The organism is Arthrobacter sp. 10T425 (assembly GCF_056393985.1).
In genome coordinates this window covers 281310-338827 of sequence record NZ_JBFTGZ010000002.1, presented here as the reverse complement: position 1 = coordinate 338827, position 57518 = coordinate 281310, and the positions used below count along the sequence as shown (strand labels likewise).

Annotated in this window: 53 protein-coding genes and 1 tRNA gene (1 of these 54 only partly in view); 22 read left to right on the top strand and 32 right to left on the bottom strand. The window is 66.5% G+C overall.

Features of this window, described 5'->3' with window-relative positions:
* A protein-coding gene (locus AC1DDH_RS03845; protein WP_476887031.1) for a GH1 family beta-glucosidase crosses the window boundary here: on the top strand, positions 1-904 show its 3' portion. 521 nt of this gene lie to the left of the window's left edge; 904 of the gene's 1425 nt are visible here — the last part of the coding sequence; the start codon falls outside the window, past its left edge; its stop codon occupies positions 902-904.
* A gap of 17 nt (positions 905-921) precedes the next feature.
* Here the strand turns inward: AC1DDH_RS03845 and AC1DDH_RS03840 are convergent, their stop codons facing one another.
* The 7 genes from AC1DDH_RS03840 to rpoB all read right to left on the bottom strand — a co-directional run bounded on the left by AC1DDH_RS03840 (position 922) and on the right by rpoB (position 13600).
* Positions 922-1047: a hypothetical protein gene (locus tag AC1DDH_RS03840; protein WP_256860042.1), complete on the bottom strand. Its 126-nt coding sequence runs from the start codon at positions 1045-1047 to the stop codon at positions 922-924.
* A 144-nt stretch (positions 1048-1191) separates the two neighbouring features.
* Complete coding sequence (gene tuf / locus AC1DDH_RS03835; RefSeq protein ID WP_018773660.1) at positions 1192-2382, bottom strand: elongation factor Tu; 1191 nt, start codon at positions 2380-2382, stop codon at positions 1192-1194.
* Positions 2383-2649: 267 nt separating this feature from the next.
* The gene (gene fusA, locus AC1DDH_RS03830) at positions 2650-4764 is read right to left on the bottom strand and encodes an elongation factor G (protein WP_079550516.1); all 2115 of its coding nucleotides are present in this window, start codon (positions 4762-4764) and stop codon (positions 2650-2652) included.
* A 69-nt stretch (positions 4765-4833) separates the two neighbouring features.
* Positions 4834-5304, bottom strand: a complete 471-nt coding sequence (rpsG, locus tag AC1DDH_RS03825) for a 30S ribosomal protein S7 (protein ID WP_011692813.1) — start codon at positions 5302-5304, stop codon at positions 4834-4836.
* Between the two features lies 1 nt (position 5305).
* The gene (rpsL, locus tag AC1DDH_RS03820; RefSeq protein ID WP_018773658.1) at positions 5306-5680 is read right to left on the bottom strand and encodes a 30S ribosomal protein S12; all 375 of its coding nucleotides are present in this window, start codon (positions 5678-5680) and stop codon (positions 5306-5308) included.
* A gap of 399 nt (positions 5681-6079) precedes the next feature.
* On the bottom strand, positions 6080-9979 hold the full coding sequence (locus tag AC1DDH_RS03815) for a DNA-directed RNA polymerase subunit beta' (RefSeq protein ID WP_223913813.1): 3900 nt from the start codon (positions 9977-9979) through the stop codon (positions 6080-6082).
* Between the two features lie 105 nt (positions 9980-10084).
* On the bottom strand, positions 10085-13600 hold the full coding sequence (rpoB, locus tag AC1DDH_RS03810; RefSeq protein ID WP_028275121.1) for a DNA-directed RNA polymerase subunit beta: 3516 nt from the start codon (positions 13598-13600) through the stop codon (positions 10085-10087).
* A gap of 397 nt (positions 13601-13997) precedes the next feature.
* Between rpoB and AC1DDH_RS03805 the strand changes: the two genes are divergently transcribed.
* On the top strand, positions 13998-15197 hold the full coding sequence (locus AC1DDH_RS03805) for an acetyl-CoA C-acetyltransferase (protein ID WP_459385405.1): 1200 nt from the start codon (positions 13998-14000) through the stop codon (positions 15195-15197).
* A 90-nt stretch (positions 15198-15287) separates the two neighbouring features.
* Positions 15288-15773 carry an aminoacyl-tRNA deacylase gene (locus AC1DDH_RS03800; protein WP_223913811.1) on the top strand — a complete coding sequence of 162 codons (486 nt, stop codon included), beginning with the start codon at positions 15288-15290 and terminating at the stop codon, positions 15771-15773.
* Between the two features lie 95 nt (positions 15774-15868).
* Here AC1DDH_RS03800 and AC1DDH_RS03795 read toward each other — a convergent pair whose 3' ends face one another.
* The 10 genes from AC1DDH_RS03795 to AC1DDH_RS03750 all read right to left on the bottom strand — a co-directional run bounded on the left by AC1DDH_RS03795 (position 15869) and on the right by AC1DDH_RS03750 (position 24789).
* Positions 15869-17722 (bottom strand): bifunctional metallophosphatase/5'-nucleotidase, encoded by a 1854-nt coding sequence (locus tag AC1DDH_RS03795; protein ID WP_476954875.1) that lies wholly within the window; start codon positions 17720-17722, stop codon positions 15869-15871.
* Positions 17723-17963: 241 nt separating this feature from the next.
* The gene (gene rplL / locus AC1DDH_RS03790) at positions 17964-18335 is read right to left on the bottom strand and encodes a 50S ribosomal protein L7/L12 (protein WP_028276543.1); all 372 of its coding nucleotides are present in this window, start codon (positions 18333-18335) and stop codon (positions 17964-17966) included.
* A gap of 77 nt (positions 18336-18412) precedes the next feature.
* Positions 18413-19006, bottom strand: a complete 594-nt coding sequence (rplJ, locus tag AC1DDH_RS03785) for a 50S ribosomal protein L10 (RefSeq protein ID WP_028276542.1) — start codon at positions 19004-19006, stop codon at positions 18413-18415.
* Between the two features lie 326 nt (positions 19007-19332).
* Positions 19333-20442, bottom strand: coding sequence for a GNAT family N-acetyltransferase (locus tag AC1DDH_RS03780; protein ID WP_028276541.1), 1110 nt, complete (start codon positions 20440-20442; stop codon positions 19333-19335).
* A 167-nt stretch (positions 20443-20609) separates the two neighbouring features.
* Positions 20610-21749 (bottom strand): GNAT family N-acetyltransferase, encoded by a 1140-nt coding sequence (locus tag AC1DDH_RS03775; RefSeq protein ID WP_476855686.1) that lies wholly within the window; start codon positions 21747-21749, stop codon positions 20610-20612.
* Between the two features lie 173 nt (positions 21750-21922).
* A complete protein-coding gene (gene rplA / locus AC1DDH_RS03770) occupies positions 21923-22630 on the bottom strand; it encodes a 50S ribosomal protein L1 (RefSeq protein WP_018773648.1) in 708 nt (235 codons plus the stop codon).
* A gap of 184 nt (positions 22631-22814) precedes the next feature.
* Complete coding sequence (gene rplK / locus AC1DDH_RS03765; protein WP_018773647.1) at positions 22815-23246, bottom strand: 50S ribosomal protein L11; 432 nt, start codon at positions 23244-23246, stop codon at positions 22815-22817.
* A gap of 129 nt (positions 23247-23375) precedes the next feature.
* A complete protein-coding gene (gene nusG / locus AC1DDH_RS03760) occupies positions 23376-24239 on the bottom strand; it encodes a transcription termination/antitermination protein NusG (RefSeq protein WP_476855685.1) in 864 nt (287 codons plus the stop codon).
* 113 nt (positions 24240-24352) lie between these two features.
* Entirely contained in the window at positions 24353-24637 is a 285-nt protein-coding gene (gene secE, locus AC1DDH_RS03755) for a preprotein translocase subunit SecE (RefSeq protein ID WP_028276538.1), read from the bottom strand.
* A 79-nt stretch (positions 24638-24716) separates the two neighbouring features.
* A tRNA-Trp gene (locus AC1DDH_RS03750) sits at positions 24717-24789 on the bottom strand.
* A 276-nt stretch (positions 24790-25065) separates the two neighbouring features.
* Between AC1DDH_RS03750 and AC1DDH_RS03745 the strand changes: the two genes are divergently transcribed.
* Positions 25066-26283: a pyridoxal phosphate-dependent aminotransferase gene (locus AC1DDH_RS03745; protein WP_230008956.1), complete on the top strand. Its 1218-nt coding sequence runs from the start codon at positions 25066-25068 to the stop codon at positions 26281-26283.
* An 82-nt stretch (positions 26284-26365) separates the two neighbouring features.
* Here the strand turns inward: AC1DDH_RS03745 and AC1DDH_RS03740 are convergent, their stop codons facing one another.
* A complete protein-coding gene (locus tag AC1DDH_RS03740; RefSeq protein WP_476855684.1) occupies positions 26366-27043 on the bottom strand; it encodes a LuxR C-terminal-related transcriptional regulator in 678 nt (225 codons plus the stop codon).
* Positions 27040-28422 (bottom strand): ATP-binding protein, encoded by a 1383-nt coding sequence (locus tag AC1DDH_RS03735; RefSeq protein WP_476855683.1) that lies wholly within the window; start codon positions 28420-28422, stop codon positions 27040-27042. The genes AC1DDH_RS03740 and AC1DDH_RS03735 overlap by 4 nt, the downstream gene beginning before the upstream one ends.
* A gap of 124 nt (positions 28423-28546) precedes the next feature.
* Here AC1DDH_RS03735 and AC1DDH_RS03730 point away from each other — a divergent pair, with 124 nt between their 5' ends.
* The 5 genes from AC1DDH_RS03730 to AC1DDH_RS03710 all read left to right on the top strand — a co-directional run bounded on the left by AC1DDH_RS03730 (position 28547) and on the right by AC1DDH_RS03710 (position 32783).
* Positions 28547-30181, top strand: a complete 1635-nt coding sequence (locus tag AC1DDH_RS03730) for a PspC domain-containing protein (protein ID WP_476954874.1) — start codon at positions 28547-28549, stop codon at positions 30179-30181.
* Between the two features lies 1 nt (position 30182).
* A complete protein-coding gene (locus tag AC1DDH_RS03725; protein ID WP_028276533.1) occupies positions 30183-30446 on the top strand; it encodes a hypothetical protein in 264 nt (87 codons plus the stop codon).
* A gap of 3 nt (positions 30447-30449) precedes the next feature.
* Positions 30450-30704, top strand: coding sequence for a PspC domain-containing protein (locus tag AC1DDH_RS03720; protein ID WP_476851311.1), 255 nt, complete (start codon positions 30450-30452; stop codon positions 30702-30704).
* Between the two features lie 227 nt (positions 30705-30931).
* A complete protein-coding gene (locus tag AC1DDH_RS03715; protein WP_018773638.1) occupies positions 30932-31957 on the top strand; it encodes a 6-phosphofructokinase in 1026 nt (341 codons plus the stop codon).
* 115 nt (positions 31958-32072) lie between these two features.
* Positions 32073-32783 carry a GNAT family N-acetyltransferase gene (locus tag AC1DDH_RS03710; protein WP_223913802.1) on the top strand — a complete coding sequence of 237 codons (711 nt, stop codon included), beginning with the start codon at positions 32073-32075 and terminating at the stop codon, positions 32781-32783.
* A 16-nt stretch (positions 32784-32799) separates the two neighbouring features.
* Here the strand turns inward: AC1DDH_RS03710 and AC1DDH_RS03705 are convergent, their stop codons facing one another.
* From AC1DDH_RS03705 to AC1DDH_RS03675, 7 genes are all read right to left on the bottom strand, one after another.
* On the bottom strand, positions 32800-34362 hold the full coding sequence (locus tag AC1DDH_RS03705) for an MFS transporter (protein WP_476851313.1): 1563 nt from the start codon (positions 34360-34362) through the stop codon (positions 32800-32802).
* 82 nt (positions 34363-34444) lie between these two features.
* Positions 34445-35008: a PadR family transcriptional regulator gene (locus tag AC1DDH_RS03700; protein WP_476887020.1), complete on the bottom strand. Its 564-nt coding sequence runs from the start codon at positions 35006-35008 to the stop codon at positions 34445-34447.
* Between the two features lie 139 nt (positions 35009-35147).
* Positions 35148-35543 carry an ankyrin repeat domain-containing protein gene (locus tag AC1DDH_RS03695; protein WP_028276529.1) on the bottom strand — a complete coding sequence of 132 codons (396 nt, stop codon included), beginning with the start codon at positions 35541-35543 and terminating at the stop codon, positions 35148-35150.
* Between the two features lie 14 nt (positions 35544-35557).
* Complete coding sequence (ygfZ, locus tag AC1DDH_RS03690; RefSeq protein WP_476954873.1) at positions 35558-36640, bottom strand: CAF17-like 4Fe-4S cluster assembly/insertion protein YgfZ; 1083 nt, start codon at positions 36638-36640, stop codon at positions 35558-35560.
* A gap of 105 nt (positions 36641-36745) precedes the next feature.
* Positions 36746-37495 (bottom strand): flavodoxin family protein, encoded by a 750-nt coding sequence (locus AC1DDH_RS03685; RefSeq protein WP_476954872.1) that lies wholly within the window; start codon positions 37493-37495, stop codon positions 36746-36748.
* A 53-nt stretch (positions 37496-37548) separates the two neighbouring features.
* Complete coding sequence (locus AC1DDH_RS03680; RefSeq protein WP_476851317.1) at positions 37549-38163, bottom strand: nitrobindin family protein; 615 nt, start codon at positions 38161-38163, stop codon at positions 37549-37551.
* Positions 38164-38330: 167 nt separating this feature from the next.
* Positions 38331-39065, bottom strand: coding sequence for a permease (locus AC1DDH_RS03675; RefSeq protein WP_223913795.1), 735 nt, complete (start codon positions 39063-39065; stop codon positions 38331-38333).
* Between the two features lie 243 nt (positions 39066-39308).
* Between AC1DDH_RS03675 and AC1DDH_RS03670 the strand changes: the two genes are divergently transcribed.
* The 10 genes from AC1DDH_RS03670 (at position 39309) to asd (ending at position 49650) form a co-directional block, all read left to right on the top strand.
* Entirely contained in the window at positions 39309-40007 is a 699-nt protein-coding gene (locus tag AC1DDH_RS03670; RefSeq protein WP_277526303.1) for a winged helix-turn-helix transcriptional regulator, read from the top strand.
* Positions 40008-40319: 312 nt separating this feature from the next.
* The gene (gene mshD / locus AC1DDH_RS03665) at positions 40320-41342 is read left to right on the top strand and encodes a mycothiol synthase (protein WP_476870457.1); all 1023 of its coding nucleotides are present in this window, start codon (positions 40320-40322) and stop codon (positions 41340-41342) included.
* 89 nt (positions 41343-41431) lie between these two features.
* Complete coding sequence (locus tag AC1DDH_RS03660) at positions 41432-43696, top strand: RNA degradosome polyphosphate kinase (RefSeq protein ID WP_223913793.1); 2265 nt, start codon at positions 41432-41434, stop codon at positions 43694-43696.
* A gap of 11 nt (positions 43697-43707) precedes the next feature.
* Complete coding sequence (locus tag AC1DDH_RS03655) at positions 43708-44685, top strand: NUDIX hydrolase (RefSeq protein WP_476954871.1); 978 nt, start codon at positions 43708-43710, stop codon at positions 44683-44685.
* A 78-nt stretch (positions 44686-44763) separates the two neighbouring features.
* Entirely contained in the window at positions 44764-46410 is a 1647-nt protein-coding gene (locus tag AC1DDH_RS03650) for a hypothetical protein (protein WP_476954870.1), read from the top strand.
* The gene (locus AC1DDH_RS03645; protein WP_476855674.1) at positions 46407-46808 is read left to right on the top strand and encodes a GntR family transcriptional regulator; all 402 of its coding nucleotides are present in this window, start codon (positions 46407-46409) and stop codon (positions 46806-46808) included. The genes AC1DDH_RS03650 and AC1DDH_RS03645 overlap by 4 nt, the downstream gene beginning before the upstream one ends.
* A gap of 33 nt (positions 46809-46841) precedes the next feature.
* Entirely contained in the window at positions 46842-47645 is an 804-nt protein-coding gene (locus tag AC1DDH_RS03640) for a thymidylate synthase (RefSeq protein ID WP_079550143.1), read from the top strand.
* The gene (locus AC1DDH_RS03635) at positions 47642-48235 is read left to right on the top strand and encodes a dihydrofolate reductase (protein ID WP_476954869.1); all 594 of its coding nucleotides are present in this window, start codon (positions 47642-47644) and stop codon (positions 48233-48235) included. Before AC1DDH_RS03640 ends, AC1DDH_RS03635 begins: the two co-directional genes overlap by 4 nt.
* Positions 48235-48462: an NF038396 family protein gene (locus AC1DDH_RS03630; RefSeq protein WP_028276519.1), complete on the top strand. Its 228-nt coding sequence runs from the start codon at positions 48235-48237 to the stop codon at positions 48460-48462. Before AC1DDH_RS03635 ends, AC1DDH_RS03630 begins: the two co-directional genes overlap by 1 nt.
* Positions 48463-48507: 45 nt before the next feature.
* A complete protein-coding gene (asd, locus tag AC1DDH_RS03625) occupies positions 48508-49650 on the top strand; it encodes an aspartate-semialdehyde dehydrogenase (RefSeq protein ID WP_476947178.1) in 1143 nt (380 codons plus the stop codon).
* Positions 49651-49718: 68 nt separating this feature from the next.
* On the opposite strand, the gene AC1DDH_RS03620 is transcribed toward asd, so the two are convergent.
* A complete protein-coding gene (locus AC1DDH_RS03620; protein WP_476954868.1) occupies positions 49719-50825 on the bottom strand; it encodes a winged helix DNA-binding domain-containing protein in 1107 nt (368 codons plus the stop codon).
* A gap of 89 nt (positions 50826-50914) precedes the next feature.
* Here AC1DDH_RS03620 and AC1DDH_RS03615 point away from each other — a divergent pair, with 89 nt between their 5' ends.
* A complete protein-coding gene (locus tag AC1DDH_RS03615; protein WP_476954867.1) occupies positions 50915-51463 on the top strand; it encodes a hypothetical protein in 549 nt (182 codons plus the stop codon).
* A gap of 77 nt (positions 51464-51540) precedes the next feature.
* On the opposite strand, the gene AC1DDH_RS03610 is transcribed toward AC1DDH_RS03615, so the two are convergent.
* The 4 genes from AC1DDH_RS03610 to AC1DDH_RS03595 are packed head-to-tail and all read right to left on the bottom strand — an operon-like array spanning position 51541 to position 54924.
* Entirely contained in the window at positions 51541-52608 is a 1068-nt protein-coding gene (locus tag AC1DDH_RS03610; RefSeq protein WP_476872981.1) for a UDP-N-acetylmuramate dehydrogenase, read from the bottom strand.
* A gap of 56 nt (positions 52609-52664) precedes the next feature.
* A complete protein-coding gene (locus AC1DDH_RS03605) occupies positions 52665-53990 on the bottom strand; it encodes an MFS transporter (protein WP_476954866.1) in 1326 nt (441 codons plus the stop codon).
* A gap of 14 nt (positions 53991-54004) precedes the next feature.
* Positions 54005-54442 (bottom strand): MaoC family dehydratase, encoded by a 438-nt coding sequence (locus AC1DDH_RS03600; protein ID WP_243181112.1) that lies wholly within the window; start codon positions 54440-54442, stop codon positions 54005-54007.
* 2 nt (positions 54443-54444) lie between these two features.
* Positions 54445-54924, bottom strand: a complete 480-nt coding sequence (locus tag AC1DDH_RS03595; protein ID WP_476859391.1) for an FAS1-like dehydratase domain-containing protein — start codon at positions 54922-54924, stop codon at positions 54445-54447.
* A 196-nt stretch (positions 54925-55120) separates the two neighbouring features.
* Between AC1DDH_RS03595 and AC1DDH_RS03590 the strand changes: the two genes are divergently transcribed.
* Complete coding sequence (locus tag AC1DDH_RS03590) at positions 55121-55534, top strand: ArsR/SmtB family transcription factor (protein ID WP_476954865.1); 414 nt, start codon at positions 55121-55123, stop codon at positions 55532-55534.
* Positions 55531-57228, top strand: a complete 1698-nt coding sequence (locus AC1DDH_RS03585; protein ID WP_243181115.1) for a SulP family inorganic anion transporter — start codon at positions 55531-55533, stop codon at positions 57226-57228. Before AC1DDH_RS03590 ends, AC1DDH_RS03585 begins: the two co-directional genes overlap by 4 nt.
* On the opposite strand, the gene AC1DDH_RS03580 is transcribed toward AC1DDH_RS03585, so the two are convergent.
* The gene (locus tag AC1DDH_RS03580; protein ID WP_476855665.1) at positions 57218-57442 is read right to left on the bottom strand and encodes a DUF3188 domain-containing protein; all 225 of its coding nucleotides are present in this window, start codon (positions 57440-57442) and stop codon (positions 57218-57220) included. The two genes, AC1DDH_RS03585 and AC1DDH_RS03580, sit on opposite strands and share 11 nt — an antisense overlap.
* Positions 57443-57518 lie beyond the last annotated feature (76 nt).

The window sequence follows — 57518 nt, the reverse complement described above, 5'->3', positions numbered from 1 at the left end:
GAACGAGCCCGCCTCGGTTACCCTGAACGGCTACGCCCTGGGCGTCCACGCACCCGGCCGAGGCCTGCTCTTCGATGCCCTGCCGTCGGTGCGGCATCAGCTCCTGGGGCACGGGCTGGCGGTTCAGGCGCTGCGCGCGGAGGGCGTCGCCGGCGCCGTCGGGGTCACGAACCTGCATTCCCCCGTCCGGCCTGCTTCGGGTTCGCCAACAGACAGGATGCTGGCCAGGGTGTTCGACTTCGTGCTGAACCGGCTCTACGCTGACCCGATCCTCCTGGGCCGCTTTCCCCGGCTGCCGCTGATCGCCCGGCCGTGGTTCCGTTCAATGCGGAGCATCAGCGACGCGGATCTGGCCACGATCCACCAGCCGCTGGATTTCTACGGCCTGAACTATTACTACCCCGTGAAGGTGGCCACGGGACGCGGCGTCGACAGCCCCTCGGCAACCGCAGAGGCGATGCTGAAAGTCCCGTTCCACATGGCCGCGTTCCCGGAGTATGAACGCACAGGATTCGGCTGGCCGGTCGCTCCGGACCACCTGGGGATCCTGCTCCGGGAGCTGAAGGACCGGTACGGGTCCTCGCTGCCGCCGCTCTACATCACCGAGAGCGGGGCGAGCTTCCCCGAACCGGACCACGTCACCGGCCCCATTCCCGATGCCGGCCGGATCAGCTACCTCGCCGCACACCTCAGCCAGGCGGTGGAGGCGACCTCCCCCGGGGGCGTGGCCCACGACGTCGAACTGCTCGGCTATTACGTCTGGACGTTGATGGACAACTTCGAATGGGCGGCCGGCTACTCGCAGCGCTTCGGCCTGGTGCACGTCGATTTCACGAGCCTCAAGCGCACGCCGAAAGACTCGTACTACTGGTACCAGGCCCTCGCGCGGGCACGCCGGGCCTGAGCCCCGCCCGGCCGCTGCTACTGGTTGCGGTTGGACCTATTGATGCGCTTGGCGCGCTCGATCTCCTGGCGGAAGTGCCTCTTCGCCCAAAAGAACGCGACAACGACCGCGGCGGCGATCAACAGAAAAATGAACCAGCCCATGGTGAGCTCCCTTCCCTTCCTGCAAAGGTATCAGGAACTTAAAAGGAACAGCCCCGCTGCAAGTGCAGCGGGGCTGTTCCCGATCCTCTTCTCAGCTGCCAGACGGCTGGCTGATCAGGGGCAAAGCATCAGATCGGCAAGTAATTACTTGATGATCTTGGTGACGCGTCCTGAACCAACGGTGCGGCCGCCTTCGCGGATAGCGAAGCCGAGGCCCTCTTCCATTGCGATCGGCTGGATGAGCGCAACGGTCATCTCAGTGTTGTCGCCGGGCATAACCATTTCCGTGCCTTCCGGCAGGGTGATAACGCCGGTTACGTCCGTGGTGCGGAAGTAGAACTGCGGGCGGTAGTTGGAGTAGAACGGGTTGTGACGTCCGCCTTCGTCCTTGGAGAGGATGTAGACGTTAGCCTCGAAGTCGGTGTGCGGGGTGATGGAACCCGGCTTGACGACAACCTGGCCACGCTCGACATCGTCGCGCTTCAGACCGCGGAGCAGGAGGCCACAGTTCTCGCCGGCCCATGCTTCGTCGAGCTGCTTGTGGAACATCTCGATACCGGTAACCGTGGTCTTCTGGACCGGGCGGATGCCGACGATCTCGACCTCGGAGTTGATGGCGAGGGTTCCACGCTCGGCGCGGCCCGTAACAACGGTGCCACGGCCGGTGATCGTGAAGACATCTTCGATCGGCATCAGGAAGGGCTTGTCACGGTCACGTACGGGGTCCGGAACGGACTCGTCGACAGCAGCCATGAGGTCCTCAACGGACTTGACCCAGACGGGGTCGCCTTCGAGGGCCTTCAGGCCGGAAACGCGAACAACCGGAGCCTCGTCGCCATCGAAGCCCTGCGAGCTGAGCAGCTCGCGAACTTCCATTTCAACGAGGTCGAGGAGCTCTTCGTCGTCAACCATGTCAGCCTTGTTCAGCGCGACCAGCAGGTAGGGAACGCCAACCTGGCGGGCGAGCAGAACGTGCTCGCGGGTCTGAGCCATCGGGCCGTCAGTGGCGGCAACCACGAGGATTGCACCGTCCATCTGAGCAGCGCCGGTGATCATGTTCTTGATGTAGTCAGCGTGACCCGGAGCGTCTACGTGTGCGTAGTGGCGCTTCTCGGTCTGGTACTCAACGTGGGAGATGTTGATGGTAATGCCGCGCTGACGCTCTTCGGGAGCAGAGTCAATCGACGCGAAGTCACGCTTCTCGTTGAGAGTCGGGTACTTGTCGTACAGCACCTTGGAAATGGCGGCCGTCAGCGTCGTCTTACCGTGGTCAACGTGACCAATGGTACCGATGTTAACGTGCGGCTTAGTCCGCTCGAACTTTGCCTTTGCCACAGGTTCCTCCTAGAACGTTTTCAAATTGACTTACCCTTCGGCCGCGCTTGTCGCGGCAGAAACTCCAGTAAGTCTACTTGGGGGGCTTTGGATTGATGAAATTGCAGATTCAGGTACTAATGCTAGTGCCTAGAGCCTGTTCGTGCAGGCGGCCGAACTCCGGCCTGGCCGGACTACAGCTGACCGGAGTCCGGCCACTTGCACCAGATGTGTCTCCGCTGGCGGAGACGCACCCGAGTTTCTTGTTGCTGCGAGGCGTCTAGAAGACTACTCGCCGCGGTTCTTCTGGATGATCTCGTCGGCGACTGCCTTCGGGACCTCGGCGTAGCTGTTGAACGTCATGGAGTACACAGCGCGGCCCTGGGTCTTCGAGCGCAGGTCACCGATGTAGCCGAACATGCCGGACAGCGGGACGTGTGCGCGAATAACCTTGACGCCCTGGGCATCTTCCATGGACTGCATCTGGCCACGGCGGGAGTTGAGGTCACCGATAACTTCACCCATGTATTCCTCAGGGGTGCGGACCTCGACATCCATCAGCGGTTCGAGCAGGACAGGGTTCGCCTTGCGTGCGGCTTCCTTGAAAGCCATACGGCCGGCGATCTTGAACGCCATTTCCGAGGAGTCAACATCGTGGTAAGCGCCGTCAATCAGCGTCGCCTTGATGCCGACAACCGGGTAACCGGCCAGGACGCCGTCGTTAAGCGCATCCTGGATGCCGGCGTCGACCGACGGGATGTACTCGCGCGGAACGCGGCCACCGGTGACCTTGTTCTCGAACTCGTACAGCTCGCCACCTGAGGTGTCCAGCGGCTCGATCGCGATCTGGATCTTTGCGAACTGGCCGGAACCACCGGTCTGCTTCTTGTGCGTGTAGTCGTGACGCTCTACAGCACGCTTGATGGTTTCGCGGTAAGCAACCTGCGGCTTGCCAACATTTGCCTCGACCTTGAATTCGCGGCGCATGCGGTCCACCAGGATGTCCAGGTGGAGCTCGCCCATGCCGGCGATGATGGTCTGGCCGGTGTCCTCGTTGAGGGAGACCTGGAAGGTCGGGTCCTCAGCGGAGAGCTTCTGGATGGCCGTGGAGAGCTTCTCCTGGTCACCCTTCGTGTTCGGCTCGATCGCAACCGAGATCACGGGCTCCGGGAAGCTCATGGACTCGAGGACAATCTGGTTGGCCGGATCGCACAGGGTGTCGCCCGTGGTGGTGTCCTTGAGGCCGATCGCTGCGTAGATGTGGCCGGCGGTAGCGCCCTCGACGGGCATTTCCTTGTTGGCGTGCATCTGGAACAGCTTGCCGATGCGCTCCTTCTTGCCCTTGGTGGAGTTGACCACCTGCGAGCCTGCTTCCACGTGACCGGAGTACACGCGGACGAAGGTCAGCTGGCCGAAGAAGGGGTGCGCGGCGATCTTAAACGCCAGTGCGGAGAAGGGCTCTTCAGAGGAGGGCTTACGGGTAAGCTCCTTCTCTTCGTCGCGGGGATCGTGACCGATCATCGGCGGGACGTCGAGCGGGTTCGGCAGGTAGTCCACCACAGCGTCGAGCATGGGCTGAACGCCGCGGTTCTTGAATGCAGAACCACAGAAGACCGGGTAGATCTCAGAGTTGATCGTCATCTTGCGGATGCCGGCCTTGAGCTCATCGATGCTGATCTCTTCGCCCTCAAGGTACTTCTCCATGAGTTCCTCGGAGGACTCGGCAACGGTCTCAATGAGCGTTGCGCGGTACTCTTCGGCCTTCGCCTGGAGGTCAGCCGGGATCTCGCGGATCTCGTACTTGGCGCCCATGGTGACGTCACCCTTGGCGTCGCCGGGCCATACCAGCGAACGCATGTAAAGGAGGTCGACGACGCCGATGAAGTCGTTCTCGGCGCCGATCGGCAGCTGCATGACGAGCGGCTTGGCACCGAGGCGGCTGATGATGGTGTCGACGGTGAAGTAGAAGTCAGCGCCGAGCTTGTCCATCTTGTTGACGAAGCAGATGCGCGGAACGTTGTACTTGTCAGCCTGGCGCCAAACAGTCTCGGACTGCGGCTCCACGCCTTCCTTGCCGTCGAACACGGCGACTGCGCCGTCGAGGACGCGCAGGGAGCGCTCAACCTCGACCGTGAAGTCCACGTGGCCGGGGGTGTCGATGATGTTGATCTGGTTGTTTTCCCAGAAGCAGGTCACGGCGGCAGACGTGATGGTGATGCCGCGTTCCTTTTCCTGTTCCATCCAGTCAGTCGTCGAAGCGCCGTCGTGCGTTTCGCCGATCTTGTGGTTCACACCCGTGTAGAAGAGGATGCGCTCGGTAGTAGTGGTCTTGCCGGCATCGATGTGGGCCATGATGCCGATATTGCGGACCTTGCTAAGGTCGGTAAGCACGTCCTGTGCCACGGTGTCTCCCTTTCGGATGGACTGCACGTTCGCCGCCGGCTCAGTCGAGCCGGCGGCGTCCGGGAAGTATTACCAGCGGTAGTGTGCGAAGGCCTTGTTGGACTCGGCCATCTTGTGGGTGTCTTCGCGACGCTTCACAGCGGCACCGAGACCGTTCGAGGCATCCAGGATTTCGTTCTGGAGGCGCTCGGTCATGGTCTTTTCGCGGCGGGCCTTGGAGTAGCCAACCAGCCAGCGGAGGGCGAGGGCCGTGGAACGGCCCGGCTTGACCTCAACGGGAACCTGGTAGGTGGCGCCACCAACACGGCGGGAGCGGACCTCAAGCGAAGGCTTGACGTTCTCCATAGCCTTCTTGAGGGCTGCAACGGGGTCGCCGCCGGACTTGGCGCGAGCACCCTCGAGTGCACCGTAAACGATGCGCTCGGCGGTGGACTTCTTGCCGTCAACCAGCACCTTGTTGATGAGCTGGGTGACCAGCGGGGAGCCGTAAACGGGATCTAGAACTAGCGGCCGCTTGGGGGCCGGACCCTTGCGAGGCATATTACTTCTTCTCCATCTTTGCGCCGTAGCGGCTGCGAGCCTGCTTACGGTTCTTGACACCCTGGGTATCGAGGGCGCCACGGACGATCTTGTAGCGGACACCCGGAAGGTCCTTCACGCGGCCGCCGCGGACGAGCACAATGGAGTGCTCCTGCAGGTTGTGGCCCACACCGGGGATGTATGCGGTGACTTCAATGCCGCCGTTGAGGCGTACGCGAGCAACCTTACGCAGAGCCGAGTTCGGCTTCTTCGGGGTCGTCGTGTAAACGCGGGTGCAAACACCGCGGCGCATCGGGCTGCCGTTAAGCGCGGGAGCCTTGGTCTTTTTGACCTTAGGCGTGCGGCCCTTGCGGACCAGCTGGTTAATCGTAGGCACTCTCGTGTTCTCCGTTTTATCCGGAGCGGCCGTTGGCGGCCGCTCTCTTGTCGCTGCGCCTCGCCGCCCGAGCTTTGAAGTTCTCTCCAGAGCAGCTGAGGCGAAGCCTTAATAGTCGGACCGCACGCCGGGGTCCAAGGACTTTCGACCCGAACTGCCCCTAGGCATGCGAAAATGTGGCATACGTTGCACAAGAACCCTGCAAACCGGAAACGTCGTCCTGGTTGAACCTTTCAGCTGCAAGCTGTCTGGCTCAAACCGGCGCACTCATCCACTGCCACAATAACAATTAGTCTCAAGTCTAACACGGACGGGTCCCAGCCCTTAATCGGCGGGGTTTTACCACTGGAAAGGCCCCGCGCCCACCGAGGTGGGAACGGGGCCTGTCAGTCACTCAGCTCAGCGGAAGTCGCTGCCGAGATCGTAGTCATCCAGCGGGATGGCGTGGAACTCGGGAGCTCCGTCGCCGCCCAGCGAGTCGTAGGAGAAGTCACTGAATGCGCTGGGGCCGGTGAACAGGTTGGCCTTTGCTTCTTCAGTGGGTTCCACGGTGACCTCGGTGTAGCGCGGGAGACCCGTGCCGGCCGGGATGAGCTTACCGATGATGACGTTTTCCTTGAGGCCGAGCAGCGGATCGCTCTTGCCTTCCATGGCCGCCTGCGTCAGGACGCGGGTGGTCTCCTGGAAGGAAGCTGCGGACAGCCAGGACTCGGTCGCCAGAGACGCCTTGGTGATGCCCATGAGCTCGGGACGCCCGGATGCCGGCGTCTTGCCCTCGGACACAACGCGGCGGTTGGCCTCTTCGAAACGGCTGCGTTCGGCGAGCTCGCCGGGCAGCAGATCCGATTCGCCGGACTCGATGACCGTGACGCGGCGCAGCATCTGGCGGACGATAACCTCGACGTGCTTGTCGTGGATACCGATGCCCTGGCTGCGGTACACGCCCTGGACTTCATCCACCAGGAACTTCTGCGCGGCACGAGGACCCATGATGCGCAGCACCTGCTTGGGGTCGACCGGGCCGTTGATGAGCTTCTGGCCAACGCTGACGTGATCGCCGTCTTCGATGAGAAGACGTGAACGGCGCAGCACCGGGTAGGCGATCTCTTCAGATCCGTCATCCGGGGTGATGACCAGGCGCATCTGGCGCTCGGACTCTTCGATGGTGATGCGGCCGGCTGCTTCAGCAATCGGTGCGACACCCTTCGGAGTACGGGCTTCGAAGAGCTCCTGGATACGGGGCAGACCCTGGGTGATGTCGTCGCCACCGCTGGCGGAAACAGCACCACCGGTGTGGAACGTACGCATGGTCAGCTGGGTACCCGGCTCACCGATGGACTGCGCGGCAATGATGCCCACGGCCTCACCGATGTCGACGGTCTTGCCAGTGGCCAGCGAACGGCCGTAGCACAGGGCGCAGGTGCCGACGCTGGACTCACAGGTGAGTACGGAGCGGACCTTGACCTCGGTGATGCCGGCTGCGAACAGTTCGGCAATGACGACGTCGCCGCAGTCGGTGCCGGCAGCTGCCAGGACCTTGCCCTTGGAGTCGACGACGTCGACGGCCAGGGTGCGGGCGTAGGCGCTGTTCTCGACGTTCTCGTCCAGGACGAGGACGCCGTTGGCGTCGGCCACCGCGATGGCGGTCATCAGGCCGCGCTCGGTACCGCAGTCCTCTTCGCGGACAATGACGTCCTGCGACACGTCCACCAGACGACGGGTCAGGTAACCCGAGTTGGCGGTACGCAGGGCGGTGTCAGCCAGACCCTTACGGGCACCGTGCGTGGCGATGAAGTATTCCAGCACCGAGAGGCCCTCGCGGTAGGAGGACTTGATCGGACGCGGGATGATTTCACCCTTAGGGTTGGCCACCAGGCCACGGATACCCGCGATCTGACGGACCTGCATCCAGTTACCACGTGCGCCCGAGGACACCATGCGGTTGATCGTGTTCATCGGGGACAGGCTGTCGCGCATCGCCTGGGCGATCTCGTTCGTTGCCTTGTTCCAGATCTCGATCAGTTCCTGGCGACGCTCGTCGTCGTCGATCAGGCCCTTGTCGTACTGGCCCTGGATCTTGGCGGCCATGGTCTCGTAACCGGCGAGGATCCGCGGCTTGTCCGTGGGCACCTCGATGTCGGAGATGGCAACGGTCACGCCGGAGCGGGTGGCCCAGTAGAAACCGGCATCCTTCAGGTTGTCCAGCGTTGCCGCCGTGATCACCTTCGGGTAGCGCTCGGCGAGGTCGTTGACGATCCGGGACAGCTCGCCCTTGTCGGCAACATCCTCAACCCACGGGTAATCCGCGGGCAGCGTCTGGTTGAAGATGACCTGGCCGAGGGAGGTCTCGACCAGTGCCATCTGACCGGGCTCCCAGCCCTCCGGGGCTTCCCAGCCGGCGTAGGGCACGAAGCCCTCGAGCCGGATCTTGACCTTGGAGTTCAGGTGCAGCTCGTGAAGGTCGTAGGCCATGATGGCTTCCGCGACCGAGGAGAAGATCCGGCCTTCGCCAGCTGAACCGACACGCTTGGTGGTCAGGTGGTAGAGACCGATGATCATATCCTGCGACGGCAGGGTCACCGGGCGGCCGTCAGACGGCTTCAGGATGTTGTTCGAGGAGAGCATCAGGATGCGGGCCTCGGCCTGGGCCTCGGGGCTCAGCGGCAGGTGGACTGCCATCTGGTCGCCGTCGAAGTCGGCGTTGAAAGCGCCACAAACCAGCGGGTGCAGCTGGATTGCCTTGCCTTCAACAAGCTGCGGCTCGAACGCCTGGATGCCGAGACGGTGCAGGGTAGGTGCACGGTTCAGCAGCACGGGGTGCTCGGTGATGATCTCTTCGAGGACGTCCCAGACCTGCGGACGGTAACGCTCCACCATGCGCTTGGCCGACTTGATGTTCTGGGCGTGGTTGAGGTCCACCAGGCGCTTCATCACGAACGGCTTGAAGAGCTCCAGGGCCATCTGCTTGGGCAGACCACACTGGTGCAGCTTCAGCTGCGGGCCGACGACGATGACCGAACGGCCGGAGTAGTCGACGCGCTTGCCGAGGAGGTTCTGGCGGAAACGGCCCTGCTTGCCCTTGAGCATGTCGCTCAGGGACTTCAGCGGACGGTTGCCCGGTCCGGTGACCGGACGGCCGCGGCGGCCGTTGTCGAAGAGGCTGTCAACAGCTTCCTGAAGCATGCGCTTCTCGTTGTTGACGATGATCTCCGGAGCACCGAGGTCAAGCAGGCGCTTGAGGCGGTTGTTGCGGTTGATCACGCGGCGGTAGAGGTCGTTGAGGTCGGAGGTCGCGAAGCGGCCACCGTCCAGCTGGACCATCGGGCGCAGTTCCGGCGGGATCACCGGGACGGCGTCCAGCACCATGCCGAGCGGGCTGTTGTTGGTCGTCAGGAACGCGTTGACCACCTTGAGCCGCTTCAGGGCACGGGTCTTGCGCTGGCCTTTGCCGTTGGCGATGATGTCGCGCAGCATGTCCGACTCGGCCTGCATGTCGAAGTTCTCAAGACGCTTCTTGATGGCCTCGGCACCCATGGAGCCTTCGAAGTACATGCCGTAGCGGTCGCGCAGTTCGCGGTACAGGCCTTCGTCACCTTCGAGGTCGGCGACCTTGAGGTTCTTGAAGCGGTCCCAGACCTGCTCGAGGCGCTCGATTTCGGCGTCGGCACGCTTGCGGACGTTCGCCATCTGGCGGTCAGCGGAGTCGCGGGCCTTCTTCTTGTCGGCAGCCTTCGCGCCTTCGCCTTCGAGACGGGCAAGCTCGTTCTCAAGGTCGCGGGCGATCGTGGCGATGTCCGAGTCGCGGTTGTCGATCAGCTGCTTCTTCTCGATGTCGTGCTCAACCTGGAGGTTGGGCAGTTCTTCGTGGCGGCTGTCGGCGTCGACGCTCGTGATCATGTAGGCGGCGAAGTAGATGACCTTTTCGAGGTCCTTCGGTGCCAGGTCAAGGAGGTAGCCCAGGCGGGAGGGAACACCCTTGAAGTACCAGATGTGCGTGACCGGGGCGGCGAGTTCGATGTGGCCCATGCGCTCACGGCGGACCTTCGCACGGGTGACCTCAACGCCACACCGCTCGCAGATGATGCCCTTGAAGCGCACGCGCTTGTACTTACCGCAGTAGCATTCCCAGTCGCGGGACGGGCCGAAGATCTTCTCGCAGAAGAGGCCGTCCTTCTCGGGCTTGAGCGTGCGGTAGTTGATGGTTTCCGGCTTCTTAACCTCGCCGTACGACCAGCCACGGATGTCTTCCGCGGTGGCGAGGCCGATCTGCATGAGGCCGAAGGAGGATTCGCTGGACATATGGTCCCTGTTCTCTCTTGTTCTCTAAATTCTGAAGTCTTGGGTTACGGGAAGAGGGAGGTGGCTTACGACGGCGAGTGCGAACCCGCCGTCGTAAACCCCCTGCTAAACCTCTTCTACGGAACTGGGCTCTGCACGAGACAGATCGATGCCCAGTTCTTCCGCAGCCGTGAAGACTGCGTCATCAGAGTCACGCATTTCAATTGTGGTTCCGTCCGTGGAAAGCACTTCCACGTTCAGGCACAGCGACTGCATTTCCTTGATCAAGACCTTGAAGGACTCAGGAACGCCCGGCTCGGGGATGTTCTCGCCCTTGACGATGGCTTCGTAGACCTTCACACGACCGTGGATATCATCCGACTTGATCGTCAGCAGTTCCTGGAGCGTGTACGCGGCGCCGTAAGCTTCGAGCGCCCACACTTCCATTTCACCGAAGCGCTGGCCACCGAACTGTGCCTTACCACCCAGCGGCTGCTGCGTGATCATGGAGTACGGGCCGGTGGAGCGGGCGTGGATCTTGTCGTCCACCAGGTGGTGGAGCTTCAGGATGTACATGTAGCCGACCGAGATCGGATCCGGGAACGGCTCGCCGGAGCGGCCGTCGAACAGACGGGTCTTGCCGGAAGAGTTGATCAGGCGGTCGCCGTCGCGGGTGACGTTGGTGGAATCGAGCAGGCCCGTGATTTCCTCTTCACGCGCACCGTCGAAGACCGGCGTCGCCACAGTGGTCTGGCCACTCTCGCGCGGCAGGTTCGGCAGCTGCTTGACCCACTCGGGCTCGCCCTCGATCTTCCAGCCGGTCTTGGCAACCCAGCCGAGGTGCGTTTCCAGCACCTGGCCGACGTTCATGCGTCCCGGAACACCCAGCGGGTTCAGGACGATATCAACGGGGGTGCCGTCGGCAAGGAAGGGCATGTCCTCGATCGGAAGGATCTTGGAGATAACACCCTTGTTGCCGTGGCGGCCGGCGAGCTTGTCGCCGTCGGTGATCTTGCGCTTGGCAGCGACGTAGACGCGCACCAGCTGGTTGACGCCCGGGGGCAGCTCGTCGTCGTTGTCGCGGTCGAAGACGCGGACACCGATCACGGTGCCGGACTCGCCGTGCGGCACCTTCAGGGAGGTGTCGCGCACTTCGCGGGACTTCTCACCGAAGATGGCGCGCAGCAGGCGCTCTTCCGGGGTCAGCTCGGTCTCGCCCTTGGGGGTGACCTTACCGACCAGGATGTCGCCGGCCTCAACCTCGGCACCGATGTGGATGATGCCGCGCTCGTCCAGGCCTGCCAGGACTTCCTCAGACACGTTCGGGATGTCACGGGTGATTTCCTCGGCACCAAGCTTGGTGTCGCGGGCATCGATCTCGTGCTCCTCGATGTGGATCGAGGACAGGACGTCCTCGGCCACGATGCGCTGGGAGAGGATGATGGCATCCTCGAAGTTGTGGCCTTCCCATGACATGAATGCCACGAGCAGGTTCTTACCGAGGGCGAGCTCGCCCTGGTCCGTTGCCGGGCCGTCAGCGATGATGCCGCCGACCTCCAGGCGCTGGCCTTCGCTTACCAGGACACGGTGGTTGTAGCAGTTGCCCTGGTTGGAACGGGCGAACTTGTTGATGCGGTAGTTGGTTTCCGTGCCGTCGTCGTTGAGCATGATGACCAGCTCAGCGGAGACCTCGGTAACCACACCGGCCTTCTTGGCGATGACAACGTCACCGGCGTCGACGGCTGCGGCGCGCTCCATGCCGGTACCGACGAACGGTGCCTCGGAACGGACCAGCGGCACGGCCTGGCGCTGCATGTTGGCACCCATGAGTGCACGGTTGGCATCGTCATGCTCGAGGAACGGGATCAGGGCGGTAGCCACGGACACCATCTGGCGCGGGGAAACGTCCATGAACTCGACGTCGGCGGCGGGAACCAGCACAGGCTCGCCTCCACCACCGCGGGCACGGACCAGGACGGTCTCTTCCGCGAAACGCTTGTTCTCGTCGAGCGGTGCGTTGGCCTGTGCGATCAGGACCTCGGCTTCGTCGTCGGCCGTGAGGTACTTGACCTCATCGGAGACGACACCCTCGGCGACAAGGCGGTACGGGGTTTCGATGAAACCGAACGGGTTGATGCGTCCGTAGGAAGCCAGCGAACCGATCAGACCAATGTTCGGGCCTTCAGGAGTTTCGATGGGGCACATACGTCCGTAGTGGGACGGGTGCACGTCACGAACTTCCATGCCGGCACGGTCACGGGACAGACCACCCGGGCCAAGCGCGGACAGGCGGCGCTTGTGGGTCAGACCCGAGAGCGGGTTGTTCTGGTCCATGAACTGGGACAGCTGGGAAGTTCCGAAGAACTCCTTGATGGCTGCCACGACGGGACGGATGTTGATCAGGGTCTGCGGCGTGATGGCCTCGACGTCCTGGGTCGTCATGCGTTCGCGGACAACGCGCTCCATGCGGGACAGGCCGGTGCGGACCTGGTTCTCGATGAGCTCGCCGACGGCGCGGATGCGGCGGTTGCCGAAGTGGTCGATGTCATCGATCTCGACGCGGAGCTCGTGGTCCTGGCCGTCGCGCTTGCCCATGAGGGTCTTCTCGCCGGCGTGCAGCGCAACCAGGAACTTGATCATGGCCACGATGTCTTCAACGTGCAGGACCGAAGCTTCCTTGTCGCCAAGGGAGCGGTCGATGCCAAGCTTGCGGTTGATCTTGTAACGGCCGACCTTGGCCAGATCGTAGCGCTTGGAGTTGAAGTACAGGTTGTCCAGCAGGGACTGGGCAGCCTCAACCGTGGGCGGCTCGCCCGGTCGCAGCTTCCGGTAGATGTCCAGCAACGCGTCTTCGCGGGTCTCGGTGGCGTCCTTCTCCAGCGTGGCGCGCATGGAGTCGTACTGGCCGAATTCCTCGAGGATCTGGCCTTCGGTCCAGCCGAGGGCCTTCAGCAGTACGGTGACGGACTGCTTGCGCTTGCGGTCAAGACGGACGCCGACCTGGTCGCGCTTGTCGATTTCGAGCTCGAACCAGGCGCCGCGGGAGGGGATGATCTTCGCGGTGAAGATGTCCTTGTCGCTGGTCTTGTCGGCGGTGCGCTCAAAGTAGGCGCCCGGCGAGCGGACCAGCTGGGAGACGACGACACGCTCGGTGCCGTTGACGACGAAGGTGCCCTTCTCGGTCATCAGCGGGAAGTCACCCATGAACACGGTCTGCTGCTTGATTTCGCCCGTGTTGTTGTTCATGAACTCGGCCTTGACGTACAGCGGAGCCGAGTACGTTGCGTCCCGGTCCTTGCACTCAGCCATGGTGTATTTGGGGTCAGCGAACTCCGGCTCGGAGAAGCTCAGGGACATGGTGCCCTGGAAGTCTTCGATCGGGGAGATCTCTTCGAAGATGTCGGACAGACCCGAGGAGGTGGCGACGCTGAGGTCGCCTTCTTCGACGGCCTTCGCAACGCGCGCCTGCCAGCGTTCGTTCCCGACCAGCCAGTCAAAGCTGTCGGTTTGCAGGGCGAGCAGATTCGGAACATCAAGGGGTTCGTGAATCTTTGCGAATGAGAGCCGGCGGGTTGCACCGTCGGTGCTGTCGGCATTGATAGCGGTAGCGTTGTTTACATTAGAGGTGCTCGAGGCGACCAAGAGGGATCCTTCCACAGACCTTCAGGCGTTGTCAGATCTCCCCCGTTATGCACTCTGCAGAATGACTCCGCAGCGCTACCAGTCCGGTTCCGCTATATGACCCGGGACCCGCGCTGTCCATAGCTGGTGCACGTGGTAGACGGCACATTGATGGAACAGCTGTCAGGCTAAGCCCACCGCTATATGAAGGCTGAAGGTAAACAGGGAAGACGCAAATATCTACGATACGGCAAAGCAACCTACTTGTCTACCCCACTTCCGGCGGGATTGCAAGCACGAAGTTTGGCGGAATTTCCACTGACTCCTGGCGGCGACCGTGTCCGCCCTGCCGAATGGATAGGTGACGGGGCTCACGATAACGTAGACATAAGTCGAAAGAAGATCGGAAGAAAACACCATGAGCAATCCTGCAGACAACAACGATGTTGTCATTCTCGCCGCAGCCCGCACCCCCCAGGGGCGCCTGAACGGGCAGCTGGCCAGCTTCACCGCCGTCGAGCTCGGCACCCACGCCATCCGCGCGGCCCTGGCCGCCAGCGGCGTCAAGGCCGACCAGGTGGACAGCGTGATCATCGGCCAGGTCCTGCAGGCCGGCGCGGGCCAGAACCCTGCGCGCCAGAGCGCCATCGGCGCCGGCATCGGCTGGAACGTGCCGACGGTGACCATCAACAAGGTCTGCCTCTCGGGCCTCACCGCCGTGATCGACGCCGCCCGGATGATCCGCAGCGGGGACGCCACGGTGGTGGTCGCCGGCGGCCAGGAGTCCATGACCCGCGCACCTCACGTGCTGCCCGGTTCCCGGCAGGGCTGGGCGTACGGAACGGTCCAGGCCCTGGACGTGGCCGCGCACGACGGCCTGACCGATGCCTTCGACGGGCAGTCCATGGGACTGTCGACCGAGAGCAAGAACCTGACCCTCGGCATTGACCGGGCCTCCCAGGACGAGGTGGCGGCCCAGTCGCACCAGCGTGCCGCCCGGGCCGCGAAGGACGGCGTCTTCGACGGCGAGATCGCCCCGATGAGCGTCAAGCAGCGCAAGGGCGATCCGATCGCCGTCACCTCCGACGAGGGCATCCGGCCGGACACGACCGTCGAGTCGCTGGCCGGCCTGCGCGCGGCGTTCGTCACTGACGGAACCATCACCGCCGGCAACTCCTCTCCCCTGTCCGACGGCGCTGCCGCCCTGGTACTGAGCAGCCGGAAGTTCGCCGAGGACAACGGCCTCGAGTATCTCGCGGTGGTCGGCAAGCCGGGCCAGGTCGCCGGTCCGGACAACTCGCTGCATTCCCAGCCGTCGAACGCCATCAAGAACGCCCTGGACAAGGCCGGCTGGTCCGCCGCGGACCTCGACTTCATCGAAATCAACGAGGCTTTCGGTTCCGTCGCGGTGCAGTCCCTGAAGGACCTCAACTATCCGCTGGAGCAGTGCAACATCCATGGCGGTGCCATCGCCCTGGGCCACCCGATCGGGGCCTCCGGGGCCCGGCTGGCCCTGCACGCGGCCCACGAGCTCAAGCGCCGGGGTACCGGCAAGGCGGCCGTGTCCCTGTGCGGCGGCGGCGGCCAGGGCGAAGCGCTGCTGCTGTACCGCGACTAAGACCGGTAACCGGCGGGCCGGGCGGGCCCGGACCACAGGGCGGCCGGGCGGACCGGGAACCGCCGCCAGGAGTCAGGAAGGTTTGACGCGATGCCAGAGCAGAAAACAACCAGCGGCCGCGAACGGTTCCTCGCCGACGCCGCGGCGCGGGGGCTGGACGTGGAGATCGTCGAACGCCTCGCCGCCCGCAGCCTTGAGGAGGCGGCCGGTATCCTCGGGATCCGGCCCGCGGATATCGTGAAGTCGCTCGTGGTCAAGCACAAGGACGGCAGTTTCCTGTTCGCGCTGGTCCCCGGAGACCGGCAGATTTCCTGGCCCAAGCTGCGGGCGCTGCTGGGCGTCAACAAGCTCTCGCTGCCGGCGGCGGATACGGCTTTCGAGGCCACCGGGTACGAGCGCGGGACCATCACGCCGCTCGGCAGCATCCGCCCCTGGCCCGTCTACGCCGACCAGACCATCACGGGCCGGCGGATCTCCATGGGCGCCGGGGAACATGGCTACAGCGCGTTCGTGGACGCGGATGCCCTGACGGCGGCGCTGGGCGCCGTCGTCGCCGACATCACTGAACCCAACTAGCCCGCCCGGGTTAACAACAACGCGGGGTCACTTGGAGCCCATCCCGACCGCCGGGATGGGCCGGAAGTGACCCCGCGTTGCTGTTTGACCGGGCGTCAGGCCGTAACCGTGAGGGGTGCCCCGTTGACGGTGAGGCGCCAGTTGGCCTGGCTGAACACGGCGACGTCCAAGGTCCCGCGGTCCACGACGTAGTCGATGATGCGCTGCCGGATCTCCTGCTGGCTGTTGGACAGCACGGGCGCGCTCTTCACGGCCGGGAAGTTGCCGCCCCCGCTCTGCCGGTAGTTGTTGATGGCCAGCGCGAATTCCTGCTCGAGCCGCAGCGGCTCGCCACCGTAGGTCAGCTTGACGATCCGGTCCCCTGCCGGCCGGGCGAGGTCGATCTCGTAGTTCAGCGGCGCGTCCAGGCCGTAGACAACGTCGTAGTTGTAGTCCGGCGTGCCGTTCGGTGCCGTGGCGGTCACGGCATTGGTGACGTCCTGGGCCCTGGCTGTGGTAGCGGTCACCGGTTTGAAGTACTGGGCGGACCACTCCAGGTATGCCTTGACCTGCGCGCCAGTGACCTTGACGGAGAGCAGCGTGTTGTCGAAGATGTATAGCCCTGCGACGTCGCGGATGGTGAGCGCCCCGGCCTTGACATCAACGGCGCGGGAGAAGGCCGCGGCAATGGACAGCACGGGCAGCCCGGCCGCAGGACCGTTGGCCAGCTCAGCCTTGATGGTGCTCGCCTGGACGTAGTTGATGGCGTCGATCGCTGCGGAGTCCTCCCAGCAGGCGGTGGCCGTGCTGAGCGGTGCCGTGGAGGTTCCGATGACCTCATTGACGTAGTTCACCGTGGCCTCATGCCCGGCCTCCACGGCCCGGACGACGGCGGGATCCGGGTTCACAGTCTTGGCGTCCAGCAAGTGCGAATGCGCCGACGTGACGGCCCACCGCCCCTGCACCTTGGCGAGCTCGAGGTCCATGACAGATACCCGCATGCCCCACTTGAGCGGCTCGGTCAGGAGCACCTGCTTGCCGGTGGCCTTGTTGGTGACGAAACGCTCGGGGATCTCCAGGTGGGCGTGCCCGACCAGGATGGCGTCAATGCCGGGCACTTCCTCCGCCAGCTGGGTGGAGGCGTTCTCCGGGAACGGCAGGGCGTCGCCGTAGGAAGACCCCGGAGTCGCCCCGGAATGGCTCGTGACAATGACGATGTCCGCGCCGGCGGCCTTCACCTGCGGAATGACAGCTTTGGCCTCTTCGACGATGCCGTTGAAATCGAGCCTGCCTTGGACGTTGTCGCGGTCCCAGAGGGCGCAGCCGGGCGTCACGAACCCGACCAGGCCCACCGTCACCCAGCCGTTGTCCGTCTTGACCCGCTTCAGGACGTACGGCGTGAAGGCGCGCTGGCCCGAGACGGCGTCGTGCACGTTGGCGCCCAGGAGCGGAAAGTCCAGCTGCTTCTCCCAGGTGCGCAGCAGTGGAATGCCGTAGTTGAACTCGTGGTTTCCCAGCCCCGCGGCGTCATAGCCGATCGCGTTCATGGCCAGCGCCATGGGGTGTTTCACGGTGGCCGAGATGGGCTGGATTTTGGCGAAGTAGTAGGCCAGGGGCGTGCCCTGGATGGTGTCCCCGGCGTCGATGGTCAAGGTGTTCGCCGCTCCGCGCTCGGCCCGCATTGCGTTGATCAGGGTGGCAGCCTGGGCAATCCCGATCTTGTTCCCGACGGCGTCGGCATAGGGCACGTTCTTGAAGTAGTCCCAGTTGAAGACGTTGTTGTGCAGATCTGTGGTGCCGAGCACTGTAAGCGTGAAGTGCTCCTTGCCGTCCGGCCCGCCCGTGGCCGCCCGTTCGCCAGCGGCCTGGGCTGCGGGGGCTCCCGCCAGTGCGGCTGCGGCAGCGCTGCCGCCGACGAGGGCGGCTGTGAGCATCGCGCGGCGGGAGGGTGCATCGTGTGGGTTCGGCATGGTGGGTGAACTCCTGAACGTAGGGGCCGGTGGGCACAAATCCACAGTCTAGGGGCGGCTTTACAACTGCGACAGGGGTATCAGAAAAACTTTGCCAAATCCTTGGACGCCGTTCATCCCGGGCGACGGGAGCGCTCCAGCCAGCGTGGATTCCGGTCCGGGAACGCAGGAAACCCCGCCCACTGAGTGGACGGGGTTTCCTTTGAGCAGTGCGGACCGCGATGGATCCGGACGGCGGGTGTTACTTGAGGGTAACGCGGGCGCCAGCTTCTTCGAGCTGAGCCTTTGCCTTCTCGGCAGCTTCCTTGGTGGCGCCTTCGAGAACAGCCTTGGGTGCGCTGTCAACCAGGTCCTTGGCTTCCTTGAGGCCCAGGGAGGTGATGGCGCGAACTTCCTTGATCACTGCGATCTTCTTGTCGCCAGCAGCTTCGAGGATGACGTCGAAGTCAGTCTTCTCTTCAGCTTCTTCTGCAGCAGCGGCGGGGCCGGCAACGGCAACGGCAGCAGCAGTAACTTCGAAGGTCTCTTCGAAGAGCTTGACGAACTCGGAGAGCTCGATGATGGTCAGTTCCTTGAAAGCTTCAATGAGCTCTTCGTTGGTGAGCTTCGCCATGGTGTGGCGTCCTTCCTATAGTGGTGCGCGGCGGCCCTGAGGCTCGCTGTCGCACCGGAGTCTTATGGAGAAGAGGACTAGTTCTCTTCGGGGGCTGCGGCTTCGGCCGGTGCTTCGGCCTCGGCTGCTGCATCTGCTGCGGGAGCTTCTTCAGCGGCGGGTGCTTCGGCTGCTGCCGGTGCACCGTTCTCTTCTTCAAGCTTGAGGCGCAGTGCGTCGATGATGCGTACAGCGGCGGCAGCAGGAGCCTTGAGGATTCCTGCAACCTTGGCGAGCTGCAGCTCACGGGACTCGAGTGCTGCCAGGGCAGCAACTTCGCTGGCGTTCAGTGCCTTGCCCTCGAAGTAACCGGTCTTGATGACCAGCTGCTTGTTGGCCTTGGCAAAATCCGTCAGGCTCTTGGCAGCTGCAACTGCGTCACCCTTGATGAACGCGATTGCAGTGGGGCCGGCGAGCTGACCGTCGAATGCTTCGACACCAGCTTCCTTGGCTGCAATGGCGGTCAGGGTGTTCTTGACGACCGAGAACTTGGTTTCCTGGCCGAGAGAGACACGCAGCTGCTTGAGCTGTGCAACGGTGAGCCCGCGGTATTCGGTCAGGACAGCGGCGTTCGATTCCTTGAAATCGTTAGTGATCTCAGCTACTGCTGAAACCTTGCTAGGCGTTGCCATAACCCTCCTTCCGGGGATAGTGCCGGTATGTCCGGGTCCCCGCTCAAAAGAGCTAAAAACTAAAAAACGCCCCGCGCAGATGCACGGGGCTTGTCTCGACGCGGTCCATGACCGCGGAGCTTTGCTTCGTTCACCTGCGCCGGCCGCCCTATGTTCAGGGTCCTTCGTCCGGAAATCCACTGCGCTCTCCCGGCGCGACTGCAGAAGTGAGTCTTGCTTGGGAGAGTGGATTTCCAACAACCGACGGTCTTTGGTCCTCCAAGCTTACGGGACACGGCGCGCGTGTTCCAAATCGTGCCCGGCGGGCAGTGCTGGGTGAACAGCCCTCAGCTGACAGCCGGTCCGAAGTTGGGGAGTTCTTTTTGCCAGAGACCCGTCACGCCCGCTGTCGTGAAGCCCAGCTGCTGGTTGACCTTCAGGAGGTAGCGGTTCTCCGGGGCGTTCCACGTGTACAGGACCCGGGCGTCCGGGAACTGTTCGCTGAGCCGTTCCATGTTGGCGACCTTGATCAGCAGCCCGAGCTTGTTGCCGCGGTGTTCCTGCAGCACTACCGTGTCGTCCTGGAAGACGACGTCCGGGCGCAGGGCCAGGACACTGATGGTGGTCAGGCCCACGAGCGTTCCGCTGGCGATGTGCTCGACGGCAGTGACCACCGTCCGGCGGCCCTGGGCTATGGTGACTTCCTCCGCTTCCCGGAGGATGCCGCCGTCGAACACCATTTCCTGGGCATCCGGCCCCGGCACTTCGTCCTCGCCTGCCTGGTTTTCCAGCGCGGCGACGGCCTCGAGCCACTGGTCAGGACACCGGTCCGTCCAGTGGTGCAGACGGTAGCGGCCGGCATTGGCTTCCTCGGCCTCGGCCTCGAGGTCGGCGACGAGCTTGGTGTCCAGCGGCAACGCGCAGGAGCTGAACTGCTCGATGTGCTGCAGGGTGTAGCCGGTGTGGCGGGCAAATTCCACGTCACGGCTGCCCAGCGGGACGAACCCGACACCGCTGCCGGGCACGAGCTGTTCGGCCTCCGGGTCCGTCAGGGTTGATCCCGGGTGGTTGGTGTCGATCAGGATCGTGTGGCGGCCCTCGTCCCGGGCAAAATGTTCGGCGGCCGCCAGCAGCTGCCTCCCCACGCCCTGGCGCCGGAATTCCGGCAGGATGTCGAGGGTGAATTCGGCGAGATCGAGGTTGTCCACGAGCGGCAGGGCGATGTCCGCCGTCCCGACAATCACGCCGTCGATCTTGGCGACGAGGATCACCTGGCGTTCGTAGGGGTCCGCCATCTCAAGCAGCTTTTCCTGCGGCGCGTAGGCGAGGTCGTCGGTGCCCCAGGTCTGCATCCGGACCCTGCGCCCCACCTCGATGGCGGCGAGAAAGTCGGCGGCATCGGGCGCGTCAAGGGAATCGGGGATCCACAGCTGCTCAATCCGTACATCGTTTGCCATAGAGGGCATCTTCCCAGCCGTTGTGCCACCCACCATCGGTACGGCCCGGCTCAAACCGGGCTTTCAACCGCCAGCATATGCTGGTTTGGGCCGCTGTTCCATTGGTGACGCAGGGCAGTTTCCGCTCCAGTCTGCGCCCGGCAGCTTCCGCCCCAGCCGGCGCCTGGTCAGTTCCGGATCTCATTGCCGGTGGCTGCGTCCGCGGCGGCAGCGGTCCGCTGCCATTCGCCGTCGTAGCCCGCCGGCCTGAAGCCCAACGCGATGTTGATGCCGAGCATATGGTCGTTTTCGGCGGCGTTGTACGTCAGGACGCGCCGGACCGCTGGGTAGGACTCCCCCAGCAGGCGCAGGTTGCGGATCTTGATGAGCATGCCAAGCCGGTGGCCGCGGTGGCCCACAGCGACGAGGGTATCGTCCTGGTTGGCCAGCCAGGGCTTGTCGGCTGTTGTCTGCAGGACGGTATAGGCGGCCAGTTCGCCGCTGGCCCGGTGCCGTGCCGCCACCACGAGGGAGGACTGGCCGGCGCGCCGCCAGGTGTCCTCGACGTGGCGGACCCGGGCGACGTCCCAGATTTCCGGCTCGTAACTCAGCGCACCGGAGGGGGCATCGGTGCTCATGCGGGACATGAGCACCGCGAGCTGGGCGGCATGTTCCTCCGGGCAGGAATCGGTCCAGTGCAGCAGCTCATAGTCCCCCGCGCGGGCCAGGGCGTCCCGTTCCAGGGCGTCGAGGTCCGCGGCGGGCGGGACGTCGAGCGAACTGAACCGTTCGACCTGCTCCAGGCGGTAGCCGGCTTTTCCGGCGAAGCGGACGCCCGGCGCGCCGGCGGGCAGCGCTCCGGTCCCCGTGGCGGGCTTGATGAGGTTGGTGCCATCGACGTCGAAATCGGCCGGGTGCTCGGTGAAGGTCTGCAGGATGGTCCTCCCGTCGGCGGAGGCCAGCGCCTCGGCGTGCTCCAGCAGTGCCCGGCCGATCCCCCGCCCGGCGAAGGCATCCAGGACGCTCACGTGCAGCAGCGCACTGCCCAGATTCTCCTGCAGTTCACAGCGGACCCAGGAGTTGGCCGCCATGCGCCCGTCGACGCGGACGAAGAAGAGCCGCAGCCGGGTGTACGCCGTGTCCCGCCAGTACTGCAGGCGGGCCGCCGCGGACGATGCCCGGTCCAGGTTGCCCCAAGTCTGCAGGATGAGCTCATCACAGAGTTCCATGAATTCGAGGAACTCTGCCGTATCAGCGGCATCGGTGTCGGCAGCATCAAGGCTGGCGGGCAGGGAGAGTTCCTCGATGAGGTACGACGGCGTAGTCACCGGGACAGCCTAACCGGCAAGTCCGGCGGCACCAAGGGTCCCGGATGCCAAACGTTTCGCACGCCACGGGGTCCCGGCGCAGGACGGCAAAAGGCCGCCCCGCAGTTGCGGGACGGCCTTTGGCTGGAACCGGCGACGTCAGCGAAGCCGCAGTTCCGTGGATCCGGTGAGGACTAGACCTCGGTCAGGACCTTGGTGACGTTGGGGTCAACCGAGATGCCCGGGCCGAACGTGGTGGCCACGGTGGCCTTCTGGATGTAGCGGCCCTTGGAAGCGGACGGCTTGAGGCGGAGGACCTCTTCCAGTGCGGCTGCGTAGTTCTCGGCCAGCTTGATGGCGTCGAACGAAACCTTGCCGATGATGAAGTGCAGGTTCGAGTGCTTGTCGACGCGGAAGTCGATCTTGCCGCCCTTGATGTCGTTGACGGCCTTGGCGACGTCAGCGGTCACGGTGCCGGTCTTCGGGTTCGGCATCAGGTTACGCGGACCCAGGACCTTACCGAGGCGGCCAACCTTGCCCATGAGGTCAGGGGTGGCGACGGCGGCGTCGAAGTCGGTCCAGCCGCCTGCGATCTTTTCGATCAGGTCATCGGAACCAACGAAGTCGGCGCCGGCCGCGATTGCGGCCTCAGCCTTGTCGCCCGTTGCGAAGACGAGGACGCGGGCGACCTTACCGGTGCCGTGCGGCAGGTTGACGGTGCCGCGGACCATCTGGTCGGCCTTACGCGGGTCAACGCCGAGGCGGAAAGCGACCTCAACGGTGGCGTCGAACTTGGACGGGTTGGTGTCCTTGGCGAGCGTCACTGCCTCGAACGGCGCGTAGAACTTCTCCGCGTCGATCTTGGCCGCGGCTGCCTCATATGCTTTGCTGCGCTTTGCCATGCTGCTTATTTCTCCTTGTGCAGTTGTGGTCTCCGGACCGCGCTGGGCCCTGCCACAGGCGGCATTCCGGCTGGTGTATCCGTTCCGGAATTCCGCTCTTCATTGTTTAGGTGGTGCCGGCTGGCCGGCGGTGCTGACGGCGTCTTGACCGGTTTCCCGATCCCGGCGCATCAGCGGTGGGGAATTAACCCTCGACGGTGATACCCATGGAGCGGGCGGTGCCGGCGATGATCTTCGCTGCGCCTTCGAGGCTGGTGGCGTTGAGGTCTTCCATCTTGGTGGTGGCGATCTCGTTGACCTGGGCCTGGGTCAGCTTGGCAACCTTGACGGTGTGCGGGGTAGCCGAACCCTTGGCGACGCCTGCAGCCTTTTTGATGAGCTCTGCAGCCGGCGGGGTCTTGGTGATGAACGTGAAGGAACGGTCCTCGTAGACCGTGATTTCCACGGGGATAACGTTGCCGCGCTGGGCTTCCGTCGCAGCGTTGTACGCCTTGCAGAATTCCATGATGTTGACACCGTGCTGGCCGAGCGCAGGACCGATCGGCGGGGCCGGGTTAGCGGCACCTGCCTGGATCTGCAGCTTGATGAGGCCGGTGACCTTCTTCTTGGGAGCCAATGTAGGTCCTTCTCTCAAATACGTCCTGGGGCACAGGAGCGTGCCTCAGGTTGGTGGCCGCCATGGCAAGGCGGCCGGCCGCTCCGTGGCTGCTAAGCGGGCAGCCCGGGGCGAATTCTTGGGGAAAAGCTAGATCTTGCTGACCTGGTTGAACGCCAGGGTGACCGGAGTCTCGCGCTCGAAGATGGACACCAGCACCACGAGGGTCTGGGAATCGATCTTGATCTCGGAGATCGTGGCGGGGAGGGTCTCGAACGGGCCTTCCTTGACGATGACCGACTCGCCAACCTCGAAGTCGACGTCGACCTGGGCGGCGGCGTGCTTGACCGGCTTGCCCTTCTCGGCCTGCTCTTCTTCGAAGACCGGCGCGAGCATGGAGAAGACCTCATCGAGGCGCAGCGGGACCGGGTTGTGGGCGTTGCCCACGAAGCCGGTGACACCGGGGGTGTGGCGGACGGCACCCCAGGAAGCGTCGGTCAGGTCCATGCGGACCAGGACATAACCGGGGATGCGGACACGGTTGATGACCTTGCGCTGGGCGTTCTTGATCTCAACGACTTCCTCCATCGGAACCTGGATTTCGAAGATGTAATCTTCCATGTCCAGGGTCTGGATGCGGGTCTCAAGGTTGGCCTTGACGCGGTTCTCGTAGCCTGCGTAGGAGTGAATGACGTACCAGTCACCCTCCTGGCGGCGCAGCTTGGCTTTGAACTCGTCCGCGGGGTCGACGTCGGCCTTGGCGGCCGCCGCTGCCAGCACGTCGGCGTCAGCCTCATCAGCGTCGGTGTCAGCCTCATCAGCGTCGGCGTCAGCGTCGGCTGCAACTGCTGCCTCTGCGTCGTCTGCCGCTTCTGTTTCCGTGGCTACGGCCTCGTCAGTGACGTCGGATTCGGGCGCAGCAGACACAGCCTCGGACTCTTCCGCGGCTTCCACCGCGGCGTCCTGGCTCTTATCCAGCTCAGTCTCAGTTACCTCGAGCTCCTGCTCAGACACTTGGTCTCCTGCTTCCTCATTGCCTAACATGCCTATTTAAATGACTCAATTCCGCACACCCCGCGGAATCTCCGGTTTCCCGGGGCATCCACGCAGTCTGCGGACCGGTCGCCTTAGCTGTCCGTGGGGCCGCTGCCGCCGAAGACCCAGCTGACCGCGGTCCCAAAGGCCAGGTCCAGCAAGGTGACGATCACCATCATGATGGTCACGAACACCAGTACCACGAGTGTGTAGTTGATCAGTTCTTTACGGGTCGGTGCGACGACCTTCTTCAGTTCGCCAATGACCTGGCGGATGAAGATCGCGATACGAGCGAAGAAGCCGGGCTTGGCGGCATTCTTGGCGGGGCGGCCTTTGGAGCTGCTGGCAGCTGTTTCGGTCACCTGGTCCTCACTCATCCTCGCAATGATCGGATACCCGGCTCTGAACTGAACCATGGTTGCTGCGCTGGTTCCGGATAATCCGGAACAGCATGCGCAGGGCAGACAGGACTCGAACCTGCAACCTGCGGTTTTGGAGACCGCTGCGCTACCAATTGCGCCACTACCCTTCGGGGAGAAAAACCGCTCCGGCCGATGCGTCCCACAGGCTTCCCTGAGGCGCAGGCCATCATCGTGTTTTCAACACCGGAGAACCAGTCTACGCAACAACTGCGTCTACGTCGAACCGGCCCTCTTCGGACCCCTGCGTGCCTGCGAAAACCAACTGACAGCCGTCAGTCACATTCGGGTTCAGGCACCCCGGGGGATCCGCTGAACAGCATAGAGTAGATTTCGTCGAATCCCACATCCAGCCTTCCAGCTGCAAGCGAAGAACGGACCCGCCCATGTCTGCTGCCCGCATTTCCCAGCGCATTTCCGCCATAGCCGAATCCGCCACTCTGGCCGTCGATGCCAAGGCGAAGGCGCTGAAGGCAGCCGGCCGTCCGGTCATTGGCTTCGGAGCCGGGGAACCCGACTTCCCGACCCCCGGCTACATTGTGCAGGCCGCCATCGAGGCCGCCAGCCAGCCGAAATACCACCGCTACTCCCCCGCCGGCGGGCTCCCCGAACTGAAGCAGGCCATCGCGGACAAGACCTTCCGGGATTCCGGCTACCAGGCGGCGGCGTCCCAGGTGCTGGTGACCAACGGCGGCAAGCAGGCCGTCTACAACACCTTCGCCACCCTGCTGGATCCGGGCGACGAGGTCATTGTTCCTACCCCGTTTTGGACCACATACCCGGAGGCCATCCGGCTGGGCGGCGGCGTGCCGGTAGAGGTGTTCGCGGGCCCGGAGCAGGGCTACCTGGTCACCGTGGACCAGCTGGAAGCGGCCCTCACCGAGCGCACCAAGATCCTGCTCTTCGTCTCCCCTTCCAACCCCACCGGCGCCGTGTACTCGCCGGAGCAGGTCAAGGAGATCGGCCAGTGGGCAGCGTCCAAGGGCCTGTGGGTTGTCACCGACGAGATCTACGAACACCTGACCTACGACGGCGTGCCGTTCACCTCGATCGCCACCGCGGTGCCCGAGCTCGGCGACAAGGTGGTCATCCTCAACGGCGTCGCCAAGACCTATGCCATGACCGGCTGGCGCGTGGGCTGGATGATCGGGCCCGCGGACGTCATCAAGGCCGCCACCAACCTGCAGTCGCACGCGACGTCGAACGTCTCCAACATCCCCCAGGTCGCCGCCCTCGCGGCCGTGTCCGGGCCGCTGACCGCCGTCGATGAGATGAAGGTGGCATTTGACCGCCGCCGCAAGGCGATCGTCGCGGGCCTGAACGCGATTGACGGCGTTGACTGCCCGACGCCGAAGGGCGCGTTCTACGTGTACGCGGACGTCCGCGCGCTGCTGGGCAAGGAGTTCCCGTCTGCGAACGGCCCGGTGCGGCCGGCCACCTCTGCCGAACTCGCGGCGCTGATCCTGGACGAGGTCGAGGTGGCCGTGGTTCCCGGCGAGGCGTTCGGCCCGTCCGGCTACCTGCGCCTGTCCTATGCACTCGGCGACGACGACCTGGCCACGGGCGTCGCCCGCCTGCAGGACTTCCTCGGCAAGGCCAACTAACACGTCACAAACCCCGATGCGCTATCACTTCGGGTCCTTATTCCAGTGCGATAAGGACCCTAAGTGATAGCGCATCCTTGGGTTAAAGCAGGCGGCGCTCGGCGGCCCAGCGGGTCAGCTCGTGGCGGCTGGAGAGCTGGAGCTTGCGCAGCACGGCCGAGACGTGGGTTTCAACGGTCTTGATCGAGATGAACAGTTCTTTGGCCACCTCCTTATAGCTGTAGCCGCGGGCGATAAGGCGCATCACTTCGAGCTCCCGCGCCGAGAGTTTGTCGAGCTCGTCGTCGGCGATGTCCGCGGGGGCCGTGCCGAACGCGTCCAGGACGAAGCCCGCCAGCCGGGGTGAGAAGACGGCGTCGCCGCCTGCCACGCGGCGGACGGCGCCGCTGATCTCCGCGCCGGAAATGGTCTTGGTGACATAGCCGCGCGCGCCGGCCCGGATCACGGACACCACATCTTCTGCCGCGTCGGAGACGCTCAGCGCCAGGAACCGCGTGGTGCCCAGCAGGGTCGCCGAGCCGGCCAGGACCTCGCGTCCGCCGCCACCCCGGCCGCCGGGAAGATGAACGTCAAGGAGCACGACGTCGGGGCGCTGGACTGCGATGACGGCGATTGCCTCCTCCACCGTTCCGGCCTCCCCCGCGACGACGATGTCCGGGTCCAGGTCCGCCTTCAACCCGGAGCGGAAGATGGCGTGGTCGTCCACGATCACCACGCGAATCGGTGCGGGGTTTCCTGATGCTGATGCTGGGCTGGTCACGGTTTGGCCTCTCCGTTGGCGTTGTTGGCGGCGGCCGAGGCAGTTCCGGCAGAGGCGGCGGCGACGGGCAGCCGGAGCCGCACTTCGGTGCCGTCCGGGCTGCTGGTGATCGCGGCGGTGCCGCCGTGGCGGTTCATCCGGCCGATGATCGATTCCCTGACGCCGAGCCGGTCCGGGGGAACGGAATCCGGATCGAAGCCCGGGCCCCTGTCCTTGACGAAAACTTCCGCGGCGGCGTCGGTGACTTCCAGGTAGACGGACACGGCGCCGCCGCCGTGCCGGGCGGCGTTCAGCATGGCCTCTCGGGATGCCTGGACGAGGGCCTCGTGGCGTTGGGTCATGGCGCAGTCCCCCACGCTGACCACCTCGACGGCGTTCCCCAGGGCGTCCTCGACCTCGGCTGCGGCGGCCTTGATGCCGTCGGACAGCTGACCGGATTCCTTGTCGGCGTCCCGGTACAGCCAGCCACGCAGCTCGCGCTCCTGCGCGCGGGCCAGCCTGATGACATCGTGCTCGTTGCCGGCCCGGCGTTGGATCAGGGCGAGGGTCTGCAGCACGGAGTCATGGAGGTGGGCGGCGATCTCGGCACGCTCGGTGGCGCGGACCCGCCCCGCGCGCTCTGTTTCCAGGTCGCGCCAGAACTTCAGCCCCCATGGCAGAAGCACCAGGGCCACGCCGCCGAGCACGGCCACCGAGGCCAGGAGGGCGAGCCAGGTCTGTTCCCAGGACCCCGAGCCGGACACCATGACCAGCACGCCGGCCACGACGAGGGCGAGCCCGGCCGCGAGGCGGGCCCAGCCGCCGGCCTGGTCCGCTTTGGTCTTGTCCACGAGCCCCGCCCGGCGGGTCTCGTCCAGTTGCATCCAGGCGATCGCGGCACCGCCCAGGATCGCCGCGACCGGGATCAGGGTACCCAGCGGCACGTCGACCCCCAGGAGCCGGGCGATCAGGATCCCGGCGGCCAGCAACAGGCCCGCGCCCAGCAGGATCTCCTTGCCGAAGGGCATGCCGGAAACTTTGGACCGCCAGGACCCCGGCGCCGCCGTCGTTGGCGTTCCACTGGTTCCGGGGGCTCCAGGCATGCCGGGGGCGTCGGGCAGGTTTGCCACGCCTGGGGTGTCCGGGAAGCTCACTGCCGGAGCGATGGGCGACGCCGGGCGGCGGGCGTTGCGCCGGGCGTTTTCATCCGCAGTGGGGACCATGATCCAAAGCCAGGCGTAGAAGGCCACCCCGGCCCCGCCGGCGAGCGCAGCCACTGCCATGCCGATCCTGACCATGCGCACCGGCCAGCCCAGGTGGTTGGCGAGGCCCGCGCACACGCCGGCAATCACGCGGTCGCTGCTGCGGACCAGCGGCGGGCGGGCGGGCGCGGTTGTCATGCCTCAATCCAAGCACGGATCGGGGTTTCCCGGACGCGTTTGAGGGCCCAACCGGGGGCCACTCAGGGACCGTTCAGGGTGTTCCCCAGTAGAGGCCGGCGCCGGGAACGGGAAGGATCGAAGTATGAACCCGCACACTCCGCACCCCGATGAAGGCCCGGCCTCCGCAGACCGGCCGGCCACGGATCGATCCCACCCCGAACTTCCAGAATCGGAACTTCCAGAACCGGAACCTCCCGCCACGGATCTTCCGCACACTGAGCGTTCCGTCACGGACCTTCCGCATACGGAACGTCCCGACCCCGAACTTCCAGGCACGGGCCAGCCCGCTCCGGCCTTCTCCGGGCCGGGCGGCGCGCCGCCGGAGCCGCCGCGGCTTTACCCGCCCGGCGACCCGAATGGGCCGTTGCCCGGCCGGCAAACCCAGAATTTCTTCGACTGGATCCGCAGCCAGGGCATTTACCGCGGACGCGACCGCTGGATCGGCGGCGTGGCCAGCGGCATAGCCCACCGGCTCGGCGTCGATCCGCTGATTATCCGCGGCGTCCTGATCGTCCTGACCGTCTTCGCCGGAATTGGCGTTCTCGCCTACGGCCTGGCCTGGGCGTTGCTGCCCGAACCCGACGGCCGCATTCACGTCCAGGAGGCCGCCGCAGGGCGGTGGACAGCCGGCATGACCGGCGCGCTCATCACCTCGGTCATCGGTTTCCCCAGCCTGGGCACCGGGGTCTGGGGCTGGGACCGCTTCGGCTTCGGCGCCTTCGTCTGGACCGTCTTCTGGGTGGGCGGTGCCATCTACCTCGTCTACTACCTGACCCAACGCAACAAGATCCGGGACGGAGCCACTGGCATGCCTTCGCGTTACGACTCAGGCAGCCCGGCCGGCGCCGCGGCTTTTGCAGCTGGCCCCCGCACCGCCGCCGGGCCGCAATCAGCAGGCAGCTTCCCGCAGGGCGGCGGCCGGACGTATGGCGACCCGGCTGACAGCTCTCGAGTCACCGGCACCGGCCCGGGCTGGGGTCCGCCTCCGCCGTCGGGACCCATTGCGTCCGGCCCCGTCCCGCCCGGTCCTGTTCCCCCAGGCGGCTACGGACCGGGGTCCGGCGCCACACCGCCTGCACCGGCCGCGCGCAACCTTGGCCCGGGCGCTCCGGCGGTCGCCATCACCGTCGGCTCCGCCCTCGTGGTGGGCGGGGGCATCAAGGCCCTCGACGCCGCCAACGTGATCGATCTCGGCGATGCCGGCAACGCGCTGGTCTGGGCCTTCGGCGCGGCCATCCTGGGCCTCGGGATCCTGTTCGCAGGGCTGCGGGGCCGGACCTCCGGGATCCTGGGCTTCTTCGCGGTCGTGGCCCTGCTGATCGGCGCCATCTTCAGCGTGGTCCCGCACGGGGACCGGTTCCGCTTCCAGAACGCCGACTGGACGCCGGCGAGCATTCAGCAGGCCCAAGGCGGCTTCGAGATCACCGGCGGCGCCGGAACCGCGGACCTGACCAAGCTGGCGCTGAATCCGCCCCTGGGCTCCGACGTCGTAGTTCCGATCGACGCGACGGCCAGCAACCTCACCGTCGTCATCCCCGCCACCGTTCCGGTGCACATCCAGGCGGACATGACCATGGGCAACCTCCACGACGGCAACCAGGACCGCGGCGGCATGACGACGCAGCAAAGCGACTACAACACCGCGAAACCGGGCGCCCGGCTGGTCCTGGAGATCTCCGGCACCGTCAGCAACGTGACCATCAAGGAAGGCAACTGACATGAGCAGCTATGACGACTCGCCGCTGGCCGATGCCGGGCACGACCCCGAGGCGGGTTCGCCCGCCCGGGTGGGCACAGTGGTCTGGGGACTGACAGTGGTGGCATTGGCTGCACTGATCATCATTTCCCGGCTCGGCCTCGTGGCCCTCAACGGCACCTATGTGCTGATCGGCCTGATGATCGGGGCCGGGGGTGCCCTGGTCGTGGGCGGCCTGGTCTCGGCACGCAGGCGTGACAATAAGTCAACTACAGGGAAGTCTTGACCCATGGATAAATTCTTTGACACCATCCGGGGCCTCGGCCTGAAACGTGGTCCGCAGCGCTGGGTTGGCGGCGTTTGCGGCGGGGTTGCCGCCAAACTGAACGTTGATGTGGCCTATGTCCGGATCGCCTACCTGCTCCTGAGCCTGCTCCCTGGCCCGGCGTTCGTGGTCTACCTCGCGGCCTGGCTCCTCCTCCCGGACCAGCGCAACGCAATCGTCCTCGAAAGCTTCCTCTCGAAGCGTTCCTCCCGGCCCTGACATCCATCACAGGCCGGCCAATCACAGGCCGGCCCGGCCCCGCGGCCCGGCCCGGCGGCAACCTTCCCCGGTAGCTGCGCCGCACCACGAAAAGGTGCCCCCGCCATCATGGCGGGGGCACCTTTTGTAACCGTTTGTGTCCTGCCCCACACCCGCCACTAGACTCTAGGGTGAGCTCAGCGTGGCGCTCTGCCTGTACCCCTTCAAACCAGGATTTGAGCCAAGACATGAAAATTGGAATCCTCACCAGCGGCGGAGACTGCCCCGGCCTGAACGCCGTCATCCGTGGCGCCGTCCTCAAAGGAATCGCGGTCCACGGCCAGCAGTTCGTAGGATTCAAGGATGGCTGGCGCGGCGTTGTCGAGGGCGACATCGTGGAAATTCCCCGCACCATGGTCCGCGGCATCGCCAAGCAGGGCGGCACCATCCTGGGCACGTCCCGCACCAACCCGTTTGAGAACGGCGGCGGTCCCGAGGTCATCAAAGCCAACATGGACCGGCTCGGGATCGACGCCATCATCGCCATCGGCGGCGAGGGCACGCTGGCCGCCGCAAAGCGGCTCACCGACGCCGGCCTCAAAATCGTGGGCGTGCCCAAGACGGTCGATAACGACCTCGACGCCACGGACTACACCTTCGGCTTCGACACGGCCGTGGAAATCGCCACCGAGGCAATCGACCGGCTGCGCACCACCGGAGAGTCCCACCACCGCTGCATGATTGCCGAAGTCATGGGACGGCATGTGGGCTGGATCGCCTTGCACGCCGGCATGGCCTCGGGCGCCCACGCCATCCTGATCCCGGAGCAGAAGGCCTCCATGGAACAGATCGCCGAATGGGTCGTCTCCGCCCACGACCGTGGCCGCGCCCCGCTGCTTGTCGTCGCCGAGGGGTTTGTGCCCGAAGGCCAGGAGTCCCCGCATTCGGAGCGCGGCCTCGACACCTTTGGCCGGCCCCGCCTCGGCGGCATCGCCGAAATGCTTGCCCCCGAACTGGAGGCACGCACCGGCATCGAGACCCGCGCGACGGTCCTTGGCCACATCCAGCGCGGTGGCGTCCCGACGGCGTTCGACCGGGTCCTGGCCACCCGCCTGGGCATGGCCGCCATCGATTCGGTAGTGGAAAAGCGCTGGGGCACCATGGTGTCGCTGCACGGCACGGATATTGTGCACGTCGGTTTCGACGCCGCACTCGGCAACCTCAAGTCCGTACCGCAGAGCCGCTACGACGAGGCCGCAGTCCTCTTCGGCTAAGCGGACACCGGCGGGGTCCGGCTCGGGGACGGCCCGCAGGGAAGAAGCGGGCCGGCAGCGCCGCAGCCAGGCAGGGGGCAGCCGGACGCGCGGCCGCGATGGGTAGGGTTGATTCATGACTCTTGAGCCCGGTTCCGCAGAAATTGTCCAGCTCGCATGGGCGCGCCGCCTGGGGTTCGACGACGGCGCCTTCGCGGCTGCCGCCGGCGTGAGGCTCACCCGGGCGGATGAGACAGCCCGGTCCCTGCAGTTCGTCCGCCTGTTCGGCAACTCCGCCCTGGTGGGCCCGCAGTGGGCGCTGGACGCCGCCGAGGGTCTCTCGGACGAGGAACTGGCCCAGCACGTGACGCTGCTGACCATCACCCGCGGGCACGGCGGCCACGGGCTCGGCGCCGCGGCACTCTTCTTCGCCGACGACCTCCCCCTGCAGCAGCCTGCCGGGGAGCTGACGGTCTCGCACGGGAACCCGGAAGCGATCGAACTGGAGACGTTCTGCCCGCCCGACGACGTCAACGAGGTGGGCCTCGCCGACCTGGAACACCGCTTCACCGTCCTGCATCTGGAAGACGGGCGGCGGACGCCCGTGGCCTGCGGGGCGTATGCCGAATGGGAAGGGCTCCTGGCCCATATGGGCGTGCTGGTCGCGCCCGAATGGCGGCGCCACGGCCTGGGCAAGCTGGCCGCCTCAGTAGCCGCCCACGAGGCCCTCGCCGCCGGACTGACGCTGCAGTGGCGTTCAGAAGTCAGCAACAAGGGGTCGCTGGCGCTGGCCCGGAGCCTGGGATTTTCCGCGGGCGGCATCCAGACCAGCGTGCTGCTGGGCTGATCCGGATGCCGCCAGGCTAGCCGCGCTCCGCGGCGGCCCTGTCCGTGTCCGCCCTGTCCGTGTCTGCCTTACCCGTGTCCGCTGCTGCGGCTGTGGCTGCGGCAGCATCTGGTTCGCCCCAGCCCTGGACCGGCTTGGGCTTGGCGAAGAACAGCGCCACGGCAGCGCCGAGCAGGATGACCGCCGCCGGCAGCAGGATGGACTGGCCCATCGCCGTCGAGAACCCCTCATGAAGCTCCGCCGGCAGGGCCCCGCCGAAGCCCATCGGGCTGGCATCTGCGCCTGCTCCGGGCCGGGCGGGGAGCTCGGCCGCCAGCCGCGACTGGATCAGGACGGCGATGGCGGCGCTGCCGAGTACGGCGCCGATCTGGCGGGTCGTGTTGTAGACGCCTGAGCCGGCTCCGGCCTGCCGCGGCGGCAGGTTGCGTGTGACGGTGGAACTCAACGGCGCCCAGATGCCTGCATTGGCGAAGCCCAGCACTGCGCTCGGCAGCAGGAACAGCCAGATGGGGGTGTCCGGGTGCATGAGCAGGGCATTCCAGAACAGCGCCACGGACATCAGGACCAGGCCGGTCGCGGTGATGAATTTCGGGTTGACCTTGTCGATGATCCGGCCGACGACGGGGGCGAGCCCGCCCGAGATCAGCGCCATCGGCACCATCATGAGCGCCGACTGGGTCGGGGTCAGTCCGCGGACGATCTGGTAGTAGAAGATCAGCGGCAGGCTGAACGCGGTGACGGTGAAGCCCACCGTGGTGATCGCAATGTTGGCGAGCGAGAAGTTCCGGTCCTTGAAAAGGGACAGGGGCAGCAGCGGTTCCCCCGTGTTGAACTTCTGCCACAGGACGAAGACCACCAGCACGGCGATGCCGCTGATGATCAGGCCCCAGACGGTGATGGGGCCGGCGATGGTGCCCCAGTCGTACGTCGCGCCCTCCTGGATGCCGAAGACCAGGAGGAACAGGCCGAGGGCGCTGAGCAGCACGCCGGGAATATCGAACTTGTGCGGGTGGGTGGTCAGCGAGGGCACGAAACGCTGGGCGAGGATGAAGCCGACAATCCCGACGGGAACGTTGATGAAGAAGATCCATTCCCAGCCGAGACCGTCCACCAGCACGCCGCCGAGGATCGGGCCAACCAGCGTGGCGACGCCGGCCGTGGCTCCCCAGATGCCCATGGCCGCTCCGCGGCGGTCCGGGGGGAAGATCCGGGTAATGACGGCCATGGTCTGCGGCGTCATCATGGCCGCGCCGAGGCCCTGGACCACACGGGCCGCGATGAGGATCTCGACGCTGCCGGAGAGGCCGCACCACAGCGATGCCACGGTGAAGACGACGAGTCCGGAGAGGTAGAGCTTTTTCGGACCGAAACGGTCCCCGAGCCGGCCCGTGATCAGCAGCGGCACGGCATAGGCGAGCAGGTAGGCGCTGGTGACCCAGATCACCGAGTTAATGTCAGTGTTGAGGCCCTCCATGATGCTGGGGTTGGCCACCGAGACGATGGTGGTGTCGATCAGGATCATGAAGAAGCCGATCACCAGGGACCAGAGTGCCGGCCATGGCCGGGCTACGTTTTCCATGCGGTTCCTTAGGGGCTGGTGTGAAACGGTGGATGGGCTGTGTGTGGGGCGGCCGGGTCCCGGCCGCGGTCCTGCGCGGGGTTCACCACGGCAGTTCGCCGGAGCGGAGCTGGTCCTGAAGGCTGCGGATCCAGGCGATTTCGGCGCGCAGCGTGCTCTGCTGGAACTGGACATCGATCCAGTACTTGCGCTCCACGCCCTTCTTCGCGAGCAGTTCCTCGCCGGAGACCAGGAAGCCGAGTTGCTCCTCCAACGCCTGAAGGCGCCGGTCGAGGAGTTCGACGACGACGCCGGCGGGCAGGTTGTAGGCCTCGGAGACGGCCAGCGGGAAGGCCGGGTATTCGTTGACCGGGGCGGCGAGCATGTCCTGCAGCCACGTCGTGAACGCTTCGCGGCCGGCAGCCGAGATCGAGTAAGTGGTGCGCTCCGGACGGTTGCCTCCCCGGTCCGTTCCCGTGGCTGTGACCAGCCCCTGATCCTCGAGCCGCCCGACGGCGTGATAAAGCGTTCCTGGCCGCACCTTGACCAGCCGGTCCTCGTGCCGCGCGATCAGGAGCTGGTACATCTCGTAGGGATGCATCGGTTCTTCCACGAGCAGGGAAAGTGCGGCGACACCCAGGGGTGTCAATGCGGTTGCCCGGGCCATGGTGCAGTCCTTCTCGGTTTAGCAGTGTTCTCTTCGGCCTAAACGGCAGTTACTCCACTAAAGATTATTCCACGTGGAGTATTTGAGGGCAATCCTCCCCAACCCGGGCCGGCCGCGCCCCGGCCCCAGGCGCGATTGGTCAGCCGAGGAGGGCCAGGATGTCCGTCCGGGCGAACATCTGCGCGGCGGCCCGCGCGGTGGGGGTGCCGGCGTCCGGGTCGGCCCCGGCGTCCAGCAGTTCCCGGGCCACGTCCGTGTAGCCCTTGAAGACAGCACCGGCCAGCGGGGTCTGGCCGCGGTCGTTCGGCGTGTTGGCGTCGCCGCCGTGGTCCAGGATCAGCCGGACAGTGCCGGCGTGGCCGTGGTAGGCCGCCAGCATCACCAGCGAGTCGCCGGAGGAGGTGGTCAGCGTGGCCGGGGCGCCGGCGGCCAGGTAGCTGCCCAGCAGCGCGGAGTTGCCCTCGCGGGCGGCGTCGAAGAGCGCGTGCGCCAGCGCGAGTGTCTCGTCGTCGGGCGCGGCGCCCGGCTCGTTCACTTCGGACCCGCCGTTCATCGGGTGCCCCGCAGGAAGCCGGTCTGGCGGCCCACCACCTGCCCGGCGTCGGGGGCCACAATGACTTCCTGGGCCGCGGAGTACGGCTCGTCCCCGTCCACGACGGTCAGGACCTCCTCCGGGGCGACGGAGCGTTTGATCACGGCCAGGGCGACGGGGCCCATCTCGTAGTGCTGCGCCACGGAGGTCACGGCGCCCACCTTGCGCTCGCCCGCACGCACCTCGCTGCCGGCCGCGGGCAGGGTGTGCTGGGAACCGTCGAGCTGGAGGAACACGAGACGGCGCGGCGGGTGGCCCAGGTTGTGGACGCGCGCGATCGTCTCCTGGCCCTTGTAGCAGCCCTTGGCCAGGTGCACGGCAGTGCGGAGGAGGTCGAGCTCATGCGGGATGGTCTTGTCGTCCGTTTCCGCGCCCCACCGGGGCCGCCACGCCGCAATCCGCAGCGCTTCGGAGGCCATGGTGCCTGCGAGGGCACGGTCGCCCACGGTCGCGACCAGTTGGTCCGCGGGGACCAGGTACTCAAACCACGGCCGTTCCAGTCCTGGATGGGCGTCCTCGCCCACCACAGCGTAGGAGTAGCCGCCGGCGCCGACGTGCGGCCACGGGTCTTCCCAGGCCTGCAGCGCGTCCCATTCCGGGATGCGGTGCGTGGAGCCGAGTACGGCCCAGTCGGCGGAGACGTCCGCGATTTCGACCCGGAGCATGAATTTCATCTTGTTGAGCCATTCGGCGAGCGGGGGCGCCTCGGCTGCCTCGACGATCAGCCAGGTCGTGGCGCCGTCGTCCACCACCCTGGCGTCAAATTCGATCCGGCCCTGCACGCTCAGCAACAGCAGTTCGGTGGACTGGCCAGGGGCCAGGGAAGTGAGCTGCTGGGAGGACAGGGTGTTGAGCCAGCTCAGGCGGTCCGGCCCGCTGACCGTCACCACGCCGCGGTGTGAGAGATCGACGACGGCGGTGCCGGCGGCCAGCGCCCGCTGCTCCCGGAGCGGCTCGCCGTAGTGGGCGGCGACGCCGGCATCGGCGCCGCCGGCCTCAACCGCGGCCGGGCGCGACAACAGGGGGCTTTTGATAGTCATATTGAAAGGAACGTCCTTAGCTCTGTGCGTATTCCGGCCCCGGCAGGGACAATCTGGCTCCGGCAGGGACCATCTGGCTCCGCCGGACTGTGGGGCAGGCCGGTCCTAGCGGTATTCCGGATTTTCAAAGTCGAAGCGGGTGCCCGCTTTCCAGGCGTCGGGCAGGTTTCCGTAGGCGGGAATGCCGCCCGCGTCCTTGAGCATGCGCGCCAGGTGCAGCATGTTCCAGGTCATGAAGGTGGTGTTGCGGTTGGTGAAATCGCTCTCCGGCCCCCCGGACCCCTGGTCAAGGTAGCTCGGTCCCGGCCCGACGGGACCGATCCAGCCGGCGTCGGCCTGCGGCGGGATGGTGAAGCCGACGTGCTGGAGGCTGTACAGGACGTTCATGGCGCAATGCTTGATGCCGTCCTCATTGCCGGTGATGAGGCAGCCGCCCACCTTCGGGTAGTAGGCCCACTGGCCCTTCGCGTTCAGCTGCCCGGAGTGGGCGTAGAGGCGCTCGATGAGCTTCTTCGTCTGCGAGGAGTTGTCCCCCAGCCAGATGGGCCCCGCGACGACGACGATGTCCGCTTCCTGGACGGCCGGGTAGAGTTCCGGCCACTCATCGGTGGCCAAACCGTGTTCGCGCATGTCCGGGTAGACCCCGCTCGCGATGTCGTGGTCCACCGTGCGGATCACGCGGGTGCTGACGCCCTGCTTCTCCATGATCCGGCGGCTGACCTCGATCAGGCCCTGCGTGTTGGACACGTCCGGGGACTTCTTGAGCGTGCCGTTGAAGAACACGGCCTTGAGGTCGGCGTAGCTGGCGCTGCCGGGTGCTGTGTTGCCGGCTGAGCTGGTGACTGTGTCATTCACGGTATTTCTCCTGGGTCGATGGTGACAACGGAAAAATCAGTGAGACCGCGCAATTAGCCTGCTTTGGCGAGGATGGCCGATGCGTGGGCCTCCAGTCCGCCGCCCGCCGTCGAATTCTTGCCCGTGGCCACGTCCCAGCGCCACAGCAGGTTTCCTTCCACCAGCCCGAAGATCCGGGTGGCCGCCGTGTACTCCTTGGAGTGGCTGCCGCGCATCACCATGTCGGTGCTGAGCTGGATCTGGGGGCCCTTGATCTGGCCGTAGTACAGCTCCGAGATCCCGCCGGGGTGGGCGATGGAGACCGAGATGTCGAAGCCGCCGTCGCTGTTGCGCAGGGCCTCCACCTCGTCGGCGCTCTTGAGCACCGGGACGATGTCCGCCGGGATCAGGCCGGGGCCGCCGTCCTCCTCGCGCTGCTTACGCTCCAGCGCCCAGAAGCCGGTCTCGACGGTGAGGGGACGCAGCTTCGTGCCCTCGTCGTCGGTCAGCCAGCTCTCGGCGCGGTACTGCAGGTACGGCAGGCCGTTGTGCGTAAACGAGACGTGTTGCAGGAAGTGCTCGGAGTCCTCGTCTCCAGCCCCCAGCCGGCCGCTGCCCTCCCACTCACCAATGAGCCAGGACAGCGGAACGATTTCGGGGGTCAGATCAGTAGGGATTTCAATCGGCACAGCATCTACCTCTGGAAGCTACGGGGTCTGGAACGTGTTACTTCTGGCCTTTGAAGAGGCGGTACACGACAAAGCCGGCAAACCACGCCATGGACAGGCTGGCCACGCCAAGCAGGACAAGGAAAAAGATCTCATATGCAAGTACGGACATGATGCCATCCTAACGCTTAGTAGATGAGTAGTTTGTCTATGAAGTAGGCCAGGGAACCGACAGCAGAAACCGGCCCGAGCCCCATGCCCACGGCCGCCAAAACATTAAGGCCTTCACCGTTGAGGATGACGAGGCGGCGGAAACTTACCAGCACCGCCCCCACGACGACGCCGACGAGGGCCGCCGGCAGCACGGCGATGTCGGAGAACACCAGGCCGGCGAGCGGCCCGGCAAGGCCGGCGCTCACGATGCCCAGCGGCGCCACGATCCGGTCCGGCCAGCGGATCAGCCCCGCCAGCAGCGCGATCGCCGAGCTGATGGCCGCCACGAGGATCATTTCGCGGACCCCGTTGAAGCGCGAACTCGCAATCCAGCCGGCGCCGAGGCAGGAGAGCAGGACACCCGCGCACGAGCCCAGGGTGGATTCGAGGCGCTGGGCCTGACCGGTGCCCCGGATCAGCTGCATGACGAAGATTGCCATGACCCCGACGGCCAGGAATGACGGCGTCCAGTCCAGGAAGCCCGGAGCCGGGAGATAGGTCGCAGCCACTGCCGACCCGACGCCGGGCAGGCCAATCAAGACCGCGAGGGTCTTCTTGGCGGGGATGCCGAGAAAGTAGGGCCAGCCGATACCGATGCCGGCGGCGGCGAGCGCCGCGACGGCCAGGAGGACCTCAGGCGAGGCATAGGCTCCGGCGACAATCGCCGCGAGACCGGCCAGGCCGATGATCCCGACGCTCCACGGCTTCACTGTCTGCTCGCCATCGGCAGACCCAGCATGGCCAGACCTTCGCTCACTGCGGACCCCAATTCGACTCGGCTCAATTTCGACGGGCCGCGGGCCCTGACGGTTCAATCCTGCCCTATGTGAACGGTATGTGTCGCAAAAGGAGGCGCCGGAGGTGACGGGACCATGGCCGGAATGGGGCCTTTAGGTATACTCAACATCAGCAACAAGACGCCCAACGATGCGCGGACACCCCTTGGAGGAACAATGTCGCACATCCTGCTATTGACGAACAGCACGGGAACATCCGTGGACGTCCTGCCTGCTCTGGAACTGCTGAACCACCGGGTGCATATCCTTCCGGCCGAGCCCACTGCCCTGCTCGAGACCGACCCCTGCGACATCGTCCTGCTCGATGCCCGCAAGGACCTGGTCGGCGCACGTTCCCTCACCCAGCTGCTCAAGGCCACCGGCCTCAGCGCCCCGTTGATGCTGATCCTCACCGAGGGCGGCATGGCCGCGGTCTCCTCGGCGTGGGCCGTGGACGACATCCTCCTGGAATCCGCGGGCCCGGCAGAAGTCGAGGCCAGGATCCGGCTCGGCGTCGCGCGCGCCGTTCCGGACAAGGAAGACGTGCCGACCGAAATCCGGGCCGCCGGCGTCGTGATTGACGAGGCCAGCTACACCGCACGGGTCAACGGCGCCGCGCTCAACCTGACCTTCAAGGAATTTGAACTGCTGAAATACCTGGCCCAGCACCCCGGCCGGGTGTTCACCCGCCAGCAGCTGCTGACCGAAGTCTGGGGCTACGACTACTACGGCGGCACGCGCACCGTGGATGTCCACGTCCGGCGGCTGCGGGCCAAACTGGGCGCCGACCACGAGAACCTGATCAGCACCGTCCGCAACGTCGGCTACCGCCTGACCCTGGTCCGCCAGCCCGAGGACGAACTGACCGAGGCCTGAGCGCGCCACGGCCGCCACCGCGCGGCGGCGCCGGTACGCAGGCACTGTACACAAGCACTGAACGCAGAAGGCCCCGGACTCTGGAATCCAGAGTCCGGGGCCTTCTTGGTGCACCAAACCATCGGCACAAACTTCTCAGTATTTAACAGTATTTCTCAGTGGAGGACATACGGGTCGAACGTATCGAGGCCACCCCAGTGGTGGATCCCCCTCGCATCTGGCTCAACGCCGGACGAGATAACGACTATACGCGGCCGTCCGCAGTTCGACAAAATCGGCCGCTGACCCCCATGCACCCGATAGCCTTGCACCATGAGCCCTGCGCACCCGGAAAACTGGCCCGTACACACTGAAAAAGGAACCGTGGACGCCGCGCTGCTGCGGGACGTCGCCGCCCTTGTCGCCGCGGCGGAAGAGTCCGACGGCAATCCGCCGTTGTCCGAACAGACCCTTGTCACGCTGCGCGCCGGCGATGCGGGCGAGCACTCGGTGCTTGCCCTGGCCCTCTATGCCCCTGACGACAAGTTGGATCCCGCGACGGCGCAGGACCTGGCCGGCGTCGCCGTCGTCATCGAGGAACCGGACGGCACCGGCATCCTCGAGGTCGCCGTCCATCCCAGCTACCGCAACCAGGGCGTGGGCGACCGCCTGCTCGGCGAACTGAAGACCGTCCGCGGCTTCGCCGGCCTGAAAGCCTGGTCCCACGGAAACCACGAGGCCGCGGCCGACCTCGCGGCCCGCTACGGCTACGGCGCCGTGCGTGAGCTGTGGAAGATGCGGTTGATGACGGCGGCAGCGGCCCTGCCGGAGGTCCAACTCCCGGACGGCGTACAGCTCCGCGCCTTCGTGCCCGGCCGGGACGAGGACGCCTGGCTGGCCGCAAACAAGGCCGCCTTCGCCCACCACCCGGAGCAAGGCAACATGACGCGGGCCGATCTGGACGCCCGGATGGCCGAACCGTGGTTTGATCCCGCGGGCTTCCTGCTGGCCGTCGACCCGGCGGACCGGCTCCTGGGATTCCATTGGACCAAGGTGCACCCCCGGCACGGCGACCACCCCGCAATGGGCGAGGTCTACGTGGTGGGCGTGACCCCCGACGCCCAGGGGTCCGGGCTGGGCAAGGCCCTCACGGTCGCCGGCATCAGGCATCTTCAGGACCTGGGGCTCCGCGCCGTCATGCTCTACGTCGATGCCGACAACACCCCCGCCGTCGCCCTCTACCGCCGGCTCGGATTCACCCGCTGGGATGTCGACGTGATGTACGCGCCGCTGCCGCAGCAGCCATCACCGGCCGCCGCTCCTGCGCCGGACGGCGTTAGTCAAGTCGGCGGATAACCGTCCCGGCCCGGGCCGAAACCTGGGGTCATCCGGCCATGATTGCTTGTAAGGTTGAAGCTACATCGCGCCAGCATTGAGGAGACACCATGCCACGGGATACCGCCCGGACATCCACGTCTGAACCAGCAACGCCGGAAAAGGGGGCGCGTCCTGTACGTGCCCGCTTTGGCTCCTCCGAAGTGCCGGCCTCGCGCGCCACGCAGGACCGGATCGACATTCCGGAGTTCGCACCGAACCTGGAACCGGAAGGCGACATCCGCCCCGACCGGTTCCTGGACCGGGAACTGAGCTGGCTTGCGTTCAACGCGCGGGTCCTGGAATTGGCCGAGGACCCCAACCTGTACCTGCTGGAGCGGGTCAGCTTCCTGTCCATCTTCGCCTCCAACCTGGACGAGTTCTTCATGGTCCGGGTGGCCGGGCTGAAGCGGCGGATCGCCACGGGGCTCGCCGTCCCCTCCCCTGCCGGGCTGAGCCCCATGCAGGTCCTGGAGCAGATCGGCGAGGAGGCCCACCGGCTGCAGCAGCGCCACGCCCGGGTCTACGCCGAACAGATCCGTCCGGCGCTGGCCTATGAGCACATCCACCTGATGCACTGGGAGGAGCTCGACTCGCAGGCCAAGGACCAGCTCAGCGCCATGTTCGCGGAAAAGGTTTTCCCGATCCTGACGCCGCTGGCCGTGGACCCGGCGCACCCGTTCCCCTACATCTCCGGGCTGTCCCTGAACCTCGCCGTTGTGGTCCGCAACCCGGTCAGCGACAAGGAGCTCTTCGCCCGTGTCAAGGTCCCTGACCAGCTCCCGCGCCTGATCTCCATCGACGGCGCCCGCGCCGGTTCCGTCCCGGGACGGGTGGCACGGTTCATCGCGCTCGAAGAAGTGATCGCCGTGCACCTGGACCAGCTGTTCGCCGGCATGGAGGTCCTGGAACACCACATCTTCCGCGTGACCCGCAACGAGGACGTCGAGGTCGAAGAGGACGACGCCGAAAACCTGCTGCAGGCCTTGGAGAAGGAACTCCTGCGCCGCCGGTTCGGCCCGCCCGTCCGCCTTGAGGTCACCAATGACATCAACCCGAACATCCGTGCCCTGCTGATCCGCGAGCTCGGCGTCGAGGAATCCGAGGTCTACTCCGTGCCGGCGCCGCTGGACCTGCGCGGGCTCTCGGTGATTGCCGGGATCGACCGGGCGGACCTGCACTACCCCAAGCACGTCCCGCACACCTCGCGCTACCTCAACGAATCGGAAACGTCCAAGGCGGCCAACGTCTTTGCCGCCATGCGGCGACGGGACATCCTCCTGCACCACCCGTACGACTCCTTCTCCACGTCGGTCCAGGCGTTCCTGGAACAGGCAGCCGCGGACCCCAAAGTCCAGGCCATCAAGCAGACCCTGTACCGCACTTCCGGTGACTCCCCGATTGTCGATGCCCTGATCGACGCCGCCGAGGCCGGCAAGCAGGTCCTGGCGCTCGTGGAGATCAAGGCGCGCTTTGACGAGCAGGCGAACATCTCCTGGGCCCGGAAACTGGAACAGGCCGGCGTCCATGTGGTGTACGGCATCGTGGGGCTCAAGACCCACTGCAAGCTCTCCCTCGTGGTCCGCCAGGAAGTGGACGGCCTGCGCCGCTACTGCCACATCGGCACCGGCAACTACCACCCCCGCACGGCCCGCTACTACGAGGATCTGGGCCTGCTGACGGCGAACGAACAGGTCGGCGAAGACCTTTCGAAGCTGTTCAACCAGCTCTCCGGCTACGCGCCGAAGTCCACGTTCAAGAGGCTGCTCGTGGCGCCGCGCTCGGTCCGTTCCGGGCTGATCGACAGGATCGAGACCGAGATCAGGAACGCCCGGGCCGGCATCCCCGCCCGCGTCCAGATCAAGGTCAATTCGATGGTGGACGAAGCCATCATCGATTCCCTGTACCGCGCGTCCCAGGCCGGGGTGCAGGTGGATGTCATTGTCCGCGGCATCTGCTCCCTGCGGCCCGGCGTTCCGGGCCTGAGCGAGAACATCACGGTCCGCTCCGTGCTGGGCCGCTTCCTGGAACACTCCCGCGTCTTCGCTTTCGCCAATGCCGGCGACCCGGTGGTTTACATCGGCTCGGCCGACATGATGCACCGCAACCTCGACCGCCGCGTTGAAGCCCTCGTGCAGCTGACGAGCGGCGACGACACGAGCTATGTCCTGGACTTGCTCAACCGCTACATGGTGCCCGAAACCGCGAGTTGGCATTTGGACAAGCAGGGTGAATGGACCCGCCACCACCTGGCGGAAGACGGCCAGGACCTCAAGGACGTGCAGTCGTGGCTGCTCGCCTCCCGCTCGCGCCAGCGCTCGACCAGCCTGCGGTAGGGATCGTGAGTGTGAGCAGCGATGCACTGGTTGCGGACCAGGCTGACCAACCCGGCGAAGAGGTTTCCGTCACGGCGGCGGGCGCCATCCCGTGGCGCCTAAATTCGGTAAACAAGGACCAGCTCGAGGTCGTGCTGATCCACCGTCCGCGGTATGACGACTGGTCCTGGCCGAAGGGCAAAATCGACGCCGGCGAGACCATCCCGGAGTGCGCCGTGCGCGAGGTGGAGGAGGAGATCGGGCTCACCGCTCCGCTGGGGATCCCGCTCCCGCCCATCCACTACCACGTGGCGGCCGGGCTGAAGGTGGTCCACTACTGGGCGGTCGACGTCGACGGCGCCGTATTGATCCCGGACGGCACGGAAGTCGACAGCGTCATGTGGTGCCCGCCCGAGAAGGCCGCCCGCCTCCTGAGCAACCCGAGCGACATCGAGCCGCTGCAGCACCTGGTGAACGCCCACGACCGCGGGGAGCTGGCGACCTGGCCGCTGCTGATCGTGCGCCATGCGAAGGCCAAGCCCCGCTCGTCCTGGTCCAAGGCCGAGGGCGACCGCCCGCTGGCCGCCACCGGCATGCGGCAGGCGCAGTCGGTGGGGCGGCTCCTGCAGGCGTGGAAGCCTGCGCGGATCGTTTCAAGCCCGTGGTTGCGGTGCGTGGCCACCATCGCACCCTACGCCAAGGCGGCCGACGCCAAGGTCAAGCTCAACGAGGCCCTCACCGAGCACCGGCACAGCCGCAGCCCGCACAAGACGGCAGCCGTCGTCGAGGGATTGTTCGACAAGCAGCGGGCCGTGGCGCTGTGCACGCACCGTCCGGCGCTGCCCACGGTCCTGAAGCAACTCGCGAAGCACATGAACTCCCGGCTGCGGGACCTGCTGCCGTCCTCGGACCCGTTCCTGGCGCCGGGCGAGATCGTGGTCTGCCACGTCGCCCGCGGCAGCAAGAAAAAAGTGGTCGCGGTGGAGCGGTTCAAGCCGTTTGACGACTGAGGTCCTTGACCCCGGGGGGCCCTAAGCCTAGTTTGTATCAATAGCTTGATACATTACTGCTGAATCTTGGGGGATTCCGTGCCGGTCCTGTTGAACGTGCCGCCGATGCTGTTGCTCGGCCCGGCGATCGCCGCCCTGCTGGTGTATGCCGTCCTGCGGTGGGTGATCTGGGCTCCCGGGACCGGAACGTCGCCGCAGACAGTATCGGAGCACGGGCTGTGGGTAGGTGTGATTGGCTGGCTCGCGAGCTCACTCCAGGGCGCCATGACCCTGGGTATCATCCCGGCCAATCCGTCAGCGTCCGCCGTGGTGGGCGCCGACTCGATCATCCCGGCGCTGGCATGGCCGGTCCTGGGCTGCCTGGGCGTGCATGCCCTGGGACAGGTCACCTACCCGGGTCCGCGGCGAATGCGGCGGCAGGCCGTGCTGTCCGTGCGGCGCATCAAAGACTTCCTGCCCCGCAGGCTGGCATTGACCACGGCTGCGATCTTCGTCTCGGCTGCCGCGGCCATCGCCCGGACTGCCACGCTGCCCGGGTTCGCGGCCGTGGCTCCCACTACGGTCAGCGACGGCGCGTACGGCTACTACAACAGCGGCGGCGACGGCCGTATCCCCGGACCGGAGGTGGCCGCCTGGCTCGGCGGCGCCCTGCTGGTGCTGGCCGTCGGCACGTGGCTGGTTTTGTGGCTGATCGCCCGCCGCCGGCAGTTGGAGGCCCTTGACGCGGCGGACAACGCTGTACTGCGGACCATCGCGATGAACCGGCTGCTGCGCACAGTGTCCACAGTGGCTGCCGGCTTGGCGGTCATCGCGGGGAACTTCGCGGCCCGTCCTGATCCGGCCCAGCAAACGGGATCGTGGACGAACTTCGCCGGCCTCGCGGCGACCGTGGTCCTGCTCGTGATGTGGTGGTGGCGGCCGCCTCGGCTTGCTTCCGCCGGGCTGGGCGTCCGGAACAGGCCGGAATCAGGGATCGCCGCCGGCCGCCAGCACCCGGCCGCCAGGCTGGTTTCCTCACTTGGAGCGCTCCTGGGCCTCGCGGCTGCCGTGCCGCTGGTCGCCGGAGCCTTCCTCGCCCCCGTGATCATGGCGGCCGCCGGCTACGGACTTGCGGGACTCGTGGCCGTGATGGGCACCTGCGTCCTGCTGGTCATCGCCGGAGGCGAGCTGGTCCTGCAACGCAACTACGGAACGCCGGAGGCGCCGCGCACCTGGCCCCGGCAGCCGGTCAGCCCCGCCCTGCTGACCACGGCGGTCCTGGCGCTGCTGGTCTTCCTGGCAGCCCTCGCCGTCACCGCCGCGGGACAGGCCCTGCTGGCCGAAGATCCCGGCTGGGTTCCGGTTGCACTACTCACCACCGGGACCTGCGTTGCCGCCCTGCCGGCGTTCCTCCGGGCCCGGTTCCGCCAGGGCGTCCGCGACGCCCCGCGCGGTCTGGACGCCGCGCTGCGCGCCATCACTGTCCACCGCGTCGTGCGGACCCTCGCAGCAACCCTCACGGCCCAGGCCGGTGTCCTGCTGCTGACCCAGACCAATGCCTGGGCGGCGGTGTTCGGGCCGGACGCGTTCGGCGACGCCGTCGATCCGGCCGCCGGATCATGGTGGCCGGCGACCCTGGCCGGCGCTGTCCTGGCCGCCAGTGCCGTGGTCATCGCCGTCATCCCCGTGGGCGGCCTGGCCCGGAAGACCCCCGCTCCCCTGCCGCGGAAGGAAGTCGCCGCGTGACGGCGGGCATCGCCATCAACCTGCGTTCGCCAGTTCCCCCTTTCGAGCAGATCCGGACGCAGATCGCCTCCCTCATCAGCGTCGGGACGCTGGCCGCGGGAACCCGGCTGCCGACCGTCCGCAGCCTCGCGTCGGACTTGGGCCTCGCGGCCGGGACAGTCGCGCGGGCCTACAAGGAACTCGAACTGGCCGGACTGGTCGAAACCCGGCGGCGCAACGGCACGGTGGTCGCCGGCAGCCAGCCGATCCTGACCCCGCCCGCACCTCCGCCGGGCACGGTCCCGGTGGAGGTGATCGCCGCCGTCGACCGCTGCATTGCGGAAGGCCGCACTGCCGGGCTCGACGACGCGGCACTGCTGGCGATCCTGCGGGCGAGGCAGGGAGGGTCACACAAATAAGGAGAGCCGGCGAGTTCTCAGTAGACTGGAACGGTGAGCATCCCTACGCCCTATGAAGACCTCCTGCGCGACGTCCTCGAGCACGGCACGCACAAATCGGACCGCACCGGCACCGGCACCCTGAGCGTTTTTGGCCGCCAGCTCCGCTTTGACTTGAGCAAGAGCTTCCCGCTGATCACCACCAAGCGGGTGCATTTCAAGTCCGTGGCGGTGGAGCTGCTCTGGTTCCTGCGCGGCGACACAAACGTCAAATGGATGCAGGACCAGGGCGTCACCATCTGGGACGAATGGGCCGACGCCGACGGCGAACTCGGTCCCGTTTACGGGGTCCAGTGGCGTTCCTGGCCCACGCCCGACGGCGGGCACATCGACCAAATCGCCGAGCTCATCGAGAACCTGAAGTCCAACCCGGATTCGCGCCGGCACATCGTCTCGGCCTGGAACGTCTCCGAACTCAAGGACATGGCCCTGCCCCCGTGCCACGCGTTCTTCCAGTTCTACGTGGCGGACGGCAAGCTTTCGTGCCAGCTGTACCAGCGGTCGGCGGACACCTTCCTGGGCGTGCCCTTCAACATCGCGTCCTACGCCCTGCTGACACGCATGATCGCGCAGCAGACCGGCCTGGAACCGGGCGAATTCGTCTGGACCGGCGGGGATGTCCACATCTACGACAACCACATGGACCAGGTCCTCAAGCAGCTCGCCCGCGAGCCCTACGACTACCCCCAGCTGAACATCACCCGCAAGCCGGACTCCATCTTCGACTACACCCTCGAGGACTTCGAGGTGGTCGGCTACCAGCACCACCCGACGATTAAGGCCCCGATAGCCGTATGAGCAACGACAACACCGCGGGCATGCAGCCCGGCGATTTCACGGAACAACTCCGAGCGTCCACCACTGGCCTCGGGCTCGTCTGGGCCCAGACCAGCACCGGGGTGATCGGCAAGGCCGGCGACATGCCGTGGCACCTGCCCGAGGACATGTCGCACTTCAGCCGCCTCACCACCGGCCACCCGGTCATCATGGGACGCAAGACCTGGGAATCCTTCCCGGACAAGTACCGCCCCCTGCCCGGCCGGACGAACATCGTCATCACCCGCCAGGCCGCCTGGCGGGACACCCCGGGCGCGGAAGGCGCCGTCGCGGTCGCGTCGCTCGATGACGCCTTGCTTGAATCCCAGTTCGTGGCCGGCCATGAGACCGTGTGGATCATCGGCGGCGGCGAAATCTTTGCCCAGTCCCTGGACCTTGCCGACGTCGCCGTCGTCACCACCATCGACACCAGCGCCGAAGGGGACACCTTCGCTCCGGAACTCGGCTACGACTGGACCGTCTCGGCCAGCCTCCCGGCCAACGGCTGGCTGACCTCCGCCAACGGCACCCGCTACCGGATCACGCTGTGGCGCCGGACGGAGGCCAAGTAATGCTCCGGAAGCCCGAGACACTCTTTGTCCTGGGGTACATGCTCCTGCCCCTGCTCGCACTGCTCTCCGCGGTCGTGGGGCTGACCATGATCCTGGGCGGCAACAAGATCCTCGGGGCGATCGTGCTGGTGGTGGTGACCCAGGTCTTCACGTTCGGGGCGGTTTTCGCGCTGCGCCGGCGCAAGGCGGCGCTGCTGGAAGAGCCCCGCGGCGACTATAACGCGTGACGTAACCGACTGCGCCGGGCGGGCCGTGAAGTCTAAACTGGGCCCATGACTACAGCAGCTACCCCGTCCGTCGGCCTGGTTGGTTGGCGTGGCATGGTCGGTTCCGTCCTCATGCAGCGCATGCAGGATGAGGGCGACTTCGCCAACATCAACCCGGTCTTCTTCTCCACCTCGAACGCGGGCGGTGCCGCCCCGGCCCTGGCCGGCGCCGCTGCGGGCGCCGCCGGCAAGCTTGAGGACGCGTTCGACCTCGAGACCCTGGCGAAGCTGCCCATTATTGTCACCGCCCAGGGCGGGGACTACACCAAGCAGGTCCACGGCGAGCTCCGCAGCCGCGGCTGGGACGGCCTCTGGATCGATGCCGCCTCCACGCTGCGCATGAATGAGGATTCCATCATCGTGCTGGACCCCATCAACCGGGACGTCATCGACGCCGGCCTCTCCGGCGGGGTGAAGGACTTCGTCGGCGGCAACTGCACCGTGTCCTGCATGCTGATGGGCCTGGGCGGGCTCTTCAAGAACGACCTGGTCGAATGGGGCACGTCCATGACGTACCAGGCGGCCTCCGGCGGCGGGGCGCGCCACATGCGTGAACTGCTGAACCAGTTCGGCAGCCTCAACGCCGAGGTCAGCACCGAACTGGACGACCCGGCGTCGGCGATCCTCGAGATCGACCGCAAGGTCCTGGCACACCAGCGCGCCGGCATCGACGCCACACAGTTCGGCGTTCCGCTGGCCGGTTCGCTGATCCCCTGGATCGACGCGGACCTCGGCAACGGCCAGTCCAAGGAGGAATGGAAGGCCGGGGTGGAGACGAACAAGATCCTTGGCACCTCCGCCGCGAACCGCGTCGTCATGGACGGCCTGTGCATCCGGATCGGTGCGATGCGCTCCCACTCCCAGGCCCTGACACTGAAGCTGCGCGAGGACCTCCCGATCGCCGAGATCGAGAAGCTCGTGGACGCGGACAACCAGTGGGCCCGCGTGGTGCCAAACACCAAGGAAGCCTCAATGGCCGAGCTCACGCCCGTGGCGGCGTCCGGCACCCTGGACATTCCGGTGGGCCGGATCCGCAAGCTCGAGATGGGTCCGCAGTACATCAGCGCGTTCACGGTGGGCGACCAGCTGCTGTGGGGCGCCGCGGAGCCGCTGCGGCGCATGCTCCGCATCGCCACCGGAAACCTGTAGGAGCCCGTCCGGGACACCCTACAGGCATACGTTCAGACACCCCTTCAGGCACCTGTTCCGGCGCCTGTTCAGGCGCCAAGGAATCTGCGGTATTTCGCGGCCTGCAGCCCAAAAGACTTTTGGGCTGCAGGCCGCAGCCCGTTAACGGCGTCGAAGGGTTCAGGCACGACGCCGGCTCCCCTGCGGCCCGGCGGCCCGGCCCAGGTGCCGATCACGCCGCCGCCGGCCACAATGGTCTTCTTGAACACGCCGTTGCCGCCGGGGACGATCTTGTCGGCGTGCTCCGGCGGCAGCACGAGGGACCGGTCCGCGTAGCCGAGCAGGAATTCGTCGAACCCCGGCAGCGCCAGCACCGTGCGCTGACCGGGGACGCCGTCGTCGAGCAGCGCGGCTGTCTCTGCAGAGAGCCAGTAGCTGGTCCCCTCAAACTCCAGTTCCGCCAGCCGGTCCGACACCCGGGCCAGGGCGGCCCGGGTTTCCGTCAGCGGAATGCCGGCCCACCAGGCAAAATCACGTTCCGTGGCGGGGCCGTGACTGCGAAGGTAGCGCAGCAGCCACTCGGCGATGCCGTCGGAACGGTCCAGGGTCCGCGACTCGGTGATCCAGTCGCCGAAGGCCACGACCAGCTGCTGGTTGCCGGCCAGCGGACCCTGCACCAGCAACCCCCGCTGGCACAGGATCCCGAGCAGATGGATGCCGCGCTGGCCCGCCGTGGACTGGCCCGCCCGCTCGAAGGCCTGGAACAGCTCCGCCCGGCTGGCAGCTCCTCCGGAGACCAGCTGCAGGGCAGTTGCCGCGGCGGCGTCGACGTCCGCGGCCGTGATCTCGAGCTCCCGGTGGCGCCGGGCCAGGCCCTGGATCAGCCGGTCGGAGGTGATGGCCAGCATCCATTTCAAGTCCTCGGGCGCCAGCACGTGCAAGGTGCCGCGCATTGGCCAGGAACGGACGATCTCCGCCCGGTCCAGCGCCCCGCGTACGTCTTCGGCGCGGGAACCCGGCACGCGCTGGCCGACGGCCCAGAGCACGGCCTGCAGATCCTGAGCCTGCATCGCAGTCATGCCGCGGACGGCGTCGGGGACGGACTGAAACCCCGGTCCCAGCAGTCCCTGGGCGGCGAGCCGCAGCCTGCCGATGATTCCGGGGCCAAGCCGGCGGACGCCCGTCACTGCTGCCATGGAACCATGGTAAGTCGCGTGTGCTGCCTGTCGGGTTGTTGCCCGGCTGTTCCCAGCCGCCATCCAGCAGGCTTCCCTACCCTTGAATCATGACTATGAGTGAGGTGTGGCCGCTGCTGCGGCCCCTGTGCCGGAAGCTGGCCCTGCTGGGCTGGGCGTCCAGCGCCGCCGGCATGGCTGCCGGGCTCGCCGTCGCCATCGCCAGCGGTACCCGGCTCTCGCCCATGATGAGCACCCTGCAGCTGGTGGCCGCCTCGTCCATGGCGGTGTCCGTGGCCAGCTTCGTCACGGCCGCGGCGTTGCAGCCGCGGGCACGGTCACGGTCTCAGTCACGGTCTCAGTCACAGCCTCAGGCACGGGTGCAGGCGGCCGTGAAGCACGGAAGCGTCGCCCCGCGGGGCCGGGAGCTCCAGCTCGACTATGGCGGCGAATTTCCGGCCACCGTACAGGCCTTCCTGCTCGGCTCCCTGGCGTTCCTCGCCGGCGCCGTGGCGTTTGCGTGCGCCGGACTGGTGCTGCAAAGCGGGCCCAGCGTCCAGTCCGTGGCGTTCTGCCAGGTCTTCCTGCTCGGGGCCGCGGCCTCCGGTTTCACCTTCATGCTTTTCAGCAAGGTGGCACCCCGCCACACGGAACCGTAGCCGGGGCGCGGCGGCGCCCGGCCGGCGCTGCCCGGCCTTGCCCGGGCAGCGGCCCTTTTCCTGGGGCCGGACTTTACCTAAAGATCGACGCCGATCAGCAGCGGCTCCGGGTGCAGTTCAATGCCGAAACGTTCGACGACGCCGTGGCGGACCTCGCGCGCGACGGCCAGCATGTCCGCCGCGCTCGCCCCTCCCCGGTTGGTGATGGCAAGGGTGTGCTTGGTGGACAGCGAGGCCCGGCCGCCCGAGACGCTGTCCGGGTCCAGGCCGAAGCCCTTGGCGAACCCGGCCTGGTCGATCAGCCACGCCGCCGAGAGCTTGGTCAGCCCGTCCGCACCGGCGGGGTACCGCGGGGCCTCCTGCGGCAGCCGTGCCGCGACGTCCTCGGCCACGATCGGGTTCGTGAAAAAGGATCCCGTGGAGTAGGTGTCACGGTCGTCCGCGTCCCAGACCATGCCCTTGGACGCCCGGAGCCGCAGCACCTCGCGCCGGACGTCGGTGGAGTAGGCGCGCTGGCCCTGCTCGACGCCGAGCACCCGGGCGAGTTCGGCGTAGCGGACCGGGGCGCTCTTCCGGCCGAGCGGGAGCTGGAACTCCACGGTGAGCACCACATAGCGCGGTGAGCCGTTGACGGTGGTCTGCTTAAGGATGGAGTCCCGGTAGCCGAACTTGAGTTCGGAATTCGTGAAGGTCTTCACCGCGTTGCGTTCCCGGTCCCAGGTGCGCACGACGGCGATCGTCTGGGAGACGTCGGCCCCGTAGGCGCCGACGTTCTGCACGGGGGTGGCGCCCGTGGCACCGGGGATCCCGGAGAGTGCTTCGACGCCGGACCAGGCATGCTTCACGGCGTGTTCAACGAAGGCGTCCCAGTTGTGGCCGGCCTGGACCACCACCGCCACGCCGCCGCAGGAGTCCTCGGCGTCGACGGTGAACCCCTCCGAGGCGATCTTCAGCACCGTGCCGGGGAACCCGGCGTCGGACACCAACAGGTTGGAGCCGCCGCCGATGATCAGCAGGGACTGGCCGGCGGCGTCCGCGGTGCGCACGGCGTCGATGATCGCGGCCTCGGTGCGGGCCTCGATATAGCTGCCGGCGGGGCCGCCGACGGCGGAGGTGGTCAGGGCGGAGAGCTGGATCTGGGTCACCTGACCAGCCTAGCCGGGATCATCCGCCCGGCTAAGCCGGTACTGGCCGCACCTGGCTAGCTGTAACGTCCCGGCGCGGGCACGGGCGCGGGGAGTTTGCGGGCCACCGGGGAGAGCAGGAAACTGACGATCAGCATCACCATGACGCCCAGCAGCGAGTGGAGAATGCCGACGTGCTCGGCCAGCAGACCCAGCAGCGGCGGCCCGCACAGGAACGCTCCGTAGCCGATCGTGGACACCACGGACACCCGCGCGGCGGCCTTGACGGGATCGTCGGCCGCGGCGGACATGCCGACCGGGAAGCCCAGGGACGCGCCGAGTCCCCAGATGGCCAGGGCCACGTAGGCCAGCCACGGTACCGGGGCGAAGACGAACAGGCCGAGGCCCAGAACCGCCAGCGCGGCGCACCAGCGCATCACCGGGACCCGGCCGAAGCGGTCCAGGACCAGGGTGCCGGCGAAGCGGCCGATGGTCATGAAGGTGACGAACAGCCCGTACCCGGCAGCTCCGGCGGCGTCGGTTTGGCCGTGGCCGTCGGCCAGCGCCAGCGCCACCCAGTCCCCCGCCGCTCCTTCGGCCAGGGCCAGCCCGAGGACCAGCACGCCCAGCAGCAGGGTGCGCCTGTCACGCCAGGCCTGGGCAATGAGGCGTTTGTTGTCCAGCGGCGGCTCCGGGACCGCGTCCGCCTGCCGGACGATCGGGATGGGACCGGTAGAAGGATCCTCGAAGGTGTCTGTCCCGGACGCCTTGAAGGGCCGCTCTGCCTCGAGGGGCGTGATGTCCGCCCGGAACCAGGCCGCCGCGGTGGTCACCGAGCCGGCCACCAGCAGGCCCACCACGGCCAGGTGCAGGAAGACGGGGATCCCGGCGGCGGCAGCCCAGGCGCCCAGCCCGGCGCCCGCAACAGTGCCCAGGCTGAAGGAGCCGTGCAGCCGGGGCATGATGTGCCGCCGGACGGCGCGTTCCACCGCCGCCCCTTCGACGTTGGACGCGGTGTTCCAGCTGGCGGTGCCCAGCCCGATGATTGCCAGACCCGCGGCAACCGCCACCGGGCTGGCGAGCACCGAGGTGCCGAAGCCTGCCAGCGCCAGCCCGAATCCGACCATGATGCTGCCGATCCGGATGGTGCGCTTGGAGCCAAGGCGAAGAACAATCAGGCCCGAGGCGGACACGGACACGAAGGATCCCGCCGTCATGCAGAGCAGGAGCAGCCCGATCGTGCCCGGGGTCAGGTCCAGACCGTCGCGGATGGCCGGCAGCCGGGACACCCAGGTGGAGAATGCGATTCCGCTCGCGGCGTAGGCCACCACCACGGCGTTTCGCCAGTGCGTGATCTCGGCGGGCGGGACGAAGACTTCCTTGGTCACAGCAGCCAGATTCACAGCAACGCCATGGGCTAGGCCACCCTGACGACGGCCTGGGCCTTGACGAGGACCTTCTGGGCGGCCGAGACGACCGTGAGGTCGACGCGGGCGGTGCCGGCGTCGGCGTCGAGGGCCCCGATGGCCCCACTGATCTCGATCACGGCACCGGACTCCGGTGTCCCCGTCGTGTCGGCGACGGGAACCGGCTTCGTAAAGCGGGTCTGGAAGTCGACGACGGCGGCGGGATCGCCGGCCCAGTCGGTCACGAGCTGGACGGCCGCACCCATGGTGAACATGCCGTGCGCGATCACGCCCGGCAGGCCGACGCCGGTGGCGAAGGCCTCGTTCCAGTGGATCGGGTTGAAGTCACCGGATGCGCCGGCGTACTTGACGAGGTCGGTGCGGGTGACGGTAATGCTGCGGCTGCCAATGTCCTGGCCGACCGTGAGTGCTGCGATGTCGATGCTCATGGCTACTGTCCCTCTCCGCGGACCAGGATGGACGAGGTGGTGGTGGCGACCGGCTCCCGGACACCGGTGGCATCGGTGGCATCGCCGGGGGCCAGCGCGAAGATTTCCGAGCGGGTGGTGATCATGGCTCCGCCGCCCATGGCGCGGACGCCGTCGACGTGCAGTTCGGCGACCAACCGGTCCCCCGCGATGATCGGGCGGTGGTGCGTGAACCGCTGGTCGGCGTGGACCACGCGGGAGAAGTCGATCCCGGATTCCGGATCCTCGATCAGCTGCGCGTCGGCTCGCTGCGCGACGATAATGGCGAAGGTCGGCGGCGCCACGAGGTCCCTGTGACCCAGCGCCTCGGCGGCGGCAACATCGAAGTGGGCAGGGTGGGTGGCTTTGACCGCGCGCGCGAACTCGCGGATCTTCTCGCGGCCGACGTCATACACCTCTGCGGCAGGGTAGCTGCGCCCCTGCAGGTCCGGATTGATAGTCATGGTTCCAGCCTATCGCCACGCCCGGAGCCGTCCGGCTTCGTGACAAGGTGCGCGCCGGGAACCGGACGGGCACAGACGGGCGCTCCGGCGGGTCTTGACCGGCGCGATATGATGAAAACATCAATCCATCAATCCGAATCGCCGAGGGCGCCGCCGCACCGCGCCGCGAACGGATGCGAGAAAGTGTTTCCCCGCCATGATCTCCGCCGCGCAGACCCCCCTGTATGAAATCAAGGCCAACCTGTTCAAAGCTCTGGCGCACCCGGCCCGAATCCGGATCCTCGAGCTTCTGGCGGCCGCGCCGGACAATACGGCGCCGGTCAGTTACCTGCTCGCCGAGACGGGGCTGGAGCCCTCGCACCTGTCCCAGCATCTGGGCACGCTGCGCCGGCACGGTGTGGTGACGTCGGTCCGGACGGCGAATGTCGTGACCTACCGGCTGACTCATCCCAAGATCAAGGAGCTGCTCGCGATTGCCCGGGTCTTCCTGCTGGACACCCTCGCCGGTTCCAGCGAACAGCTCCGGATAGCGCAGGAGCTGCCGGCAGGCCACCTCGACCGCGCGGGCGACGCCGACAGTACCGGCCACCTCGACGCCACGGCAACGTGAGCGCGGCCCAGGCAGCAGACCCGGCGACGACATCTGCCACGGCACGGGGACGCTTCGCCCGGTTTGTGCCGTCCCGCCGCGACTACGAGCTCTTGAGGTCCGCCTGGAAGACGGACCTGTTCGCCGGCATCACGGTTGGCATTGTGGCGCTCCCCCTGGCCCTGGCCTTCGGGGTCAGTTCCGGGGTCGGGGCGGAGGCCGGACTCATCACCGCAGTGGTGGCAGGACTTGTCGCCGCCGTCATGGGCGGATCCAACGTCCAGGTCTCTGGCCCGACCGGCGCCATGGTGGTGGTCCTGGCCCCGGTGGTCGCCGTCCACGGCGTCGGCAGCATTGCCCTGGTCTCTGTATTGGCCGGGCTGCTGGTCGTGGTCCTGGGCGCCAGCGGGCTGGGCCGGGCCGTCGCGTTCATCCCGTGGCCGGTCGTGGAGGGTTTCACGCTCGGCATCGCCGCCATCATTTTCCTCCAGCAGGTTCCCTTGGCCACGGGCACCGAGGGAACGCCGGGCCACAACACCCTCCTGGCCGCCGTCGAGAGCGCGTCGCAGGCCACCATGCCGACCGTGCTGGAAACGCTCGCGGTGGTGGCATGCGTCGCGGCCGTGATGTACCTGCTGCCCAGGCTGAACAAGGCCCTGCCCGCGAGCCTGATCGCAGTGCTGCTCACCACTGCGGCGTCGGAGATGCTGGCGCTGGACATACCGCGGATCGGCGCGCTTCCGCACTCCCTGCCGGCGCCCTCGATGCCCTCTGTCGATCCGGCCGCGCTGGGAGGCCTGCTGATGCCGGCCGTGTCCATCGCGACGCTCGCCGCCATCGAATCCCTGCTCTCGGCCCGGGTGGCCGCCGGCATGGTCGGCCCCGACGGCCGTCCGTCCGGCGCGTACAGCCCGGACCGGGAGCTCACCGGCCAGGGGCTGGCCTCGATCGCTGCCGGATTCTTCGGCGGCATGCCCGCCACGGGCGCGATCGCCCGGACCGCCGTGAACGTCCGTTCCGGGGCCAAGACCCGGCTCTCCGCGGTGGTGCACGCCCTGGTGCTGCTGGCCATCATCTACCTGGCGGCGGGGCTTGTCGGCAGGATCCCGCTGGCGGCGCTGGCCGGCATCCTCATGGTCACGGCCGTCCGCATGGTCTCGCGGCACACCGTGACGGCGATCCTGCGCTCCACCCGGGCCGACGCCGCGGTCTTCGTGGTCACCGCCCTCATTACCGTCGCCTTCGACCTCATTGTGGCCATCCAGATCGGACTCGCCGCGGCCGCCGTGTTCACGCTGCGGACATTCGCTTCCCTGAGCGGGGTCCGGCGCGAGGACATCCCGGGGCCGCCTGTTCCGGGCGACGAGCACATCGCCATCTTCCGGCTGGACGGGGCCATGTTCTTCGGTGCAGCGGAGCGGGTCCTGCAGGAGATCAGCCAGGTCAGGGACATCCAGGTGGCCGTCATCCGGCTGTCCCAGCTGCGGATGCTGGACGCCACGGGCGCCCACATGCTCGTTGAGGTGGTCTCCGCGCTGGAGCTGCGCGGGGTCACGGTCCTGCTGAAGGGGGTCCAGCCGCAGCATCTGGAGCTCGTGACCAATGTGGGGGTCATCCGCTCACTGCGGCATCACAAGCACCTGTTCACATCCCTCCCGGACGCGGTAGAGCATGCCCGGAGCCATGTGGTGCGGAACGCGGCCGCTAGCGCTTGAGGTTTTTCCGGATCGCCTGGCCGCGGACCACAAGCCCGGCAATGTGCAGGACCAGGCCGAGTCCGATCACTGCCAGTGAGGCGAGGGCAAGGGGCTGGTTGCCGGTGCTGTTGCCCACCACGCTGAGGATGATGCCGAGGGCGATCAGGCCCATGGCGCTGAAGACGATCACCTTGTAGGCGGTTGACGCGGTGGCCCAGAATTCATTCAGCACCGTGCCAGTCTACCGGGACGGCCGGACGACACCGCGAGCCGCAAAATTCCTGGCGACACTCACATTGCCTGCCGAC

What these genes read in the sequence shown, in the direction of transcription:
- AC1DDH_RS03730 (WP_476954874.1), top strand. Translation starts at nt 28,547, where the DNA reads ATGAACCCGCACACTCCGCACCCCGATGAAGGCCCGGCCTCCGCAGAC.
- AC1DDH_RS03700 (WP_476887020.1), bottom strand. Translation starts at nt 35,008, where the DNA reads ATGGCCCGGGCAACCGCATTGACACCCCTGGGTGTCGCCGCACTTTCC.
- secE (WP_028276538.1), bottom strand. Translation starts at nt 24,637, where the DNA reads ATGAGTGAGGACCAGGTGACCGAAACAGCTGCCAGCAGCTCCAAAGGC.
- AC1DDH_RS03635 (WP_476954869.1), top strand. Translation starts at nt 47,642, where the DNA reads ATGAGCAACGACAACACCGCGGGCATGCAGCCCGGCGATTTCACGGAA.
- AC1DDH_RS03705 (WP_476851313.1), bottom strand. Translation starts at nt 34,362, where the DNA reads ATGGAAAACGTAGCCCGGCCATGGCCGGCACTCTGGTCCCTGGTGATC.
- mshD (WP_476870457.1), top strand. Translation starts at nt 40,320, where the DNA reads ATGAGCCCTGCGCACCCGGAAAACTGGCCCGTACACACTGAAAAAGGA.
- AC1DDH_RS03815 (WP_223913813.1), bottom strand. Translation starts at nt 9,979, where the DNA reads ATGTCCAGCGAATCCTCCTTCGGCCTCATGCAGATCGGCCTCGCCACC.
- asd (WP_476947178.1), top strand. Translation starts at nt 48,508, where the DNA reads ATGACTACAGCAGCTACCCCGTCCGTCGGCCTGGTTGGTTGGCGTGGC.
- AC1DDH_RS03715 (WP_018773638.1), top strand. Translation starts at nt 30,932, where the DNA reads ATGAAAATTGGAATCCTCACCAGCGGCGGAGACTGCCCCGGCCTGAAC.
- AC1DDH_RS03795 (WP_476954875.1), bottom strand. Translation starts at nt 17,722, where the DNA reads ATGCCGAACCCACACGATGCACCCTCCCGCCGCGCGATGCTCACAGCC.
- ygfZ (WP_476954873.1), bottom strand. Translation starts at nt 36,640, where the DNA reads ATGACTATCAAAAGCCCCCTGTTGTCGCGCCCGGCCGCGGTTGAGGCC.
- AC1DDH_RS03710 (WP_223913802.1), top strand. Translation starts at nt 32,073, where the DNA reads ATGACTCTTGAGCCCGGTTCCGCAGAAATTGTCCAGCTCGCATGGGCG.
- AC1DDH_RS03805 (WP_459385405.1), top strand. Translation starts at nt 13,998, where the DNA reads ATGAGCAATCCTGCAGACAACAACGATGTTGTCATTCTCGCCGCAGCC.
- AC1DDH_RS03595 (WP_476859391.1), bottom strand. Translation starts at nt 54,924, where the DNA reads ATGACTATCAATCCGGACCTGCAGGGGCGCAGCTACCCTGCCGCAGAG.
- AC1DDH_RS03590 (WP_476954865.1), top strand. Translation starts at nt 55,121, where the DNA reads ATGATCTCCGCCGCGCAGACCCCCCTGTATGAAATCAAGGCCAACCTG.
- AC1DDH_RS03735 (WP_476855683.1), bottom strand. Translation starts at nt 28,422, where the DNA reads ATGACAACCGCGCCCGCCCGCCCGCCGCTGGTCCGCAGCAGCGACCGC.
- AC1DDH_RS03725 (WP_028276533.1), top strand. Translation starts at nt 30,183, where the DNA reads ATGAGCAGCTATGACGACTCGCCGCTGGCCGATGCCGGGCACGACCCC.
- AC1DDH_RS03615 (WP_476954867.1), top strand. Translation starts at nt 50,915, where the DNA reads ATGACTATGAGTGAGGTGTGGCCGCTGCTGCGGCCCCTGTGCCGGAAG.
- rplL (WP_028276543.1), bottom strand. Translation starts at nt 18,335, where the DNA reads ATGGCGAAGCTCACCAACGAAGAGCTCATTGAAGCTTTCAAGGAACTG.
- AC1DDH_RS03620 (WP_476954868.1), bottom strand. Translation starts at nt 50,825, where the DNA reads ATGGCAGCAGTGACGGGCGTCCGCCGGCTTGGCCCCGGAATCATCGGC.
- AC1DDH_RS03630 (WP_028276519.1), top strand. Translation starts at nt 48,235, where the DNA reads ATGCTCCGGAAGCCCGAGACACTCTTTGTCCTGGGGTACATGCTCCTG.
- AC1DDH_RS03720 (WP_476851311.1), top strand. Translation starts at nt 30,450, where the DNA reads ATGGATAAATTCTTTGACACCATCCGGGGCCTCGGCCTGAAACGTGGT.
- AC1DDH_RS03780 (WP_028276541.1), bottom strand. Translation starts at nt 20,442, where the DNA reads ATGGCAAACGATGTACGGATTGAGCAGCTGTGGATCCCCGATTCCCTT.
- AC1DDH_RS03670 (WP_277526303.1), top strand. Translation starts at nt 39,309, where the DNA reads ATGTCGCACATCCTGCTATTGACGAACAGCACGGGAACATCCGTGGAC.
- rpsG (WP_011692813.1), bottom strand. Translation starts at nt 5,304, where the DNA reads ATGCCTCGCAAGGGTCCGGCCCCCAAGCGGCCGCTAGTTCTAGATCCC.
- AC1DDH_RS03600 (WP_243181112.1), bottom strand. Translation starts at nt 54,442, where the DNA reads ATGAGCATCGACATCGCAGCACTCACGGTCGGCCAGGACATTGGCAGC.
- AC1DDH_RS03840 (WP_256860042.1), bottom strand. Translation starts at nt 1,047, where the DNA reads ATGGGCTGGTTCATTTTTCTGTTGATCGCCGCCGCGGTCGTTGTCGCG.
- rplA (WP_018773648.1), bottom strand. Translation starts at nt 22,630, where the DNA reads ATGGCAAAGCGCAGCAAAGCATATGAGGCAGCCGCGGCCAAGATCGAC.
- AC1DDH_RS03800 (WP_223913811.1), top strand. Translation starts at nt 15,288, where the DNA reads ATGCCAGAGCAGAAAACAACCAGCGGCCGCGAACGGTTCCTCGCCGAC.
- AC1DDH_RS03745 (WP_230008956.1), top strand. Translation starts at nt 25,066, where the DNA reads ATGTCTGCTGCCCGCATTTCCCAGCGCATTTCCGCCATAGCCGAATCC.
- AC1DDH_RS03660 (WP_223913793.1), top strand. Translation starts at nt 41,432, where the DNA reads ATGCCACGGGATACCGCCCGGACATCCACGTCTGAACCAGCAACGCCG.
- rplJ (WP_028276542.1), bottom strand. Translation starts at nt 19,006, where the DNA reads ATGGCAACGCCTAGCAAGGTTTCAGCAGTAGCTGAGATCACTAACGAT.